The sequence below is a fragment of the bacterium genome, assembly GCA_013360215.1.
Lineage (GTDB): Bacteria > CLD3 > CLD3 > SB21 > SB21 > JABWCP01.
The window spans coordinates 1-57,671 of the sequence record JABWCP010000022.1 but is presented as its reverse complement, the minus strand read 5'-3'; the positions used below and the strand labels follow the sequence as shown (position 1 = coordinate 57,671).

General features: G+C 43.6%; 51 protein-coding genes and 1 tRNA gene (1 of these 52 running past the window's edge). 41 read left to right on the top strand and 11 right to left on the bottom strand.

What is annotated here, in order from left to right; genetic code table 11:
* The 6 genes in view from HUU58_12420 to rlmB are tightly spaced (at most 51 nt apart) and all read left to right on the top strand, a layout consistent with a single transcriptional unit that may run on beyond the window.
* Positions 1 to 361, top strand: partial view of a tetratricopeptide repeat protein gene (locus tag HUU58_12420; protein NUN46475.1) — the 3' portion only. The gene continues 494 nt to the left of window position 1, outside the view; the window shows 361 of its 855 coding nt (coding positions 495-855); the start codon falls outside the window, past its left edge; the stop codon is at positions 359 to 361.
* A gap of 13 nt (positions 362 to 374) precedes the next feature.
* Positions 375 to 677 (top strand): hypothetical protein, encoded by a 303-nt coding sequence (locus HUU58_12415; GenBank protein NUN46474.1) that lies wholly within the window; start codon positions 375 to 377, stop codon positions 675 to 677.
* Positions 678 to 682: 5 nt separating this feature from the next.
* Positions 683 to 1,528, top strand: a complete 846-nt coding sequence (locus HUU58_12410) for a menaquinone biosynthesis protein (GenBank protein ID NUN46473.1) — start codon at positions 683 to 685, stop codon at positions 1,526 to 1,528.
* 51 nt (positions 1,529 to 1,579) lie between these two features.
* Positions 1,580 to 2,164 (top strand): bifunctional nuclease family protein, encoded by a 585-nt coding sequence (locus HUU58_12405; protein NUN46472.1) that lies wholly within the window; start codon positions 1,580 to 1,582, stop codon positions 2,162 to 2,164.
* Between the two features lie 17 nt (positions 2,165 to 2,181).
* Entirely contained in the window at positions 2,182 to 3,804 is a 1,623-nt protein-coding gene (locus tag HUU58_12400) for a YjgP/YjgQ family permease (protein NUN46471.1), read from the top strand.
* The gene (gene rlmB / locus HUU58_12395; GenBank protein ID NUN46470.1) at positions 3,794 to 4,546 is read left to right on the top strand and encodes a 23S rRNA (guanosine(2251)-2'-O)-methyltransferase RlmB; all 753 of its coding nucleotides are present in this window, start codon (positions 3,794 to 3,796) and stop codon (positions 4,544 to 4,546) included. The genes HUU58_12400 and rlmB overlap by 11 nt, the downstream gene beginning before the upstream one ends.
* 81 nt (positions 4,547 to 4,627) lie before the next feature.
* Here rlmB and HUU58_12390 read toward each other — a convergent pair whose 3' ends face one another.
* From HUU58_12390 to HUU58_12380, 3 genes are all read right to left on the bottom strand, one after another.
* Positions 4,628 to 5,461 carry a hypothetical protein gene (locus HUU58_12390; protein ID NUN46469.1) on the bottom strand — a complete coding sequence of 278 codons (834 nt, stop codon included), beginning with the start codon at positions 5,459 to 5,461 and terminating at the stop codon, positions 4,628 to 4,630.
* Between the two features lie 98 nt (positions 5,462 to 5,559).
* Entirely contained in the window at positions 5,560 to 7,956 is a 2,397-nt protein-coding gene (locus HUU58_12385; GenBank protein NUN46468.1) for a CHASE2 domain-containing protein, read from the bottom strand.
* Between the two features lie 83 nt (positions 7,957 to 8,039).
* On the bottom strand, positions 8,040 to 10,745 hold the full coding sequence (locus HUU58_12380; GenBank protein NUN46467.1) for a hypothetical protein: 2,706 nt from the start codon (positions 10,743 to 10,745) through the stop codon (positions 8,040 to 8,042).
* A 331-nt stretch (positions 10,746 to 11,076) separates the two neighbouring features.
* Between HUU58_12380 and HUU58_12375 the strand changes: the two genes are divergently transcribed.
* From HUU58_12375 to HUU58_12340, 8 genes are all read left to right on the top strand, one after another.
* Complete coding sequence (locus HUU58_12375) at positions 11,077 to 12,930, top strand: transglutaminase domain-containing protein (protein ID NUN46466.1); 1,854 nt, start codon at positions 11,077 to 11,079, stop codon at positions 12,928 to 12,930.
* The gene (locus HUU58_12370) at positions 12,927 to 14,906 is read left to right on the top strand and encodes a hypothetical protein (protein ID NUN46465.1); all 1,980 of its coding nucleotides are present in this window, start codon (positions 12,927 to 12,929) and stop codon (positions 14,904 to 14,906) included. Before HUU58_12375 ends, HUU58_12370 begins: the two co-directional genes overlap by 4 nt.
* Positions 14,907 to 15,290: 384 nt before the next feature.
* The gene (locus HUU58_12365) at positions 15,291 to 16,175 is read left to right on the top strand and encodes a 4Fe-4S dicluster domain-containing protein (protein ID NUN46464.1); all 885 of its coding nucleotides are present in this window, start codon (positions 15,291 to 15,293) and stop codon (positions 16,173 to 16,175) included.
* 9 nt (positions 16,176 to 16,184) lie between these two features.
* Positions 16,185 to 17,429 (top strand): Ni/Fe-hydrogenase cytochrome b subunit, encoded by a 1,245-nt coding sequence (hybB, locus tag HUU58_12360; protein NUN46463.1) that lies wholly within the window; start codon positions 16,185 to 16,187, stop codon positions 17,427 to 17,429.
* Complete coding sequence (locus HUU58_12355; protein ID NUN46462.1) at positions 17,426 to 18,565, top strand: cytochrome c3 family protein; 1,140 nt, start codon at positions 17,426 to 17,428, stop codon at positions 18,563 to 18,565. The genes hybB and HUU58_12355 overlap by 4 nt, the downstream gene beginning before the upstream one ends.
* Positions 18,566 to 18,567: 2 nt before the next feature.
* On the top strand, positions 18,568 to 20,433 hold the full coding sequence (locus tag HUU58_12350; protein NUN46461.1) for a HAMP domain-containing protein: 1,866 nt from the start codon (positions 18,568 to 18,570) through the stop codon (positions 20,431 to 20,433).
* Positions 20,430 to 21,221 carry a response regulator gene (locus HUU58_12345; protein NUN46460.1) on the top strand — a complete coding sequence of 264 codons (792 nt, stop codon included), beginning with the start codon at positions 20,430 to 20,432 and terminating at the stop codon, positions 21,219 to 21,221. The genes HUU58_12350 and HUU58_12345 overlap by 4 nt, the downstream gene beginning before the upstream one ends.
* 48 nt (positions 21,222 to 21,269) lie before the next feature.
* Positions 21,270 to 22,433 carry a response regulator gene (locus HUU58_12340; GenBank protein ID NUN46459.1) on the top strand — a complete coding sequence of 388 codons (1,164 nt, stop codon included), beginning with the start codon at positions 21,270 to 21,272 and terminating at the stop codon, positions 22,431 to 22,433.
* A gap of 104 nt (positions 22,434 to 22,537) precedes the next feature.
* Here HUU58_12340 and HUU58_12335 read toward each other — a convergent pair whose 3' ends face one another.
* Both HUU58_12335 and HUU58_12330 read right to left on the bottom strand, forming a co-directional pair.
* Positions 22,538 to 23,962, bottom strand: coding sequence for an L-serine ammonia-lyase (locus HUU58_12335; GenBank protein NUN46458.1), 1,425 nt, complete (start codon positions 23,960 to 23,962; stop codon positions 22,538 to 22,540).
* 18 nt (positions 23,963 to 23,980) lie between these two features.
* Complete coding sequence (locus tag HUU58_12330) at positions 23,981 to 24,931, bottom strand: YafY family transcriptional regulator (GenBank protein ID NUN46457.1); 951 nt, start codon at positions 24,929 to 24,931, stop codon at positions 23,981 to 23,983.
* Positions 24,932 to 25,023: 92 nt separating this feature from the next.
* Between HUU58_12330 and HUU58_12325 the strand changes: the two genes are divergently transcribed.
* Complete coding sequence (locus tag HUU58_12325; protein ID NUN46456.1) at positions 25,024 to 25,176, top strand: hypothetical protein; 153 nt, start codon at positions 25,024 to 25,026, stop codon at positions 25,174 to 25,176.
* Positions 25,177 to 25,415: 239 nt separating this feature from the next.
* On the opposite strand, the gene HUU58_12320 is transcribed toward HUU58_12325, so the two are convergent.
* Positions 25,416 to 26,081: a hypothetical protein gene (locus HUU58_12320; protein ID NUN46455.1), complete on the bottom strand. Its 666-nt coding sequence runs from the start codon at positions 26,079 to 26,081 to the stop codon at positions 25,416 to 25,418.
* Between the two features lie 481 nt (positions 26,082 to 26,562).
* On the opposite strand from HUU58_12320, the gene HUU58_12315 reads away from it, so the two are divergent.
* The 17 genes from HUU58_12315 to HUU58_12235 all read left to right on the top strand — a co-directional run bounded on the left by HUU58_12315 (position 26,563) and on the right by HUU58_12235 (position 40,805).
* Positions 26,563 to 27,459 carry a CPBP family intramembrane metalloprotease gene (locus tag HUU58_12315; GenBank protein NUN46454.1) on the top strand — a complete coding sequence of 299 codons (897 nt, stop codon included), beginning with the start codon at positions 26,563 to 26,565 and terminating at the stop codon, positions 27,457 to 27,459.
* Positions 27,456 to 28,061 (top strand): UbiX family flavin prenyltransferase, encoded by a 606-nt coding sequence (locus HUU58_12310; protein NUN46453.1) that lies wholly within the window; start codon positions 27,456 to 27,458, stop codon positions 28,059 to 28,061. The genes HUU58_12315 and HUU58_12310 overlap by 4 nt, the downstream gene beginning before the upstream one ends.
* Positions 28,062 to 28,065: 4 nt before the next feature.
* Positions 28,066 to 30,339: a PBP1A family penicillin-binding protein gene (locus tag HUU58_12305; protein NUN46452.1), complete on the top strand. Its 2,274-nt coding sequence runs from the start codon at positions 28,066 to 28,068 to the stop codon at positions 30,337 to 30,339.
* 5 nt (positions 30,340 to 30,344) lie between these two features.
* Positions 30,345 to 31,244 carry a 4-(cytidine 5'-diphospho)-2-C-methyl-D-erythritol kinase gene (gene ispE / locus HUU58_12300; protein ID NUN46451.1) on the top strand — a complete coding sequence of 300 codons (900 nt, stop codon included), beginning with the start codon at positions 30,345 to 30,347 and terminating at the stop codon, positions 31,242 to 31,244.
* A 27-nt stretch (positions 31,245 to 31,271) separates the two neighbouring features.
* Positions 31,272 to 31,343: transfer RNA gene (locus HUU58_12295), tRNA-Gln, on the top strand.
* A gap of 70 nt (positions 31,344 to 31,413) precedes the next feature.
* The gene (locus tag HUU58_12290; GenBank protein NUN46450.1) at positions 31,414 to 32,343 is read left to right on the top strand and encodes a ribose-phosphate pyrophosphokinase; all 930 of its coding nucleotides are present in this window, start codon (positions 31,414 to 31,416) and stop codon (positions 32,341 to 32,343) included.
* Between the two features lie 67 nt (positions 32,344 to 32,410).
* The gene (locus HUU58_12285) at positions 32,411 to 33,061 is read left to right on the top strand and encodes a 50S ribosomal protein L25 (protein ID NUN46449.1); all 651 of its coding nucleotides are present in this window, start codon (positions 32,411 to 32,413) and stop codon (positions 33,059 to 33,061) included.
* 77 nt (positions 33,062 to 33,138) lie between these two features.
* Positions 33,139 to 33,714: an aminoacyl-tRNA hydrolase gene (locus HUU58_12280; GenBank protein ID NUN46448.1), complete on the top strand. Its 576-nt coding sequence runs from the start codon at positions 33,139 to 33,141 to the stop codon at positions 33,712 to 33,714.
* Positions 33,715 to 33,788: 74 nt separating this feature from the next.
* Positions 33,789 to 35,873, top strand: a complete 2,085-nt coding sequence (locus HUU58_12275; GenBank protein ID NUN46447.1) for a sodium-translocating pyrophosphatase — start codon at positions 33,789 to 33,791, stop codon at positions 35,871 to 35,873.
* Positions 35,874 to 36,011: 138 nt separating this feature from the next.
* Positions 36,012 to 36,407 carry a 30S ribosomal protein S6 gene (gene rpsF / locus HUU58_12270; protein NUN46446.1) on the top strand — a complete coding sequence of 132 codons (396 nt, stop codon included), beginning with the start codon at positions 36,012 to 36,014 and terminating at the stop codon, positions 36,405 to 36,407.
* A 33-nt stretch (positions 36,408 to 36,440) separates the two neighbouring features.
* Entirely contained in the window at positions 36,441 to 36,707 is a 267-nt protein-coding gene (locus HUU58_12265; GenBank protein NUN46445.1) for a 30S ribosomal protein S18, read from the top strand.
* Positions 36,708 to 36,743: 36 nt separating this feature from the next.
* The gene (locus HUU58_12260) at positions 36,744 to 37,187 is read left to right on the top strand and encodes a 50S ribosomal protein L9 (GenBank protein ID NUN46444.1); all 444 of its coding nucleotides are present in this window, start codon (positions 36,744 to 36,746) and stop codon (positions 37,185 to 37,187) included.
* Between the two features lie 119 nt (positions 37,188 to 37,306).
* Positions 37,307 to 37,858, top strand: a complete 552-nt coding sequence (locus HUU58_12255) for a TlpA family protein disulfide reductase (protein NUN46443.1) — start codon at positions 37,307 to 37,309, stop codon at positions 37,856 to 37,858.
* Between the two features lie 60 nt (positions 37,859 to 37,918).
* Positions 37,919 to 38,701: an enoyl-CoA hydratase/isomerase family protein gene (locus tag HUU58_12250; GenBank protein ID NUN46442.1), complete on the top strand. Its 783-nt coding sequence runs from the start codon at positions 37,919 to 37,921 to the stop codon at positions 38,699 to 38,701.
* Between the two features lie 7 nt (positions 38,702 to 38,708).
* On the top strand, positions 38,709 to 39,425 hold the full coding sequence (locus HUU58_12245) for a hypothetical protein (GenBank protein ID NUN46441.1): 717 nt from the start codon (positions 38,709 to 38,711) through the stop codon (positions 39,423 to 39,425).
* 14 nt (positions 39,426 to 39,439) lie between these two features.
* Positions 39,440 to 40,090, top strand: coding sequence for an adenylate kinase (locus HUU58_12240; GenBank protein ID NUN46440.1), 651 nt, complete (start codon positions 39,440 to 39,442; stop codon positions 40,088 to 40,090).
* Between the two features lie 67 nt (positions 40,091 to 40,157).
* Positions 40,158 to 40,805: a hypothetical protein gene (locus HUU58_12235; GenBank protein NUN46439.1), complete on the top strand. Its 648-nt coding sequence runs from the start codon at positions 40,158 to 40,160 to the stop codon at positions 40,803 to 40,805.
* On the opposite strand, the gene HUU58_12230 is transcribed toward HUU58_12235, so the two are convergent.
* Positions 40,802 to 42,409 (bottom strand): peptide chain release factor 3, encoded by a 1,608-nt coding sequence (locus HUU58_12230; protein ID NUN46438.1) that lies wholly within the window; start codon positions 42,407 to 42,409, stop codon positions 40,802 to 40,804. The two genes, HUU58_12235 and HUU58_12230, sit on opposite strands and share 4 nt — an antisense overlap.
* A gap of 126 nt (positions 42,410 to 42,535) precedes the next feature.
* On the opposite strand from HUU58_12230, the gene HUU58_12225 reads away from it, so the two are divergent.
* Positions 42,536 to 43,780: an alkaline phosphatase family protein gene (locus HUU58_12225; GenBank protein ID NUN46437.1), complete on the top strand. Its 1,245-nt coding sequence runs from the start codon at positions 42,536 to 42,538 to the stop codon at positions 43,778 to 43,780.
* 68 nt (positions 43,781 to 43,848) lie between these two features.
* Here the strand turns inward: HUU58_12225 and HUU58_12220 are convergent, their stop codons facing one another.
* The 4 genes from HUU58_12220 to HUU58_12205 form a co-directional block, all read right to left on the bottom strand.
* A complete protein-coding gene (locus HUU58_12220) occupies positions 43,849 to 45,102 on the bottom strand; it encodes an inositol-3-phosphate synthase (protein ID NUN46436.1) in 1,254 nt (417 codons plus the stop codon).
* A gap of 103 nt (positions 45,103 to 45,205) precedes the next feature.
* Positions 45,206 to 45,895 carry a CDP-alcohol phosphatidyltransferase family protein gene (locus HUU58_12215; GenBank protein NUN46435.1) on the bottom strand — a complete coding sequence of 230 codons (690 nt, stop codon included), beginning with the start codon at positions 45,893 to 45,895 and terminating at the stop codon, positions 45,206 to 45,208.
* 201 nt (positions 45,896 to 46,096) lie between these two features.
* Complete coding sequence (locus tag HUU58_12210) at positions 46,097 to 47,017, bottom strand: alpha/beta fold hydrolase (protein ID NUN46434.1); 921 nt, start codon at positions 47,015 to 47,017, stop codon at positions 46,097 to 46,099.
* 53 nt (positions 47,018 to 47,070) lie between these two features.
* Positions 47,071 to 47,667: a TetR family transcriptional regulator gene (locus HUU58_12205; protein NUN46433.1), complete on the bottom strand. Its 597-nt coding sequence runs from the start codon at positions 47,665 to 47,667 to the stop codon at positions 47,071 to 47,073.
* A 204-nt stretch (positions 47,668 to 47,871) separates the two neighbouring features.
* Here HUU58_12205 and HUU58_12200 point away from each other — a divergent pair, with 204 nt between their 5' ends.
* From HUU58_12200 to HUU58_12165, 8 genes are all read left to right on the top strand, one after another.
* Complete coding sequence (locus tag HUU58_12200) at positions 47,872 to 50,241, top strand: hypothetical protein (GenBank protein ID NUN46432.1); 2,370 nt, start codon at positions 47,872 to 47,874, stop codon at positions 50,239 to 50,241.
* A 225-nt stretch (positions 50,242 to 50,466) separates the two neighbouring features.
* On the top strand, positions 50,467 to 51,240 hold the full coding sequence (locus HUU58_12195; protein ID NUN46431.1) for a class II glutamine amidotransferase: 774 nt from the start codon (positions 50,467 to 50,469) through the stop codon (positions 51,238 to 51,240).
* A gap of 52 nt (positions 51,241 to 51,292) precedes the next feature.
* Positions 51,293 to 52,129, top strand: a complete 837-nt coding sequence (bamD, locus tag HUU58_12190; protein ID NUN46430.1) for an outer membrane protein assembly factor BamD — start codon at positions 51,293 to 51,295, stop codon at positions 52,127 to 52,129.
* A gap of 9 nt (positions 52,130 to 52,138) precedes the next feature.
* The gene (nadD, locus tag HUU58_12185; GenBank protein NUN46429.1) at positions 52,139 to 52,726 is read left to right on the top strand and encodes a nicotinate (nicotinamide) nucleotide adenylyltransferase; all 588 of its coding nucleotides are present in this window, start codon (positions 52,139 to 52,141) and stop codon (positions 52,724 to 52,726) included.
* A gap of 6 nt (positions 52,727 to 52,732) precedes the next feature.
* Positions 52,733 to 54,523 carry an ABC transporter ATP-binding protein gene (locus HUU58_12180; protein NUN46428.1) on the top strand — a complete coding sequence of 597 codons (1,791 nt, stop codon included), beginning with the start codon at positions 52,733 to 52,735 and terminating at the stop codon, positions 54,521 to 54,523.
* A gap of 147 nt (positions 54,524 to 54,670) precedes the next feature.
* Complete coding sequence (locus tag HUU58_12175; protein ID NUN46427.1) at positions 54,671 to 55,405, top strand: TIGR00730 family Rossman fold protein; 735 nt, start codon at positions 54,671 to 54,673, stop codon at positions 55,403 to 55,405.
* A 243-nt stretch (positions 55,406 to 55,648) separates the two neighbouring features.
* Positions 55,649 to 56,167 carry a hypothetical protein gene (locus tag HUU58_12170; GenBank protein NUN46426.1) on the top strand — a complete coding sequence of 173 codons (519 nt, stop codon included), beginning with the start codon at positions 55,649 to 55,651 and terminating at the stop codon, positions 56,165 to 56,167.
* A 98-nt stretch (positions 56,168 to 56,265) separates the two neighbouring features.
* On the top strand, positions 56,266 to 57,671 hold a 1,406-nt coding region (locus tag HUU58_12165; GenBank protein NUN46425.1), incomplete at its 3' end, for a hypothetical protein.

Below are 57,671 nucleotides of genomic sequence, written 5' to 3'. Positions count from 1 at the left end.
TCATCCTGAAATTTCTTACATTAAAGCGAAGCTTCTAAAGGATCAACTAAATCGAACGGATGAAGCCGTGGCAATTTTAGAGCAGATAGTTAATCATCATCCGGCGCATGCCGCTTCCGTGTATGAACTATCTAATTGTTACAATGAAGCCAAAGAACCGGAGCGAACATTACGATTGATAAACCAAGCCGGAAACATAGAAGAAGAAAAATGGAAGTACGGAATTCTTTTTGAACGGGCTGAGGCGTTACGACTTTTGAATAGAACCGAGGAAGCGTTAGCGGATTATCGGAAAGCTGCCAACGATAAACGATGGAAAGAAAGCGCGGAATACTGGATCGGAGTACTGCAACCCAAATAAATCGGAGGTTGTTATGAGTGAATTAATCGAAGGTTGGGCCGTTGTTAAAACGGTTTCCTATGAACATCAAGCGGAGCTGATCAGTGACCAGCTACAGTCGGCCGGCATAGAAAATACTGTGTTCAGTCAAAAAGACAGTGTCAATACGGTGTGGGTAGGAGACTTATCGGAGATCAAAATCCTCGTTCCTCAAGATAAATTGCAGGAAGCTTTGGATGTTTGTAAAGACATCGAATTACCTGATATGGAGCTGTCAGAGGACGCCGATGTCGGTGCGTCAGAAGAAGATGAAGATCGTGATGAAAATGAGGAATAAGACGTTTGCAAAAAATTAAAACCTGTGCTGTAGAGTATCTAAATACAAGACCTATCGTTTATGGTTTGCAGCAAGCCGCCGCAGCGCGGTTTGAACTTCAATACGCTATTCCTTCGGTCTGTGCGGATAAACTTAAAAACAAAGAAGTTGATCTCGCATTGATACCGTCGATCGAATATTCGCGTATTCGCGGTCATCGAAACCTTCGGATCGTGCCCGACATCGGTGTTATTTCACATCAATTTGTGAAAAGCGTGGAGCTTTTTTTTAATCGAAATCTTGAGAATATTAACACCGTTGCCGTCGATATCAGCAGCCGTACATCGGTGGGATTGCTAGATATTATTCTACGCGAAAAATTTGATATTCACCCTGAGTTTATTCCAATGCCACCGCAAGTCGAAGTTATGCTGTCAAAGGCCGATGCGGCCTTGATCATCGGTGATAATGCACTTGAGTTATACGATACATGGGATAACAAAATTGATCTGGGAGAAGAGTGGGGTGATATGACAGACGGATTGCCATTTGTGTATTCGTTTTGGGCTGCTGCTGAAGACGCATTGAATACGGAAGATATTCTTACACTAACGGCTTCTCGCGATGCGGGCCTGGATCATATTACGGAGATTTCACGAGTTTACAGCCAAGAACGCGCGCGAGGTTTTGAACCTGATTTTTATGCCAATTACCTCACGGAGAACATACAATACAAACTTGGGAAAGCGGAACTTGAAGGGCTGAAGGAATATTATTCTTATTGTTTTTATTACGGTATCATCGATGAAATACCCGATCTGTTGTTTGTCGGGCAAGAAAACGAATCCGATTTCACCGTTAAAAATAATTGATTTTCCTTAAGTCGTATATTAACTTATTCTAGAACTGAAACGGAAATTGTAATGGAATTGCAGGTCGAAATAAAATGGATTATTGAGGATGAGCAGAGTAATGGCTATATCCTGCAATTGGTAGAAACCGGACTTGAAAAAGGTCGCATGTTACCGGTTGTTATCGGCGCGCCGGAAGCGCATTCGATCGCACTGGAACTTCAGGGTATCAAACCTTTTCGCCCGTTTACTCATGATTTAGCCGTCCAGATTTTAGACGCCTTGGATGCTGAAGTTGACAAAGTTGTCATTACCGAATTAAATAAAAATACTTTTTTTGCTTCGATTCATATCCACAGTAATTCTGTCGGGGAACAAGTGATTGATTCGCGCCCGTCGGATGCGATTGCAATAGCGATACGCGTCGGCTCTCCGATCTTTGTAGAAGAAAAAGTGATGGAAGCTGCGGGATTGGATGTGGACGTCCAATCCGGTGCGTATGTCAAACAAACAAACAAAGTTCCGGCTTCGGAAGCATCCGAACTTTCCATGACACCGCTTGAAAAACTGGAAAAAGACCTTCAAAAGGCCGTTGAGTCTGAAAACTATGAGTTGGCCGCTAAGCTCCGCGATCAGATAAATCTCCTCAAATCTTAATACCGAAACGTCACGGCATGTTTATCGTTTCCCGCTATGTGATCCGCGAACACATCGGACCGTTTTTCTTTGCGCTTGCGCTTATCACATCCATGCTTTTGCTCAATTTTGTACTGCAAGCGATGCGTTATATTATAGGCAAAGGCATCAGCATGACGGTGATTTTAGAGTTCATTGCATACAATCTTGCGGGAATTATCGTATTGGTCGTTCCGATGTCTATTCTCGTCGCTACGATCATGGCGTTTGGTCGTCTCGCCTCCGACAATGAAGTGACGGCCCTTAAGGCCGGGGGTATTAATTTTTTTAAATTGATATTTCCTGTCATTCTCGTTGCGTGCGTTATTACCTACGGTGTTTTTTGGTTTAATGATGAAGTGTTGCCATTGGCTAATCACAATGCACGCGTTCTAAAAAAAAATATCCAGGCTAAAAGACCGACACTTTCCATTGAGCCGGGTGTGTTCTTGGAGGGCATTGAAAATTTTAGCATGATCGTTGAAAACAAAGATGAACTCGGCTCCACAATTTATGGTGTAACGATATTTGATAAATCCGACCGCAATGCACAACGAACCATAACAGCCAAACGCGGATCTATAGCGATCGAAGAATCCAACGATAATATGATATTGGAGTTGGAAGAGGGTGAAATACACGAATACCATCAGGGCAAAAATGATCAATATCAGCGCATAACTTTTCAAAAATACAAAGTGATCGTTGCCGTTGAAAACCTATCGTTAAAAACAAGTGATGAGACCTTTAGAAACGATCGCGAAAAGAATATAGATCAACTCATGGAAGAAGTAGCACGTCATCGCAAAGAACGTGAAAGGCAGATGGGGTTGGTTTTAAAAAATATAGAAAAAAAACCGGAATCCGTTACGCAATTGGATCCCCGCGCTCGCAAATTAGTCGAAAAATATTGTGTGGAGTTCAGTTGGCTAGATGCGATCAATGATTATTTCATGGATTGGAATCTACGCCTGGCGTTGGATACGGCGTATGTCCCATATACGGATTATGTTTTATCGGATTCTCTTAAACAAACTATACAAACTTATTTGAAAGACACTCTGAAACATACGGTACCGGTGGCTGAATCACAACCATCGGCTTTACGCAGTTTAGATCCGAGTTTGGGGCGACGACCCAATATGAGCAAGTCTGCAATACCGGTCGATTCTGTAGAAATGCCGTTAACCGCGATCAGCAATCAGGTTTCCGGAAATATCAGTACCGTTTCGAGCTATCAGCGGCTGATGGATCAGAGTATGGTCGAGGTGAATAAAAAATATTCGATACCGATGGCATGTTTGATTTTTGTGTTATTGGGTGCGCCTATCGGTGTGAAAGCCAAACGCGGTAATTTGGGTCTCGCCGCAGGGATTAGTTTGTTTTTCTTTATCGCATATTATTTCTGTTTAATACTCGGAGAGGATCTGGCGGATCGCGGGCTAATGAATCCTTTTTTTGCAATGTGGTTTATGAATTTCTTTTTAGGCATACTTGGGTGTGTCTTGATATATCAAACCGTAACTGAAAAAACGATGGGTTGGTTGACCATCCGATCCTTTTTCCATTCGTTGAACTTAACAATGAAGAATAGTTTTAAACGGAAAAATAATGAAAACTAATATTATTTTCGGAAGACAACCTGTTTTCGAAGCGCTTAAATCTGGAATTCCTGTAAAAGAAGTAATACTGCAAATCGGCGCTCATGGCGACGCCATTGATGAAATTATCAACGTCTGCAAAAGAAAACAAATTCGTGTTCGAACCATGGATGCGCGGTATTTTTCAGATATGATCGGCGGAAAAAATAATCATCAAGGCGCCATGGTATTGCTTGATCAAAAAGAATTCCAATACGTGGAAATGGACGTTATATTTGATCGTGCCGTTGCTGCCGGAGAGAAGCCGCTCGTTGCTATTTTGGATGAAATAACCGACCCGCATAATCTCGGAGCTATTATTCGCAGTGCCGAATGCGCCGGTTTTCACGGTATAGTCATCCCTAAACACCGTTCGGCAGAAGTTAACGCAACCGTTGTAAAAACGTCTGCGGGCGCCACGGCGTATATTCCCGTCGTACAAGTAACTAATCTTACACAAGCGCTTGAAGAATTACAGGAACGCGGGGTTTGGATTTACGGAACAAGTCTTGACGGAGATCGCGATTATGATGCGATTGATGCGCGTGATGCTGTCGGTATTGTTATAGGTAGTGAAGGTAAAGGGATGCGTAAAATGGTAGCTGAACATTGTGATTTTTTGATTCGCATCCCGATGAGCGGCCAAATCCAATCGCTCAATGCTTCGGTGGCTGCGGGCATTGTCTTTTTTGATGTCATGCGACAAAGACGAAAAGGGAAATAGTGTAGAGTAGAAGTATGTATATAAAATAAAAAAACCGAATGTTGTCATTCGGTTTTTTTATTGGAACTATAATTTTAGCTATCAGTTGTTCAGTTCTTTTTCTTCTTCTTTTTCTTGAATCTGCATACGTTCACCGATCCATCCGCCCAAAAGGCCTAACCCGCCTGCAACAGCAAGTGCGACTAATAGGATGAAAGCCATAGTGCCAGATTCGATACCGAAATCTTTTGCTTCGATACCTAAAGCGAAAGTGATAAATAAGTAATCCAAAAGAATCGTTAAAGCGCCTGCAATACTGCATTCCTTTTCAGTATGCCCTGGTGACTTATAACCCGCTACAATTCCGGCTGCAAATACGCTCAATGCCATAAAAACAGGTACCGGTGTAAGAGAAATCAAACCGACGAAGAAAATCACAAAACTATTGAGCATAAAGCCGATCACAACGGCAACGATAATCCAATGCCATTGCAGCCATTTTGTGGGATGGTCGTATCCTTCCAATTCTTCGCCAACCCAGCCGCCGAGCTGGCAGATCAACATGCCGGCCAGTGCGACACCGATTTTTTCAAATATGCCGAGTTCAGCTATAAATGTGGGGCCGTATCCCATACCCGAGAGCACAAAGCCGATGATGGGAATAACTAATCCGGCTACAGCAGCTTCTTTGACCGTATGACCGGGTGAGTAATGACCTAAAATCATGCCGGTAACGGCAAAAGCAAGCCCGCCGATCAACATCGGTACGGCTTTTACAACGTCCGGATTGTATTTAGTAGATGTGATAAATGTGAAAGCGCCGATGATAACAATACCTATCACGCAACCCCAGAAAACCCAAAACCAATCAATGATACTTTCGGGTTGATCAAGATCAATAGACTTGTCCTTTGAAAAATTGCTCCGTTCGATCATGGATAACTCCTCATAATGCGATATATGAATTTAGAAATAGAAATTTCAGATTGGGCTTTTGGACGACCCATAATAATCAATCTAAAAACTATTGTCAATTATTTCGTCTTCATTTCAAAAATACCGTCCCAATTTTCCGGCGGCGGATTGAGTTTGAACTCTTCACAGCGTTCGATATAGGTCTGCGAAGGACCGTCGTCCGGATTGGTAGTGAGTGCCGTTTTGAAAAGCACCATAGCTTCGTCCCAACGCTGTTGACGATATAATTCGAGGCCTTTATTATAGTTTTCGATAGTTTTTTTCATATTCGCCGTAATACCCGTTGAGGTGCGGGCGATAACCTCAAATACTTTCACGCCTTTGGCTTTACCTTTGACGCGTAGAATATCAAGTTCGCGGGTGATGACTTGTTCTTTGACAAATTCGCGCGTCATTTCGCTGATCATAATATATGTGCCGTACTCTTTATTGGCGCCTTCGAGACGGGAAGCGAGGTTCACATTATCACCCATAACGGTATAATCGAAAACGGATTCGGAACCCATGTTACCGAGTACGACGTTACCGGAATTGATGCCGGCACGCGCTTTAAGTTCAGGGCGGCCTTCACGTTTCCATTTGACGCGCATTTCGACGAGTTTCTCCTGCATTTCTAACGCCGCATAACATGCTTTGGCGGCGTGTTCATCGTCTTGCAAAGGTGCGCCAAACTCCGCCATGATCGCATCGCCTTCATATTTATCAATGATGCCGTCGTATTTGGAAATAATATTGGTCATTGCCGTCAGGTATTCATTAAGCAAGTGTACCAACTCGACCGGTGTCAATTTTTCGGAAATCGTGGTAAAACCCGCCACGTCGGAGAATAGAATGGAAAGAACACGTTCTTCACCGCCGAGCTTGAGCAAACCGGGATTCTCGACAAGCTGCGCAACTACTTTTTCAGGCAAGTAACGACCGAATGCATTACGAATCTGTGCTTTTTCTTTACGCTCGCCGAGATATTGAAAGATCACATTACCGACATAGGTAAACATGATCGCCAATACCGGCGTCACGAGTTGCATGTGAATGTTATGTTTTGCAAATAAATAGAATGCTAAGGCGATAACCGATGCAATGATCAGTAACAAAATCGGCAATGCCAGTAACGGTTTATTAAGGCGACTGACCAAGAGAAACACAACAAATGCGCTCAACGTTACAATTAAAACACGAATCCAATCCGCCTGTATGGTAACATAGTTATCTTTGATAATGGTATAAATTGCGTTGGCGTGGATTTCAACTCCGGGCATCAGGGTTTCTAGTTTTTTTCCATCGGAAGTGCGCACTTCACTGATCGGTACGGAAAACACGTCGTGCAACTCTTCCATCGTCGCACCGAGAAGAACGATTTTGTCCTTAAAGAAACCGGATTTAAGCAGGCCGGGGGGGATCCCTAGATCGGGATCGCCTTCATCATCAAACGAATCCAGATCGCGCCCTTCTTTGAGATCAAATGCGGCATCATCCACCGTAAGTTCGAACGATTTATAGGGGAATGTAGCTTTAGGACCGGCGAAGTTGATCAAAAAAGAGTAGGGTTTATACTTGCGTATAACTTTGTCGCCGAATTGAAAAAATTGTTCATTGTTGATGAATTTTGCAGAATCAGGGATATCATAATATTTGCGTAAAACTTCGACGCCAAACGAGTGAAAAACCTGCTCGTGTTCATCATCACCCGTTTTTTCTTCAACCAGATATTGCCGCCAAAAACCGTCAATATCATTGGTTACACCGACAAAACCCCATTTTCCGATTCCTTCATCCAGAAATTTAGGAAGCGGCTTGGCTGTTGTGCCGATACTTCCGCCGCCGGAAGCTACATCGCCTTTAATGACTTTACCGGCCAATACGACGTTGCCGCATTCTTTGATAGCCGCCGCGAGATCATCATCCTTTTCGGGACCATTATAATCCGGGGCATCAAACACAATATCTATTCCGACCACTTTAGCGCCGGCGCGTTTCATATTACGGATAAAATGGGCGTAATACGTACGCGGCCAAGGATAGCGATCACGAACTTCTTCACCGGCTTGATCGCTCACATCAACGATGATGATGGGAGATTCTTCAGGGGTTAATCTTTTTTCTAGGTCAACGTATTGGTATCGAAAACTAAATCTCTGATCCAAGGTTTTTAGTTCAACACTTTCGATGGCTTTGACATTGACGAGAAAACTACCAAGCCAAACAGCTAGTAGAGTTATAAAAATACCGGATAATGTCTTATTTTGAAAACCGGCAAGATATATACCGATAACGGAAGCAAGCAATGAGGCAAAAGTGAGCCCGATATTTAACAGGTAAAATGCGATAAGATTATCGCTCAAATCGGGGAGTACTTTTAAAACCAAGCCCGGAATAAATACCAATAAACTGATGATCAAACAAATCAATGCACCGGTATTGGCTCGGAGGTTTTTGAAAAAATCACCTTTTGCCATAATGCCTCGTCATAAAGATAGTAGAGTGGATAAAAAGAGAGCCTGATTTATAATCAAATCAGGCTCTCGCGGATAAGATCGAATTAGAAAATGTATTCGTATCGTGCTAAGAATAGGCTGTTGGTTACCGATTTGGAACCAGAAGCCGTAGGAATTTTGAGTCCGGAGGTGATGCTGTAAGTCAGCGTCACATTGTTTTTTTCAAAGAAATTGATTCGTGAACCCAAAGAAATCGTGTTAAGAGTTATATCGGGAACGTTGGGCAAGGTTACAGCTGCTAAATTGTATCCGGCTGTCGAATTAATACGTACGTCATCATTTTGAAATACGAGGTAGTCGGCATTGACGTTAAGACTGAATGAACTGGTTTTATTTGTGACTGTCATAGAATCCCGTTTATTGTCAGATGTTTTAATGACGGATTTTGTTTCGCTGTTCGAATTGTTAAATCCGATCGAAGTACGTAATGGAAACTTCCAGTCCGTCGAAAGACTCAAGCCGATGGTATTTATCTTGGATCCGGAGGCGGCTTTATGATAGTCTGTAATGGTTTCATTGGCTATAACAGAGGTAACGGCAGTGTCTGAGTCGAACGAATATGCCGTATTGATATCTTTACTGTTATCTTTACGCGTGCTGTTGGATAAACTAAACGACGCCGAGTTACGCAGTTCATTAAACGTAAAACCGTACGTCGTGTTAAAACTGAATGTATTGGTTGTATTGTCTTCAGGACGCGCACCGGCGCGTATTTGATCACGATATTTTTGTGTTGTGTTTTCTCTTATTGCTGATCCATCGTAATCAAAACCATTCTTACGACTCATAGTTTGATAACCCAATGTTACCGATGGTAATTTATTAGGTAAGAAAAATGACATGTTAAATCCAAGCGTATTGGTTTTAGGCGTATTGGCCGCTGTTTTGGCAAGATTATTCTTCATCGTCGCATAGTTGATTGTAAGGAATATGCGGTTTTGCCAAAACCGCATGCGGTCGACGATCTCAAACGACTCTTGATCTCTAGCTACAGATGCCCCGTACGATTGGAAAAACGCACCGTTAAAACGATAACGCACACTCAGATTGTTATTATATGCAGATATTGAACTACCAACAGTATATGCGAGTAAGTTTTTATCGAATTCAGTTATTAGTGGATCGAGATTAGCGTTTAGCGTAATAAACTTCTTTACTAAATCGTATTGACTTTTAGTCAGGTCAATATCTGCTGAGTCTAGATCGGCATGAGAAATTGAACCGGATGTAATATCGGTGTTACTGATAGCGCTGGCGACCGATGCATCAAAGTTCAAACGCTTATTGAACATGCTTGCTCGAAAATCAGCACCGGCAACCAAATTTTCTTGCGGGGTCAAGCCGTTATAGCCCACAGCCGTTATAGGATTCATGAGGAGTGAGCTAACTTGATCTTTGGTTTTTACAAAACTTACTCCGAATTGGAATGACTGGGGGCCTACAGAGAAGCGTCCGGCGGTCATATTACGTTTGAAATCGCCTGAAAAATAACCATTGGGGTTGCTTTCAAAATAAGCCTGATAAGCATCGGCGTATGATGTAACAGAAGTGTCCGTATTGTGGAAAATAGAATCTATTTTGCTTTTGTTCTTTTTATTTTGATCACTCAATACTTTACGGTTAACTTCACCGGTGACGTACTCAAAATTGAACACGCCAAGATAAACGCCCCCGCTAAAACCGCGTACACGCGTTCCATTGAGCGTAACAGGGCTGAAAGTGGGGTAGGTATCGCCGTAGTTTAAAATCACTAGATTATCAACATTGGCCGTCACCAAATAACGTGAAATGGGTTGATTTTTCTTAGGATCGTCTTCAGAGTCCCAATCGAACGTCGCGCCTACCTGGAACCACTTCTTTTCATACGAAATATCGCCACCCACGCGATCAAATACGGTGGTTTCGCCAAGATTCTGCTGTGCACGATGTTCCGCACGTCCGGATAAACGGAAAGTTCCGTCTTCAAAAGCGGTTTCGGATCCCCCCGAGGTCAAATCTGAAGAGGCACGGAAACCTTTGGAAGCTAAAATGTCTTCACCGCCGCTTAGTACCACTTCAAATGTAAATTCGGTTAATATTTGTGTTTCGCTCTCACCTGAAATATACATCAAACGCGCTACGTGTTGACCCACACCAAGGTCTTTGGGGGAGTAGGTAATCAGTTCCGGCGTCACATCGGCTTTAGCCGTAATGTCGTCACCGTCTAGTTTGAGGCGAAGATTTTTTACATCAATAGCATTGTCTGAAAATAAAGAAATAGCTATAACAACGTCTTTTTTATTGATCTTTTCATCGGGTTCCGGTGATAAAACAACCACTTCAATACCGGTTTCTTGAAACACAGAACGTTTGCTGATGATCATTTGAAACGGCATATACATCGGATTTTCAGCGGGCAAAGTAATTGTCTGACCCGAGCGTGTTTCGGCGGAAATGTAATACTCGATTTGGTCGCCGTTTTTTAATCCGTTGAGCTCACGAATATACGCGCCGAAACTACCATTGACTTTTTGGCTCATTTCAAAGTTGGTAAAATTAGCTTGACCCGGACGACGATAGTTTAAGTAAGCGTGTTCTACCGGCACAGTAAAGGCAGTTTCAAAATATACCGGTTGACCTTCGGGAAGACTCGTTAGCGGTGTATGGAGAATCTCACCGCCGGCAAATGCATTGCTTTGAAGCACAAAACTTGCGAAAAAAAACAGCGTAGCCATAAGGCCTCGCCGACTCGAATTGGGGATCAACTGCATAATTCCTCCTAAATTTAGAACCGCATTCAATAAAACAGTCAAAGTTGATTTTAATTAAAAGACATTGGTGCAGATGACTTTACACCAAATTAATTGCAGACAGGTCAGATCCTATCCCGATGAAACACGTGGCATTCGTATAATTAATGCCGGTTACCATAATAATCCAATGAAGAGTTAACATCTGTAATGTAAAGAATTTATGCGCATAAGTGCAAACTTTTTTTACTGGTTGGGCATTGTATCTAGATTTGATTTTTATTGAATTTGGCGCGATGCTGTTTTAACGTTATCCCGTTTAAATGGGTTTAAAAAAAGGGAATATGCTAGGATGTTAGCTTCTATTATCAAGTTGATTTTCATCATTATCGTAGTCTGTACTTTCCCATTGACGGCACAGTATGAAGACAACTCGCATACTATGGCGTTTTCACGTACGATGCATTATGCGCTAAGTAAAAATGACAAGGGGAACTATCAATTAAAATCTGAAATCAAAACTAAAATTCGGTATTTGTCCGAACGCGCGTTGAAGAACAACACGTTTTACGTAACCGAGGAATTTTCAGCCAAAGTAAACAAGCTGAACGGTTCGTATATTAAAAAAGAAGGTTTTGGTGCCCCGCAAATTGGTTTTTATTATGCAAAACCGGAAGACGTGTTTATCGGCAATTACAAAATCCACAGTATAACATTTGATAAACCGTTAAAGGTCAAAGATTCCATACAATATTCATATCAGGAAACTTTCACTGAAGCGGCATACATGCCTTTGATCGAGGTGCCTAATGTGGATTATGTGGAATATCTACAAATAAAGATTGACCATCCGCGCGATACGTATGTTGATTTTGAAATACGCTATACGACAGATACACTGGACTGCCGTATCGATCGTCAGAGTGAAAAAACAACATTGACGTTTAGAAATATCAACTACCGTACACCCTTGGCTCATAACCCGTTTGAACGCATTCGTGCCGTAATTTTGACCAAACTGCAAAATGCAAAACGCGAACCGATCAATCCCTACACACCGGCCTCATTTACATCGTGGTACAACGGAAAGCTCGCTCAAAACGGTTTGATTGATGATCGCCATGACTCTCTGGCGCAGGCTATCACGCGAGGATTAGAGGAGCCTATGGATAAACTCAGAGCAATCCATAATCACGTCAAAAATCGTATTCGATACATCGCTGTGGCGGATTCCTTTCATGCGATCATACCGCATCGCTCCAAAAAAGTACTCGAATTAAACTACGGTGATTGTAAAGACCGGGCATTGTTGCTGATGCTTTTGGCGCGTTCTGCAGGTATACCTGTTCGTATGGCGCTCGTTTCGACCACACCCAGACTTCGTTTTGACGGCGTCCATACTTCGTTTTTTAATCATGTGATCAATGTCTATGAAGCCGACGGGAAACGTTTTTATTTTGATCCTACGGCTAAATATTGTGAATTTGGCAATCTTCCTCCGACGGATTTCAACGGACGAGTATTGATTCTCAACGAGGCGAATCCGGTTTATACCGACGAGCCGCCTTTGCCGCGAAAATTATCCATCGAAGTGGAAGTAAACGGAGAAATGGACAGTTTGCGCGCAGCGAAAGCCAGTATCAAGCTCCGTAATGAATATTTATCGTCGGCCCGTCATGCACGGCATGAACTCTCCGGACAGGCGCTTGAAAATTATTTATCCCGGATGATCAACTCCAATTTCAGTAAAATAAGCATGGATCAATTCCATTTTGAAAGCGAGTCAGACTCGACAATGACATTTAGTGCTAAAGCGGATTTGTCGGAATTTATTATTCAAACTGCAACGCGCAAATATATCCCGCAAGCTCCGTTTCAATCCGTTTCATCCCAAACAGGTGAACGAATAAAAGACACGTGGCCGGTGTACATGAAAAACCCTGAATTGCTCGGTATGATACTGCGATTGAAAATAGGCGATGCAAAGGTGAATTATAAAGATATCGCGCTCGGCGACAAAGAGGTTGCTTGGTTTAGTAATCAAACTTCATTGGATGCGTCGCGCGGAATGTTAGAAACACGCTATGAGTTTGTCCAGCAATCCCTGTGGTATGACGGGGTTGAACGGCTGTCGTATCTCGAATTTTGCAAACAATATCTGAAGCTTAAAACGTCGCTTATTACTATAACCGGAAACACCCCATGAGAATAATACTAACACTGGTCTTTACGATAACCCTGGCATCCTGTTCGATCTCCAATAAGACCATTGCCCTCGCACCGACCTCATTAAAACTGAGTATTAACGATACGATCAATCTTCCGTCGTATGCTTCAAAATATTCGGAGTATGATGGTGTGTTTCTTGAAATCGACGAATCCATGGAGCACAATGCATCGGACTTGATGATGGGACTCAACGAATGGTCATTTTTCTATATTCGTAAAGTCCGTTACGTTATTCTCAATCCCGACAATCAAAGGTTGAGCACTTTTTCGGTGCACGTCGAAGCCAATCAAGTATTGAAAAACGCATTCATGCGTACGATTTCACCCGACGGAAAAATCACGCGTTTTAACATGCTGCACCTCAAATCGGAAAAAAATTCGGACCATTCACAGACCTACCGGTTTGTTTATCCCGACGTGGTCAAAGGTACCATCGTAGAAGAAGGGTATGAAATAGAATATGTTAACCTTTTGAACAATCCGCCGCTGCAACACAATGTTGCATTGCAGTACAGTATGCCTGTTGAAAAGCTTACTTTTCGCTATGCGTATCCGGATTGGTGGGAGATTCGCCAAAAAAATATAAGCGATACGCGTAAACTCAAATACACCACACAATTGGACGCCAAAAATCGAAAACGGGTTTTGATGTATGCAGCGCGTGATATCGCGGCTGTTCATGACGAACCGTTTTCGCCATTTTTTAAAGAACTGGCCGATTATGCGGCATTTATGATCACCAAACTCAATATGGGGAATATTAATTATAAAGGCGCATCCGGTTGGAGCGAGGTGGCCAATATTTATAAAAATTATGCGATTGATAGAACGTCGTTTTTCTCCAAGTTATTGGCAAATAATGTGGGGCGCACTACGGATAAAGTCGTTGCGTCGTGTAAAACGTCTGAACAAAAACTGGATTCGATCATCACGTATCTTCAGACCCAAATGGATGTCGGGCAAGGCGCGAGTGATTTTGATGAATTACTGATCAAAAAGAAAGGCAATGCTTATCTGATCACAGGGCTTGCACAAGCCATGCTTTTGAAAGCCAGGATTGATGCTAAATATCTTCTTATTCACAGCGCTCAGGATGGTTATTTTGATAAACAATATTTTTCTGCTTCAGAAATGTATACGCCCGCCGTGCTAGCCGTGATCAATGAAAAATCATATGTCGTTTTTCCATATATCGAGTTCTTACCGATTACCTATATACCTGAATTGTACCAAGGACAAGAAGCTATAAAAATTACAAACCAGGGTTATGATGGCTTTTATAAGGTACCGGACGGGGTCGGCTCGGATAACATAACGGAAGAAGCGTATCAATTAAATATTGCTGAAGACGGGGCAGTCGAAGTAGAGGAACTGAAAACTTTACACGGATCGGAAGCGTATGGAGTCCGTCGTAACATGGCGCGTATGAATAATGAAGAACGCGACCAAAGTTTGAAAAAAATGATGACCTATAGTGACGGGCACACTACGATCACTTCGTCTTCTATCGAAAATCTGTCGGATCATCGCAAACCGCTTATCATTCGTTTGCGATATACCATAGACAATCTTGTTACCGTCACACCGGAAGAAGTGATTTTTCAGACCGGCGGGCTTTTTTCACCGACTTCGCGCATCAAATTTAAAAGTGACAGTAAAGAAAGAAAAAATCCAATTCGAATTTTTAATGATGAAGCATTTATAAAAAAAATAACGATCCAATATCCTCAAACATGGGAGTTGGCATCGACTATGCAGGATGTTCAGTTTCAAAATAATTTCGGTTCGATTTCAGGGAACTATGCTATTAGCAAGGGTACACTCAAAGCAGAACAGTCGCTGCGATTAATAAAGACGTTACAACCCAAAGAAACCGTTGATGATCTTTGGCGCGTTGCCGGCAAATCGTCAAGACTTCAATTACCAAACCTTATTTTCAAAGTTAATAATTAGCAACAACTAGTAACAACCCATGTGAGTCTATAGAGCCGGTGAATGTAAAATTTCACCGGTTTTTTATTTCACACAATCTAATTTATAACAACAGACTCCATAATCTGAATTATTTTTTCCTTCCTTTTATCATGAAATCTCAAAATTAGCGCCAGAAATCAAATTTTATAAATGCCTTTTAATGCGTTTGCTCTATTTGATCTCACGGGTCACGTGTTAACATGATTTAATGCGGTTATTTTTTAAGCGAAAAAGTTTGATCATCGCTGACCGGTATCATTGTAGTAAAACGCCTTCAAACGTATGTTGTATGTGCATTGTTGAAATTGTTTTTTGAAACAATTGGAATTGCAATAGTTACTTCTTCATGCTGCGAGGCAAATTATGATAAACCACAGTCGCCGAAGGTTTATCGCTGCGGCAGCGCTGCTAGGTGCAGCCGCTTCAGGAAGCGGTAAACCCGTACAAGCGGCTTCGCGCAATGAGCTTTCTCCGGATCGCCGGGGTGTTTTGGTTGACACTACCGTATGTATCGGTTGCCGGACTTGTGAATGGGCTTGCCGCAAAGCGCACGGGTACGACGATGAAAAGCTGGAGAACTATCAAAGCACGGATGTATTTAAGAAAGTACGCCGCCCTGATGAAACCCGCCTGACTGTCATCAATCAGTATTCTCAACGACAAACTGAAACTTTTGTGAAATTTCAATGCATGCACTGTGATGAACCGGCATGCGTTTCTGCGTGTATTGTCGGCGCGTTTCACAAAGAAGAAAAGGGTAGTGTTTTGTGGGATACGGACAAATGTATCGGTTGCCGATACTGTATGGTAGCATGTCCCTTTCAAGTACCGGCGTTTGAATATGAAAAAGCGTTTCGTCCCGATATTATCAAATGTGATTTTTGCAAACAACGTACCGATAAGGGAGAGCGTCCGGCGTGCGTTACGGAATGTCCGGTAGAAGCTATGATATTCGGTACACGTGCTGAATTATTACAAATCGCAAAAGATCGTATACGCCGTCATCCTGAAAAATATAAAGATCATATTTTTGGCGAAACGGAAGTCGGAGGCACGGCGTGGTTGTATTTAGCCGAACGCGATTTTGCTGAAATCGGATTTCCCAAACTCGGTCGCAATCCGGCGCCGGGCGTTTCGGAATCTATTCAGCATGGTATCTTCGCCTATTTTGTGCCGCCGGTATCACTTTACGCCCTGTTGGGCGGCATTATGTGGCTCATGAAGCATCGGGAAGAACCGGATGATTAGGAGAAGAATATGAACGCATTTGAAAAACCTGCGCCCGTCGAAAAGAAGTTTTTTACAGTCGGTGTTATGATACTGATATTGCTCGCCCTGAATGGAATCGTATTCCTGGCAGGGCGTTTTCTTTTTGGTTTGGGTGCAGTGACCAATCTGGACAATCAATATCCATGGGGTTTGTGGATCGGCGTAGATGTGGCAGCCGGAGTCGCTTTAGCCGCCGGAGGGTTTACCAGCGCCGCCTTAGGGCACATCATGCATCGGGAGGAATACCACGCAGTTATTCGTCCGGCCCTGCTCACGGCGATGTTAGGATACACGTTTGTCGCGATGGGGGTGTGCATAGATATAGGGCGATATTATTATATCTGGCATCCTTTGATCATGTGGAATGGCACTTCCGCGCTTTTTGAAGTGGGTATGTGCGTGATGATTTATATGAGCGTGCTATATATCGAGTTTTTACCCATTGTGACGGAACGCTTTATCGGGCGTGTGACACTACCCGGAGTCTTGAGGGCGCTTAATAAACCACTGGATCGTTTTTTGAGATTACTGGATCGCGGGCTGAGCAAATCCATGTTTGTATTTATTATCATGGGCGTCGTGTTATCTACGCTTCATCAGTCCTCATTAGGAACTCTGATGGTTATCGCCGGTGTTAAGATGCATCCGCTGTGGCAAACGCCGATACTGCCTTTGTTGTTTTTATTGTCAGCCGTATCTGTGGGGTTTCCGATGGTTATTTTTGAATCATTGTTAGCGTCACGTTCTTTTGGTCTGAAACCGGAAATGGCGGTGCTTTCAAGGCTTGCTCGTATCGTCGGCCCGTTGCTAGCGATCTATCTGGCGTTTAAAATCGGAGATATGTTTATCCGCGAAACATTTGTGTATCTCAATGAGCCGACCCTTGAAAGTATGATGTTTGTTATCGAGTTGGTCGTAGGCGTTATCATTCCGCTCCGCATGTTTCTTTCACCGGGTGTGCGCCGTTCACCGCTCTGGCTTTTCGTTGCATCCGGCCTGGTAATATTCGGTGTACTGATCAATCGCATCAATAATTTTATCGTCGCTTATACGCCGCCCTATGCGACAGAGCGATATGTACCATCATTTGGAGAAATATCGGTTACCGTCGGATTTGTAGCGTTACTTGTATTGGTTTATCGTGTTTGTGTAATGGTATTTCCAGTTATCAGCAAGCCCGATCCCAATGGAGGCCCGGCCCGTAAATATGCGATTAAAGGGTTGCCGTTATGAAAAAGAATATTTTCCTCATACTGATGTTTTGGACTGTGATGGTGTTTGGACAAAAAAGCAATCCGTTGCATAACAAAACGAACTTACCTTGCAAAACATGCCATACGTGTGAATTTCCGACAATCAAAGATCCATGCCTCATCGACTGTCCTCGGGAAGACCTGATCACTATTCGTGCGTCCGTACATTCGGCTCCTGAATTTATTCAACTCAATCGGCTCAGTGACCGATACACCGGTGTACGTTTTTCACATAAAAGACATGCCGAAATGTACGACATGTCGGGCGGGTGTGGCGGCTGCCATCACTACAATACATCCGGCCCGGTACAATCGTGTGCGGCCTGCCATGCTTTAAAAAAAGAGGACAAACGAGATAAACCGGAATCAACACCGGCTTTACAAGCCGCTTATCATCGCCAGTGCATCACGTGTCATAAAACGTGGAGTGCGGAAGCGGGTTGCAATTCCTGTCATGATTTGAAAAAGTCAGCCGTAAGCCAAAGTGAAAAAAATAAAAAAGATTCGCTTTTAGCCATAAGTCATCGCACCCGCAAAGAACCTGAGAAAATCGTGTATGAAACCGATACGGAGAAAGGGCGCGTAGCTACATTTTATCATAAAGATCATACTCAGTTATTCGGTGTGTCTTGCGGGCAGTGTCATTCACAGCTCTCATGCGTGAAGTGCCATGATCAGAAACGTTCGATGAACGAGCCGCTCGTGCAAAACGTCGTACATAAAACTGAAGAAGAAAAACATGCCGCTTGTTTTAATTGTCATAAAGATGACAACTGTACCAAATGTCATAGCAATAAAGAATTGCAGCCGTTTGATCACGGAACGCGTACGGGTTGGGCCTTGGCCAATTATCATACACGATTGATTTGTTCGGATTGTCACGGGGCAAACAAAAACTTTAAAAGTCTATCGCGCGAATGCAACACATGCCACACGGCGTGGACAATGACGACGTTTCGTCATGCGGTCACGGGATTGGTTTTGAGTGAAGATCATTTGGAATTGTCGTGCAAAGATTGTCATCCAAAAAATAAGTATACCGCAAAACCTGTATGCACGCCTTGTCATGATGATAAAATGTATCCCAATGATTTACCCGGGAGAAAGTTGTGGTAAATATGCCGGCATGGCTGGATAAAATAGGATTCAGACTCATTTTGGTTGTGGGTGTGACGGCGATACTCATCATCGGAGTTTTTTCATATTTCAATATTCGTTCGCACACCGAAGTACTGCTCGCCGAAGTAGAACGCCGCGCCAATCAACTGAGTGAAACGGTCAAGTACAGCACGCGGCATGATATGCTTTTTAATCAACGTGAACGCATTCATCGCCAGATTCGGGACATTGGCGAACAACCCGGTATTAACCGCATCCGGCTGCTTAATAAAACCGGCGAAATAGTTTATTCATCCAAACCGGATGATATCGGTAAGATGGTGGATAAAAATGCGGAAAGTTGTTTTGTGTGTCATTCGGATCAAAAACCGATCGAACGTCTTACGATCAGTGAACGTACGCGTGTTTTCCGATTACATCCGGATTCGGTACGGATTATGGGTATTATCAATCCGATATACAACGAAGCGTCGTGCTGGGAAGCGTCGTGCCACGTGCATGAACCCGAACAAAAAGTGCTCGGTGTTTTGGATGTGACGATTCCTTTAGCTGATGTGGATGCACAAGTTCAGTCGAGCCGTTTGGAGATGACGATTTTTGCTTTGGTATCCTTTGTCGCGCTCAGTTGTATCATCGGCATTTTTGTGTACCGATGGGTAGAAATCCCTGTGCATACGATGGTTACGGCGACGCATGAAATCGCCGGCGGGAATCTCAATCATGCATTACCTGAAAACCGAAGCGACGAATTAGGCCAATTGGCTCGGGCATTTAATCACATGACACGAAAAATGGCGGAAGCGCGGTTACAGCTTTTCCAATCTGATAAGATGGCTTCGCTCGGACGATTGGCCGCCGGTGTCGCGCACGAGATCAATAATCCTCTCACCGGTGTTTTGACATACAGCAGTTATTTGATGAAGCGCACGGCTTCACAACCGGATATACAGGAAGACCTCAAAGTCATCGTTCGCGAAACCCTTCGCAGCCGCGAAATCGTCAAAAGTCTTTTAGATTTTGCACGGCAATCCGTTCCCAAAAAAAGCGCGGCGGATATATGTGAGATCATTCGCCGGTCATTGAGTGTCACCGAAAATCAATTGCGTCTGCATCGCGTCAAAGTCGAAACTAACTTTAATGAGGATATGCCGCATGTGGTTGTGGATAGCAATCAAATGCAGCAGGTATTTATCAACCTTTTGGTCAATGCGGCTGACGCAATGAGCGAATCGGGCGGTACGATCCATATTCATCTTGCACGAATCAATCTTTCGCCTTACGGCACAACACAAATTCGTAAAGCACTGTGCAATAAAAATCACAACCTGATGAGTCCTGATATTAAGATCAACGGGTTACCGACCATACGCCTCAAGGCTAAAAGCGAAGGGGCGGAAGGTTTTTTATACCTTGATCCGATTTACGGAAGCCATCAACACGAATATGGTATTTTATCGGGAAATATAATGAGTTTGCAATGCCCACAATGCCTCACGTCCGTCATCAATGAATCCGTACGTTGCCCTAAATGCAATGCGTTGACATATAGTTTCGAGGTCGCCGGTAAAGGTGTCTTTAGGGGATGCACGCGAAACGGATGCGATTGGCAGCAGTGGCCGATCATGGATGAAGCCGGTGTCCGTGAATTCGTCGAAATCAAAGTGCGCGATAACGGTATCGGAATTCCACCCGAAGATATGAGTCGAATTTTTGAACCGTTTTTTACTACCAAAGGGCAAAAAGGAACCGGGCTTGGCCTATCGGTGATTTGGGGCATTATAGATAACCACGACGGGAAAATAACGGTCGAAAGTATTCCCGGTCTGGGAACGACGTTTACGATACGTATACCGGTAAAATCATGAGCAGTATCAAAGACATATTGGCTGTCGATGATGAACCCGTCGTTTTGACGGCGATCAACAAAACATGTACATCCGAGCGACTGAAAGTGGACTGTGCCGAATCGGCGGCCGAGGCGTTAAAGCGTATGGAGTCACAGGATTATCGCCTGATCATCAGTGATATCAAAATGCCCGAAATGGACGGATTTCAACTTTTGGCAGAAGTAAAAAAACGCGGTATTACATCGGGTGTAATTATTTCCACAGGATACGCCACCGTCGAGAATGCCGTACATGCGTTGTCTGAAGGTGCAATTGATTTTATACCCAAACCGTTTACTGCGGACGAACTATTATCGGCTTTGTATCGCGGGTTACGTTATGGTACGATCGTTTCATCGGAAAATAAATCGGGGAATATTTTACCGTACGTCCCGTGTCCTTCACGGTATTATCGTCTTGGTTACGGCAGTTGGGTCTATCCTGAGCGCGACGGCACGGCAAAAATCGGTGTAACCGATTTATTTGTTAAGGCAATGGAAAACCTTACGGCGATCGAATTGACGCCGATGCTGTCCGATATTTATCAAGGTAATTCCTGCGCACAGATGCGTGATGCGAGGGGATTGATGCATGCTGTGATGTGCCCGCTCAGCGGGCAGGTTATTCAGGTCAATGAAGAATTGACCGAGGCACCCAGTCAAATTGAAAAAGATCCGTTTTTCGAGGGATGGTTTTACCGAATCATTCCTACGGATTTGGAATACGAACTGCCGAAATTGGTATCCTGCAGTTCGGATCGTTTATAAAAGGATACGATTTTCATTAAAAGCAATCACCTACGAATGGAGGCTTCTATGCCGTTACTCATTGTTGCTTTAGTTCTTTTCGTCATACTTGATATTGCGATACGGATGATCGTACGTCGAATGCAAGATGAAAAGCAGCGCAAACTCCGGGAAGAAGCACTTGCCGTGAGTCTCAGAATGGATTACAGCCGAGAGGCAAAAACCCTCAAGCGGGCCGAAGTGCCTGCACCCAAAGCGCGGATACTCTGCGTGGATGACGAAACCGTTATTTTAGACAGTTTTCGCAAAATACTCGTTATTGACGGATACAATGTGGATACCGTCGAAACGGGACAGGAAGCGCTCGGACTGGTACAAGCCCATCATTATGATTTCGTTTTCACCGATCTCAAAATGCCGGCTATGGATGGTGTGGACGTAGTCAAATCCGTCAAAGAAATGCGCCCTGATATGGATGTTATTGTCATTACAGGCTACGCTACGGTAGAGTCGGCGGTCGAATGTATGAAATTTGGTGCAATGGATTATATCCAGAAGCCTTTCACGGAAGAGGAGTTACTCAATTTTACGAGAAAAACGCTTATCAAACGTCAAGATCGGATTCAAAAGCAATTGATGCCCAAAGTGCATATCACGCACGTGCATGGGGCCGAACAATTTATGACCAAAGAGTTTACGATTCCCGGCGGTATGTTCATCGCTCGCAATCATTGCTGGGTCAGTATGGAAACCGAAGGCGATGTCAAAGTTGGTATGGATGATTTTGCGAAAAAACTGATAGGAAAAATTGACGGATTCGAATTTCCAAATCGCGGAATGAATATTCAAGTTGGTCAACCGCTATTTAGTGTTAAGCAGGGCAACCGCATTATTCATTTCAAGTCGCCTGTCAGCGGTAAAGTGACAGAGATCAATCATGCACTGGTCAAAGATCCGGACCGTATTTTGGTAACGCCTTATGACAATAACTGGATTTGCATTATTGATCCGGATCGCGTGGACGATGACATTCGCCATCTCAAAATCGGAAAATCAGCGGTGCAGTTCTATCAGGAAGATTTACAGAATTATCAGAATGAAGTAAAAACGATGGTAAAGGGTAATGGCCACGGCAAACCGGGTGATATATATACCGGAGAAATGCAGCAACTCGAAGATAAGGATTGGGCTTTGGTTACCGGACATTTCTTTGAGCGCGAATTGGTTTCCTGATATTTCAGGTTTGCCGGCCAATACCCGGTAGGTTGATTTCTAAGTTAATGAAAAACCCCTCTGCAGGATGTGGAGGGGTTTTTTTACATATATAATACCAACTATCAGCATTCCGGCAAATTGACGGGGACGTTGGTAGCTAATCCGCCTTCGGATGTTTCTTTATAACGGTTATCCATATCTTTAGCAGTTTGCCACATCGTCTTTATAACTGCATCCAGGGAAACTTTAGCCATTTTCGGATCGCTATTGAGAGCTATTTGACTAGCTGTAATGGCTTTGATCGCGCCCATCGTATTGCGTTCGATGCATGGTATTTGCACTAAGCCTCCGATCGGATCACAGGTAAGACCAAGGTGGTGTTCCATCGCGATTTCGGCCGCCATCAATACCTGATCAGGATTACCGCCCATACATTCGGTGAGGGCGCCCGCCGCCATGGCGGAAGAAACGCCGATTTCCGCCTGACAACCGCCCATCGCGGCAGAAATCGTGGAACCTTTTTTGAATATACTTCCGAGTTCACCTGCGGTGAGCAAAAAACGTATGACACTTTGATCGTGGACATTAGGGCATAGATAACGGTAGTAATGTAAAACAGCCGGTATTACGCCCGCCGCGCCATTCGTGGGAGCCGTGACGACGCGGCCATAACTTGCGTTTTCTTCATTTACGGCTAGTGCAAAACAACTGACCCAGTTGAGCATATCCTGAAACGATTTGGGAACCGATTGTACGGCAGAAATCCAGTCTTCCTGAGTGGGATAATCCTGATTATTGAGCAATCGGCGATTCATCGCGCTGGCTCGGCGCTGAACTTTGAGTCCTCCCGGAAGATCGCCTTCGGTGTGGCAACCCCGGAAAACACACTCGGTCATGACTTTCCAAATACGCAAAAGCGCGCTGTGTATGGCATCTTCGCGGCGAAAAACCTTTTCATTTTCAAAAACAATTTTAGAAATCGGCCAACGTTTTTCCCGGCACCACTGCAAAAGTTCGTCGCCGTTATTGATCGGAAAAGGAACGGTTTGCATTCCGGAAGGATCGTGTTCAGTATCATTTTCGCGTACGACAAATCCGCCGCCGACGGAATAGTATATTTCTTCAAATAATGCTCCATCCTTAAAATGAGCGACAAATCGCAATCCGTTGGCATGAAAGGGAAGTGAAGCGTCGTAATGGAAAACGATGTCATGATCCGTATCAAAAGGTATAGGATGCTGGCCCAATAAACCTAGATTGTGCGATGATCGTATTTTAGCAATGCGCGACGGGATGGATTCGACTTCTGTGGTAACGGGGTCTTCGCCGCTAAGGCCAAGCAGGATAGCCATATCCGTGCCGTGACCCTTGCCGGTTTTAGCCAATGAACCATAAAGATGAGCCTGCACACGGGTCACATCGCAAAGTCGATTGGTATCATCCAATTCACGCAAAAAACGCTGCGCTGCGCGCCAAGGGCCCATCGTATGCGAACTGGAAGGACCTACGCCGATTTTGAAAATATCAAATACGCTGATGTATTCCATGGAGTGTAGTTCTTAATTTTAAGGTTTATACATTTGAGTTAATTTGACCGCTTCATCATACATGATTTGTTTCAGTGCTTTCGGCTCGAGTATTTCGGCGTGTTCACCATAACCCAAAAGCCATCCGGATAAATATTTTAGCTCCGGAGTGAGAAATGTAAAAATAACACCGCCTTCGGTTTTTTCTTCCGACACGATACCGAAATAATTTCGATCCCGCACGTATGACACTACTTCGTATGTAAATTTGACTCGAACCTGGATCAAGTTTTCAACAGGACGGCTTTGCGAAAGGTACTGGGTTAAAGAAAAATCATCGCGTGAAGCAAACGATTCGTCTTTGACTTGAATTGCCGTAATCCGGTCGGTGCGGAAATCGCGATAATCTTTGCGCAAGCGGCAATAGGCGATCAGATGCCAAAAATTGGAATAATATACCAACCCTAAAGGCTCGACATTTCGCTTGGACTGACGGTCATCACGATTGGTGATATATTCGATCGTTAAGATACGCCGGTGAACGATAGCATCTTGTATGGTTTTTAATACATCATCCCGAAAACCTTCTTTGAAACGTGAAGGATAAGTTACGATATGCAGAGCATCGCGAAGATTATCAAGATAGTTTTTGCGATCCTGAGGTAAAACGGCCTGGATTTTATGCAATGCGGATGTGATATGGGTTTGAAGCGAAGCATCAGTCAAAGAACGTGTGAGTTCAGAGCCGACTAAAAGCGCGGCGGCCTCTTCGTGAGTAAACATAACGGGAGGAAGGTGGTAACCCTCAACCAAACTATAACCTTCGCCGGCTTCGGCTGCGATAGGGACACCGGCTTCGTTGAGCGCTTTCATATCACGATACACCGTGCGTAGCGTAATATCAAAATGTTCGGCAATATCTTTTGCACGAATAATTTTACGGCTGTGCAGTAAAAGCACTATGGCTATAAGTCGGTCGGTACGATTCATGTTTTTTCAATTTAAAGTTGCAATCTAATGCGTTCGTACATTAGATTCAATCATCCATTCTTATAGAATTAACCAATCATTAGGAGAGCACCATGAAAGGCATGAAGCTTAGTCAGCTGCTTTTGTGTATTTTTCTGATCGGAGAAGGTTTGATAAGTATTCTTGGATTGAAATTTGACGGTATTCATTTTGTCATGGGAGGCATAGCTTTAGCCGCAGGTGTGTTACCGTTTTTGGATAAGTGAAAATTTAAATAAAAAATAAAATGGTAAAAGCGTCCCACCGAAAGGCAGGACGCTTTTTTTGTCGTATCACGCGATAACCGGAAATTTTACAAGCTTATGAGATAAAGTGTCAGGATAATTATTTTCAATGTTATGTATCCTATGATCAAAGGGGGATACAACTCTAATTTTTGAACGGAATTATTCATGATGTGTCTCCTTTTAGAGTATACTTTTGATCTTAGCGTACATGATATAGTTTAGAATGCAAAACCGAATTTTAGAATTTCAAAGTCAACGATGACCTTTCCGTCATCAAGGACATTATCTTGAATGGATTTGTCGTTGTATTTGAAATAACGACCGACACTGAGCGATGTACCCCAGAAGAAACCACTTTTCGTAAAGTAGCGATAACCGACGCCGCATAAAACGCCCAGTTTATTTTCCGTGACTTTATTTGTTGTTCCTACGTCGTCCCAAGCCCAATCATCGCCCTCATATCCCTTGAGGCTTGTGAAACGCAAGCCGCCGCTAAAATAAAGACCGCCTTGGCGATCACCGAGGAAACGACGATATTGTGCATCTAAATTTATAAGGCGTGTCGAGCCGTGACGTTTGTCACCTTGTTCGTAAAGAAAAGGGAATGCGATTTCAGCGCGACGATCTATGGCAAACATAGAATAGGTTCCGCTGATCGAAAGGCGATCGTCTGACATTACAAGAAGACGTGCCGGATTTATTTCAAACCCAGCACCACGTGTGGCTAACGGATCTTCTTTTTTTACTTCACTGTAGATCATTTTTTGGTAGCTCATGAGTGTATCAATCTTACTTTCAATACGAGCTTGATTTTCCTGACCAACGAGCGATGAGATATTGCCTAATTTGAGAATTAGCGCAACGGTTAATAGTATCTTTTTCACTTTTCCCTCCGATTTAGTTTTAATGTATGAATTTGATTTAGTTTCATATTCGCATGAATTGATGCAAATGCGATGCCAATGCGTAAGTCATGCATTTATAAGGTTTTTTTAAATTTGTGGTGTGAAAAAAAACAACGAATGCAAGTTTTTTATTGCTACAAGATCATAAAACTCTAACAAAACACTAATAATTGCATAATAAAACACAGTTATCTTGGAATAGAAGGAGGTGATAATATGAATACGATACCACTATATGTGCGCTATACCACACGCCTGATAGTTTTAGGTTTAGTAGCGGTATTAGTGACGATGGTTGCCGTCATAGTTCGGCGGTAATCATCGGATGAGTTTGTGTATCGGTTGAGTTTGCGAATTTTCTCTTGTCTCAATCTTCTATCGGATATTTTTCAATATATAATTCATTCCTCAGTTAAATTTCAGTTTGCCCTTAGTGAAGTTTTTTTTCATATTGGGCTCCATGGAATCTGAAAATAAACCAGATATATCGTTTGAAGCGAAACCGCAGTTACCCGGTATAGGTACTTCATTTTTTATTCTAATTTTGGGAGTAATGACGGGATTCGTATTTATGGGGATTTTCGTCGTTATAGGTAAATTTATTGTACCTGCAGAATCGGTACCCGTTTTAAATAAAATTGGATTAGTTCTTGGCACGATGTTATTTGTTCTGCCGGCATTGATTTATGCGCGTATTCATAAGCTGGACATCCTTCTGCTTTTTCGTATGCGAAGAGTAAATCTATCGGTTATGATTATTTCCGCCGTAACTGCATTGGGGCTTGTCGTGGTTACGGATACTTTGGATCGCTGGATGGCACCGGCTATTAATACCTGGTTGGATTCGACGATAGGTTTACTCAGTCCGGAGCTTATGTCGGAACGGATTTTAGAACAGTTGGCCGCAGAAATGAAGATTCATTCTTTTATGGATGGGTTTCTTTTGATCGTTGGCGCAGTAATCGCTGCGGGAGTCTGTGAAGAAATATTATTACGGGGACTTTTGCAGCGATCTCTTGAAGCGCATTATCCTGTATTGATATCGGTAGCCATTTCCAGTCTTGTATTCGCGTTGATTCATTTTAATCCCTGGGGCGGCATACAGATTTTTATAATAGCGATCGTACTCGGTGCCGTAGCTTGGCGGACGCAAAGTATATTACCGACGATTGTTTTTCATAGTGTCAATAATTTTACCGTTCTCATTTTTAATAATCTTGAACCGTCAGCCTTATTATGGTATGGCGATGAACATCATGTATTTCCATGGGTTAGTATGGGCGGCCTCATCTGTACATTATTGGGATTGTGGCGGATCTGGATATTAACATCCATCGAAAAAAAGGAAACAAAGTGAACCGACGCGTAACTGTAGCTATCACCGGGGCAAGCGGTGTTATTTATGCCGTTCGTCTTCTACGATATTTTCTAACGCATGCTTACGAAGTGGATTTTATCATATCGGATGCCGGTAAAATTAATTTCAAAGTCGAGATGGATTGGGATTTAGATAAAAAAGGGGTTGTCGAATTTTTAAAAAACAAATTTGGCCACGACATAGACAAGGGCAAACTGCGCGAATGGCCGGTGCAGGCGATAGCCGCGCCGATGGCGAGCGGCTCCATGCGACGCCTGGGTATGGTCGTAGTTCCTTGCTCCATGAAAACGCTGTCGGGTATTGCGCATGGCGCATCTACGAATCTTATCGAACGTGCTGCCGATGTGGCGCTCAAAGAAAATTTTCCGTTGATCATCGTGCCGCGTGAAACGCCGATGAATAGTATCCAAATCGAAAACATGTTGACACTGTCCAAAGCCGGAGCGCGGATCGTACCGGCCATGCCCGCCTTTTATCAAAAACCACAATCTATAGATGATATCGCTGATTTTATAGTAGCTCGAATTTTGCATATGCTCGGCATTGACGATCATGAGCTTTTTCAGCCATGGGGTGGTTAACCGCATGCAAAGAAAACGCAGAGAAGACGATGATATGCCGGAGTCATCCGATGACCACGCCAAAGAAATCCGAATCCCGGTCAAGCCGGGTCACGAGCCCAAGAAATCAGGCCCGAATAAAATCAATCACTCTTCCGCATGGATATTGGCTTTAAAGTTGTTTTCGGGGGTCATGTTTTTACTTTTGACGGCGGTGATCTTTTTTGCTTATTATTTTCGCGACGATCTGCCTTCTATCGAACAGCTCGAAGTGTACGAACCCAAACTTTCCACAAAAGTATATTCAGCGGACGGGAAAGTCATCAAGGAGTTTTTTCGGGAACGTCGTACGCGCATTCCGATTCAGGAAATCCCCCAATCCATTACCGAAGCTTTGCTTGCGACGGAAGATCATCGTTTTTACGATCATTGGGGTATGGATATTATTCGTTTCGTTAAGTCGGCGATGGTCAATACGTTGACACTGAGCTCCAGTGAAGGATTTAGCTCACTCACGCAACAACTCGCGCGAAATCTCTATCTGAGCAAAGAAAAAACGCTCTCCCGGAAATTCAAAGAAGTATTGACCGCCATTCAGATCGAAAAAACATATTCCAAAAACGAGATTATGGAAATGTACCTCACGCACATGTATTTCGGTCATGATGCGTATGGGATACATGCGGCCGCCAAGATTTTTTTTCACAAAGATGTACGGGAACTGACTTTAGCGGAATCTGCATACCTGGTCGGCCATTTGCAGGCCCCTTCATTTTATATGAATAATATCCAGGCGGCCAATGCACGCAAAAACACGGTACTTTATCGTATGAGAGAGGTTGGCTATATCACCGAGGGTGAATTTTCGGAGGCACGCCAGCAAATGATTCAGCCCTTTCCACGCCGTGACGAGGACGTGATCGGATATGCTCCATATTTTGCTGAAAATGTTCGTCGTGAATTAGAGTATTTGTCCGACAGTTTGCATTTTAATGTGTACGAAGACGGTCTCAATGTTTTTACGACATTGGATACGCGCGCGCAGGCTGCGGCTGAAAAAGCCTATGAGGAAAATGTAAAAGAACGGTTCGGACCTTTAGATAAATTTGGCGCGGAGTATCTGGCTGCTAATGCGCAACAGTATTTACCTAAATATATGCGTCGCGAAGGCGTTTCGCCTGAGCACATCGAACGATTGCTCGCCAGCCCCCGAGCGGTGGATTCTCTCAGTCGCTTCTACGGCACGGTGCAGTCCGGTTTTGTAGCCGTTGATCCTTCCAATGGGCATGTGTTGGCTTTGATCGGGGGGCGTGATTTTAAAAAATACAAACTCAATCACGTAACGCAGATTGCGCGTCAACCCGGTTCTACGTTCAAGCCTTTTTTATACACGGCAGCCATAGACAACGGATATTCGCCAAATTTTAAATTGCTCAATCAAGACGTGGTGATTATTACGGAAGACGGTAAACGATGGACACCTCAAAACTATGACGGAGGCCGGGGTGGCCCGACCACGCTGAGAGATGCTCTAGCAACTTCACTCAATCTTGTCGCCATACGGCTTATGCAAGAGGTTGTTCCTCCGGCCACAGTGATCACGTATGCGCAAAAAATGGGTATTCAGACGACGTTGCAGCCTGTCGATGCACTTGCTCTCGGTGTTTTTGATGTGGTACCGATGCAGATCGTATCAGCATATGGTGTTTTTGCCAACAAAGGCATCCGTGTTGATCCGGTTTTTATTACGCGCATCACAGATAAAGATGGTAATCTTTTGTATCAGCATATTCCCAAATATAAAGAAGTTTTGAGCGCGGAGACGGCCTACATCATGGCGGAAATGATGAAGTCCAGTATTGATAGTGAACGCGGGTCGGGGCGATTAGCACGGCGATTCGGGTTTAAGCGTCCGGCAGGAGTAAAGACCGGTACAACGCAAAAATGGTCCGACGGATGGTACATCGGGTATACTCCGCAAATTGTCGCCGGTGTTTGGGTGGGCTATGATACGTATGAACTCAATCTCAGTGCGCGTAATCCCGGCGAAGTGATAGCCGCGCCGATGTGGGGAAGATTTATGTTGGATGCGCACGAAACGATGGGGTTACCGGAAGCAGATTTTGAAATGCCGGCAGGGGTTGTTCGTTTGGAAATATGCGAGGATTCGGGTCAACTTGCGATCACTGCATGTCCTAAAAAATACAAAGAAGTTTTTAATGCCAAGTTTCAACCTACAGATCCCTGTGCGGTACACAAAACAACAGTAGGCAAAAAGAAAAAAGGGCGGGGATATTAAGATCAATGTCAGTTAACGAAGTTCAACTCAACGCCTATGCCAAAATCAATCTCGGTTTGCGTATTCATGAAAAACGAGACGATGGTTATCACAACATCGAAACCGTTTTTAAAATTATAAGCCTTCACGACCGCGTCGCGATTCGGTTGAATGATAGAGGTGGCGCACGTCTGACATGCGGGCTCGCCGGCGTGCCTACGGACGAATCCAATATTATGATGAAAGCTGTACGTAGCCTGGAAAAAAAATCCGGTCGGCCAATTCATACCGATATTCATTTGGAAAAACATATTCCCATGGGCGCCGGCCTTGGCGGAGGTAGCTCCGATGCGGCGGCTGTTTTAGTCGCGCTCTCACGCTTATTGGGTTTATCGCTGACAGATGAGGAATTAATGCATCTTGGTGCGTCTTTGGGTTCAGATGTTCCGTTTTTTGTTGGATTTTATCTTGGCCACGGCGCCACTGCAAAAGGACAAGGGCGCGGTGAGGTATTATCATATTTTCGCTGGCCGTTGACGGAACATGTGGTAGTTGTTTATCCGAACGTACATGTTTCGACCCCATGGGCGTATCAAAATTTTAGAACCGCAATGCCTTCTACGGTAGATACTGAAAATGAAAGATTTAACTTGACAAAAAGGATCGAATCGGCTATACTTTCCGCGCCTTTGGAAAAAGGCCTGTTTTTTGATAATGATTTTGAATATTTAGTGTTTCGCGAGTATCCGTGGATACGCACTGCTCAAGGCGTTTTGGTTGATTTAGGCGCAAAAGTGGCTCGTATGTCCGGAAGCGGCTCAACGTTGTACGGGCTTTTTGATACTGTGCCGGAGTTTGAAACGTTGCGCGAACGCTTAGGTGATGCGGCGATTTTTCGGTGCCGTTTCATTGATTCGGTAAAGTAGAAATTCTGGATTTTGTTCTTTTATAACTGGGGTGTAGCCAAGTGGTAAGGCAGATGGTTTTGGTCCATCCATTCCGAGGTTCGAGTCCTTGCACCCCAGCATGATACATAAGCCCGGAACTCTGGGCTTTTTGATTTTTAAGCAGTAGAAAAGGCGTGTTATGGTTGAGATGAAGTACGACATCATGCTGGTCTCCGGCCGTGCCAATCGTGTATTTGCAGAAGGTATCGCCAAACGACTCAATATCTACCTCGGCAAAGTCGAAATCGTCAACTTCAGTGACGGTGAGATTTTTGTAAAGTATGATGAAAACGTGCGCGGTAAAGATCTTTTTATTGTTCAGCCTACATTTCCCAATTCCGATAATTTGATGGAACTTCTGATCATGATTGATGCCGCCAAACGTTCGTCGGCGGCTCGTATCACAGCTGTCATTCCATATTTTGGTTACGCGCGTCAAGACCGTAAAGATCAACCTCGGGTGCCGATCACGGCGAAGCTCGTTGCCAATCTGCTTACAACGGCCGGTGTGGATCGTATTTTGACGATGGATTTGCATAGCGCACAAATTCAAGGTTTTTTTGATATTCCGATGGATCACTTGTATTCCTCGGCGGTATTGACGGAATACTGGCGCGGGATCTTGAAAAAAGATGCTGTCATTGTTTCACCGGATATGGGCGGCGTCAAACTGGCTCGCGCTTATGCCAAACGATTGGAATTGGATTTTTCCATCATAGATAAGCGTCGTCCGAAAGCCAATTCGGTTGAAATCATGAATATCATCGGCCACGTCGAAGGGCGTGATGTATTGCTTATCGATGATATGATTGACACCGCGGGGACATTGACTCAAGCGGCTTCGGCTCTCAAAGAACACGGCGCGCAAGATATATATGCCGCTTGTACGCATCCGATCCTTTCCGGTAACGCCATCGAAAAAATCATGCGTTCGCCCATCAAAAAGGTCGTTGCAACCGATACCATTCCGATGCGGGCAAGCTGCGAAAAAATTGAAATTCTCTCGGTAACACACGTGTTTGCCGAAGCGATTTCGCGAATTCATAAAGCGGAATCCATCAGCGTTTTGTTTAATTAAAAAATTCAGTTCGTACAACGGTTGTACGGATTATCTAATAATCACCTAAAAAACAGGGGATGATACCATGCAAGAAACCACTCTGACAGCGGAACGGCGTCCGGCCGGAAAGCACAGTGCGAAGCATGCCCGCAAGCAGGGAAAAGTACCCGGCGTTTTTTATGGCTACGGCCAAGAAAATGTCTCGATCCAGCTTGATGCGATGTCGCTCGCTAAATTTTTGATGACAGAACACACGCTCGCCACGATTACGATCGATGGCAAGGAACACCGCGTCATTGTTCGTGATTTTGACAAAGATCCCGTAACCGGTCGTTTAGTGCATGTGGACGTCATGGCGGTTCGTATGGATCGTCCGATTGACGTGTACGTACCGATCGTTTTCATCGGTTCGCCCATCGGTGTTCGTACCAAGGGCGGTATTTTCCAACACGATATGACGGAATTTCACATCAAATGTCTGCCCAATGATATCCCGGCTCACCTTGAAGTGAAAATTGACGATTTGGACCTCAACCATGCGGTTCACATTCGCGATCTGAATTATCCCAATATTACTATCCTCAACCCGGCTTCCGAATCCGTTTGTACGGTTGTTATTCCGAAAGCTCTTGAATCCGTTCTTGCAGAAGCACAAGCCGCTCCGACGGAACCTGAAGTTATCGCTAAAGGTAAAGAAGTTGCCGGCGAGGGTGAAAAAGCACCCGAGAAAAAGTAATTCGGAATTTCTGAAATCTGCATTGCGGGCATACTACGGCAAATTAACAAATTTGCCGTATGTGTGGCCGAAACATTATGAAGCTAATAGTAGGATTAGGAAATCCCGGTTCGCGTTACGAATCAACCCGACACAATGTCGGGTTTATGCTCATTGACAAGCTTGCTCGCAAACACTCGGTCCCAATGCGCGAAGGTAAAGGTGAGTATTTTATCGGCGAATGTATGATCGGTGACGAGCGTACGTTTCTGATGAAGCCGACGACGTATATGAACAACAGCGGTTTGGCTGTACGTCCTTTTATGGCATTCTTCAAAATACCTGTATCGGATGTGCTGATCGCCTGTGACGATGTTGTTTTGCCTTTGGGAACGATACGCATGCGTAAAGAAGGTAGTGATGGCGGTCAAAACGGTTTAAAATCGGTTATTTACCAATTGGCAACCGACCAGATTGCCCGACTACGGATCGGCGTAGATCATCCTTTACGCAGTAAAATGAGTCTTTCGGATTTTGTTTTATCACGATTTTTGGAAGATGAAATGGCGGTTCTTAACCTTGTGATGGATCGCGCAACCTTAGCGGCTGAGAGTTTCGTCCAACATGGCGTAACGCGGGCAATGAATCAATACAACGGCGGTTTACCGACGTAGTAAAATTTAGGCTGTTAATACGGATTTTCGTTTTAATAAAATTATCTGAGGAGAAAAACCCTGTGAACGATCAAATGTTGCTCTACATCGCATTGGCGAGCGGCTTTTTGGCTTTGGCCTTTGCTGCTTACAAAGCGATGTGGATATCCAAACAAGATGCGGGCAATGACCGCATGAAAGAAATTGCCGCCGCTATTGCCGAAGGTGCGATGGCCTTTTTGATGCGTGAATACAAAGTGCTTGTGATCTTCGTGATTGTTGCCGGGGCCTTACTGGCGATTTCCGGATCAATGGAAGAACACTCCAGTTGGCTTGTCGGTGTTTCCTTCGCTGTCGGGGCATTTTGTTCCGCATTAGCCGGATTTTTCGGTATGAAGGTGGCTACCAAAGCTAATGTTCGTACGACCAATGCAGCGCGTACCGGTCTTCAGAATGCGCTTCAAATCGCATTCAGCGGCGGATCGGTGATGGGTATGTGCGTTGTCGGTCTCGGTGTCATCGGTCTGACGGTATTGTACTTCGTATATTCAAACATGTTTACGGATACGGCTAAGGTTCTGAATGTCATTTCAGGTTATTCACTCGGTGCGTCTTCGATTGCTCTTTTTGCGCGTGTCGGCGGCGGTATCTATACCAAAGCTGCAGACGTAGGCGCTGACCTTGTCGGTAAAGTAGAAGCGGGTATTCCCGAAGATGATCCGCGTAATCCTGCCGTTATCGCTGACAATGTCGGTGATAATGTAGGCGACGTGGCCGGTATGGGCGCTGATCTTTTTGAGTCGTATGTCGGCTCTATCGTCGGTACGATGATTTTGGGTGCGGCGATGATCGTTGGCACCAATGCCGGTATGGTGCCGGTATTGTTACCGATTCTTTTAGCAGGCGTAGGTATTATTGCCTCCATCGTCGGTACATTTTTTGTTCGCACGAAAGAAGGTGGTGATCCCCAAGTAGCGTTGAATACGGGTACTTTTGTTGCAGCCGGCGCTATGGTCGTTGCTTCGTACTTTGCCATCCATAAACTTTGGCCATCGGTAGATTTATACGATACGATGGATACGGCCAAGTTAGTTACGGCTAACGATGTATTCTTGGCTACGGTATTCGGTTTGGTCGTCGGTGTTTTGGTCGGTATTGTAACCGAACTGTACACGGGCAGTGGGCGTTCGCATGTCAATCGTATCGTCGAACAATCAGTCACGGGTCCTGCGACTAACATCATCTCCGGTCTGGCTGTCGGTATGGAATCTACGGCTATTCCCGTTGTATTGATTGCGGTTGGTATTATCGGTTCCTATTATTTTGCTGGTTTGTATGGTATTGCTGTCGCCGCGCTTGGTATGCTTTCTACGTTAGGTATCCAGCTTGCTGTAGATGCGTACGGTCCTATCGCTGACAACTCAGGCGGTATCGCCGAAATGTCGCATCTTCCGGAAGAGGTTCGCGGTCGTACGGATAAATTAGATTCTGTCGGTAACACAACAGCTGCGATCGGTAAAGGTTTTGCCATTGCGTCAGCGGCTTTGACAGCGTTAGCTTTATTTACGGCCTATATGAGCCAAGTCGGCATGAAAACACTGGATGTGGCCAATCCGAAAATTATGGCCGGTTTATTTGTCGGCGGTATGCTCCCGTTCCTTTTCTCATCCATGGCGATGAGCGCGGTCGGCAAAGCTGCAATGGACATGGTCAAAGAAGTGCGTCGTCAATTCAAAGAAATCCCAGGTCTTCTCGAAGGTAAACCGGAAGCCAAACCGGATTATAAACGTTGTGTGGAAATTTCTACTCAGGCCGCGATCCGCGAGATGGTTGTGCCCGGTCTTATGGCTATTTTTGTACCGGTTGCGATCGCTTTTATTCCCGGTTTAGGTAAAGAAGCTTTGGGCGGTTTGCTCGCAGGTTGTACCGTGACCGGCGTATGTATGGCTATATTTATGGCTAACTCCGGCGGCGCTTGGGACAATGCTAAAAAATCGTTTGAAGGCGGCTACACGCTCAAAGACGGTACGGTTGTTAAAAAAGGCTCCGACGCGCACAAGGCGGCCGTCGTGGGTGATACCGTAGGCGATCCGTTCAAAGATACAGCCGGTCCTTCGCTTAACATCCTCATCAAACTGATGTCGGTTGTGGCGCTGGTGATTGCACCGTTGCTTAAGTAAGTGAATTTCGAAGGGATTCGTACTTCGTATGTATGAATCCCTTTTAATAGATTAGAATCATCATAATCCTGCGTCAGAATTGCTAACGTAAGTTGTGTTAACAAACGCTGACGCCGAACATAGTCCAAAGGAGACTCCATGTCCAAAAAAACCCGCAAAGGCTCGGCAGGACAATCACGGTTTTATGAAACCGTTGTTGTATTTGACGCGCAGACCGGTGACGATGTGATCAAAGGCATCGTTGACAAAATCAAAGAAGTGCTCACGAGTCACGGTGCCGTCAATGTTGCCGTAGACGAATGGGGCAAGCGCAAGCTGGCGTATGTGATCAACAAAAAAACATACGGCCACTATGTGTGCGTCGAGTTTGAAGCGCCGGGGTCGGCTCTCCAAGCGTTGAATGATTATTATCACATCACCGAACAGATCATGCGTCACATGACCATGTTGGTGGACAGCCGTTTACGTGCCGAACGTAAACGTGAAAAAACGGCGATGCCTAAAGAGGCCGTTGCCGATGAAGCCGCGATTTAATCATTTAACGAAAACGTAAGGAACGATACGACCATGGCAGAGAAAAAATTTGAAAAGAAACGCAGAGAACCGCGCGGCGGCATGAACAAACCCAAACATTGTCCGTTCTGCGAAGAAAAAGCGCTGTATGTTGATTACCGTGATACCAAACGAATTATGAAGTTCACTTCTGAACAAGGCAAAATTTTGGCGCGCCGCACTTCCGGCGTATGCGCTACACACCAGCGTCAGTTGGTCAGCGCAGTCAAATATGCACGTCACCTGGCGATGATTCCTTTCGTCAGTGATATGGCTCGTTAAAATCGGTAACAACGAAGAAACTCTGGAGATTTTTCTATGAAAGTGATATTAAAGCAAAACGTCGATACGCTCGGACAAGCCGGCGAAATCGTCGATGTAAAACCGGGTTATGCCCGTAATTTTCTTGTGCCCAAAGGTTTTGCTATGGTGGCGACCAAAGCCAACGAAGCGGCTTTTGAAAATGAAAAACGCATGATCGCAGCACGCCTCGCGCGCGAAAAAGCGTTGGCACAAGAAATGGTTCAAAAACTTGAAGCCATTTCCGTTACGATTCCCGTGGCTACGGGCGAAGAAGACAAGCTCTTCGGTTCTGTAACCTCTCAGGATATCGCCGAATATCTTGCGCAGCAAGGGCATGATATTGACAAGCGAAAGATTCTGTTGGACGAACCGATCAAAGCGCTCGGTTTGTACAATGTGGATGTTAAGCTGTTTACGGATGTGATCGGAAAAATTAAAGTTTGGGTTGTAAAAAAATAACACAACGCCAGGTACTTGTTTGTGAAAAGGTAACCTGTTCTACAGGTTACCTTTTCTGTTTTATTTGTTATTCGAACCGCTTACATTATTTAGATTTAACAGAATAACCGATAATGCGTGTGCGTAATTTTTTTTTGTTATTATGGATAGCCCCATTGACGTCATTGACGGCGCAAAGTGAAAACGCTTTGCAACCCGGCTCAATGGCGCCGAATTTTTTTCTGAAATATTTGGATCAAAGCGAGTTTTATTCCAAAGATTATTATGGCGAACCGCGCTCGCTGCCTAAGGCTAAGAAAGAACGAAATACAGTGATTCTTAGTTTCTTTGCGAGTTGGTGCGGACCATGCCGTAAAGAAATACCGGAACTCGAAAAGTTACAGTCCAAATACGCCGATGTACGTATATTTTTGATTAACGTCGCTGAGACGCAAGATAAAGTGCTGAGTTTTCTTGCAGAAAACCCTGTGACACTTCCGGTTCTGATGGATATTTACGGTAAGACAGCCGAAAAATTTGATGTCAAAGATAAAGGTTTATCCATGACTGTTCTGCCAACGCTGGTAATGATCCGTAAGGACGGTACCGTGCATTTTTACAAAAAAGGGTACACGGCAGGCGATGAAATAAAGATAGAAGAGCAAATTCTGACCCTACTTGCCCAACCTTGATTTTACAGTTTGAATTGTCCGCTCTGAATAATATATTCTGAACCAAAAAAGGAAGCGCCAATGTCAACATTTCAGTATCTGACGCTTGAGATTGCAGAGAAAATTGCTATTGTGGGATTGAATAATCCTCCGGGCAACAGCCTTAAGATGCCTTTGTTGCAAGAACTCGATCGTATGATGGATGAATTGCATGCCAATCCGGAGGTCAAGGTCATCGTTATTACCGGTGCGGGAAAAACGTTTGCAAGCGGTGCGGATATCGAAGAAATTTCAAAATTGACATCCCAGCAGCAAGCAAAAGAAATGTCGGCGTTCGGTCAAAAGGTGTTTTTAAAAATAGAAAACGGTCCAAAACCTGTGATCGCTGCGATTAACGGGTTTTGCCTCGGCGGTGGATTGGAATTAGCCATGAGTTGCCACATGCGTGTTGCTTCGGATCGTTCTTTTATGGGGTTGCCTGAAATCACACTGGGTATTATACCCGGATTCGGTGGTACGCAGCGCTTGCCCCGCATTGTTGGTTTAAGCAAAGCTTCACAAATGATTTTGTCCGGTGATCAAGTGCGCTCGGAAGAAGCGTTGGCTATCGGTTTGGTAAACATGGTTGTTTCTAAGGATACGCTGCTTGATGATGTCAAAAAACTGGCAGCCAAGATGACTAGTAAAAGCGCGGTAGCAATCAAACAAGCTTTGAAGTCAATGAAACAGGGCGCCAGTCTCGAAATGGCGGCTTCGATGGAAGTCGAGTCATCCTGTTTTGCAGAGTTATATAACTCAGCCGATATGAAAGAAGGGGTATCCGCATTTCTCGAAAAGCGCAAGCCCAATTTTCAGGATCGCTGATCGAATTATGGAAACAGCGATAATTGATTGGCGAACGCCGGCAATCAAACGACGTCTTATCGAAGATGATCCGCTTGATTGGCCAACGATCTTTGGTAATATGAATCCGATTGATCTGGAAATCGGTATTGGTAACGGAAGTTTCCTGGTTCCTTTTTGTGCGCAGAACAAATTGCGCAATATGGTCGGAATTGAAATAGACGGTTTTTATCTAAAAAAAGCCGATCGAAAGCTACATCAAACCGGTTTGACCAATGGCAGACTATTGATCGGGGATGCTAAGCTGTTCACCTGGCGCTTATTTGGCAAAGAGACCATAGCCGATGTATATATCAATTACCCGGATCCTTGGTTCAAAAAACGACGCCTCAAGCGCCGCGTGATTAATACGTTGATGCTTCAGATGTTGGCGACGCGCATGACCGGAGTGCTGACGATAGCGACGGATGATGCAGACTATAGAGATTGGGTGTTTGAAGCGATTGGTGATTCCGGTTGTTGGGAATCACTGATACCCGAAGGTTTTTCTTCACAGTTAGAAGGCTACATTCAAACAAAATACGAACGCAAATGGAAGGCGATGGGTAAACCCTGTTATTATATGCGTTACCGGAAAACAACCAATCCGGTTTTTTCGATGGATCATTATATTACTGAGCAGAATTTGCAGTTTCCACTGCGGAAATATGCCGAAGAACTACAATCTGATATTGTTGAATTATAGGAGGAATCATTCGCATGCGTTTATTGTTGCTGGGCGCCCCCGGTGTCGGTAAAGGCACGCAATCCAAATTATTGGTGGAGGAATTTAAAATTCCGCAAATTTCCACCGGTGATATGTTGCGCGAAGCCATTCGGAATAATACGCCGCTCGGTCTTAAAGCCAAATCCTACATGGATCAAGGCCAATTAGTACCTGATGAAATCATCATTGGCCTTGTCGAGGAACGCTTGCGCCTTGATGATGCGCATTACGGTTTCATTCTTGACGGATATCCTCGGACTATCCCGCAGGCAGAGGCGTTAGATGCCTTGTTATCGCGTATGAGCATCCAGATTGACGCGGTGATTGACATCAATGTGGATTCCGAAGAACTCGTGAACCGCCTTTCGCACCGTATTATCTGCCGTAGCTGCGGAGCCGTTTACAATAAAGTGACCAATCCGCCCAAAGTCGAAGGTGTATGCGATAAAGACGGTGGAGAAATATATCAGCGATCCGATGATAAAAAGGAAGCCATAGAGAACCGGCTCAAGGTTTATGAAAAAGAGACGGCTCCGCTTCGTGAATATTACCGTAAACGCGGCAAACTCCATGCTATAGACGGACAATTACCGATGGGTGTCGTGTATAAAAAAATACTCGCCATTTTAGAAGTTGAAAAATGAAATTTGATCCCAAAGTAATAAAGCCGCATCACGCGGCTTTTTTTATGTTTAAAGTGTTAGACAAACTATGATACATCGCGATTATATCATGCGCTTAGTTGATCTCTGCGCCAAAGCTTTGGCACGCGTTATGAATATGCCGCAACCGCAGGAACAACAACAAGCGCTGGAAGACATTCGTTCTACTTTAGCACAGGCTGTTTCCGTTTCACCGGATCTTCTGGATAGTATGACGGAAATGGATTTGATCACTTTGCTGAGGAAATCGGAGTGGACAGCCGAACTTTTTGATAGCGTCGGTGAACTGTTATTACAACAAGGGCGCATTCTGAAAAGTGAAAACAAAGAAATGGAAGCGGCGCGTGTTTTTCGCAAGGCTTGGCTGTGTTTTTATGAGGCCAGTCTCAACGTAGGTGATTTCCAATCACGATCTGAAAAAATGGATTTTTGTATAACCCATGATATACTGTACGCAGGAAATCCGGGGTATTATCAGACTGTATTGGAATGGTTAACTCGAGCCGGACGTTATGAAAAAGGCGAGGATTGGTTATTTGATATGGCGGAAGCCGGCATCGCCGCAGATTCGGATGCCGAAAAATTTTTTGGGTGGTTGAAACTTATGCCGGATGACGTACTCGAAAAATCGGGTATGCCGCGCGATGAGGTGATTTCATCGCAAGAAACGTATGACCGAAAATTTAAACGCGTTTAATCCAGTACGGTGGCATCTTTATAAGAAAATGATGATAACTGCACTTCCGGATTTTTTTCGATAAAATAATTACACGTCCACTCATCCGGAAAGAGAATAACCGTTTCGTGGGCCATATCTTCGGCGTATGCTGCACCGGTCGGAAGGTAGATTTTTGAAATATTTTCCCAATCGGCTTCGGGAGAAACCCATCTTACCACTTTCCAATTTGTACTTTCCAGTCGACATTCTGCTCCGTATTCACTTTCCAGGCGAAATTGTACGACTTCAAATTGTAACGGTCCGACGGCGGCCAAAATCGGTACTTTTTCGTAAGAATTTTTTAAATAAAAAGCTTGTACCACGCCTTCCTGTAATAGCTGTTCTAGCCCTTCTCGAAAACGTTTAAATTTTGATGGGTTGGGATTGTGTAAGAACGAAAAGCATTCCGGGGGGAATCGGGGTATTTCTTTGTACACGATTGTTTGATCTTCTGTTAGCGTATCTCCGATGCCAAATTCGGAGTGACCGACCAACCCTACAATATCACCGGCATACGCGTCATCTACGGTTTCCCGCTGTTGACCAAATAATTTATGCGAATTGGACAGGCGTACTTTTTTTCCGGTTCGTGTATGCGTAACCATCATATCGCGAGAAAACTTACCCGAACAAACGCGCATAAAGGCAATACGATCGCGATGTTTAGGATCCATATTGGCTTGTATTTTAAAAATAAAAGCGGAAAAGGCTTCCATTTGTGGTTCGATGATACGTTCGTCCACGATGCGCGGTGCGGGTTCGATGGAGTAGCGAAGAAATCCGTCCAATAGCAGTTGCACACCAAAATTATTCATTGCACTGCCAAAAAAAACGGGGGTGAGTTCACCTCGATGAACCGCTTTTACATCAAAGGAAGCACCGGCCGCATCCAGCATCTCCAACTCTTCGACTACAGTCGCGTAAGTATTGGGACTCATCATGTTTTTGACAAGCGGGTCGCTGACATCAAATACGGAAACCGGTGCACGATACGCGCCGCCGGTTGTGCGTTCAAAAAGATGTACTTCTTTGGCTTGACGATCTAAAACGCCGCGAAAATCCACGCCGGTTCCCAATGGCCAATTCATCGGATACACGTGGATTTGCAAAATACTTTCGATTTCATCGATCAGTGCTAAAGGCTCAAGTGTAGGGCGATCCAATTTATTGATAAACGTGAAAATCGGTACGCGCCGCCGCCGGCACACTTCAAAAAGTTTACGCGTTTGTGCTTCAATACCTTTGGCTGCGTCAATCACCATAACCACGGCATCCACGGCTGTTAATACACGATAAGTATCCTCGGAAAAATCTTGATGGCCGGGCGTATCAAGTAAGTTGATCTTGAAACCTGTATATTCAAATTGTAAAACGGTAGAGGATATCGAAATACCGCGTTGCTTTTCGAGTTCCATCCAATCAGAACGAGACGTGCGTTGATTTTTACGCGCCGTAACCGATCCGGCCAGTTGTACAGCGCCGCCATATAACAAAAATTTCTCTGTCAGGGTTGTCTTACCGGCGTCCGGGTGAGAAATAATGGCGAACGTGCGTCTTTTTTTTATTTCGTTGATTATGCTCATGGTTTTCCTTCAATTCGGCGCGCATATTAGACAAAAAAGCAACAACCTGCAATTAAATATTTTCTTTTATTTGTGCATTGAGTATGTTAGTCGCATCTCTGTAAAATCCTTATTGGGAGTGCTTTTGTGATACTACGTAACATTTTACCAACTATTCTTTTAAGCATCATCTTTAGCTTAGCGGGATGCCAAGCTAATCATACTACCGCACAATCCGACGCAAGCAAATCATCCGTTATTTTGATTTCATTGGATGGATTTCGGTATGATTATTTGGAAAAATATACGGCTCCAAATTTGACGGCTTTGGCCAAACGCGGCGTCCGTTCCGAGGCGTTAATATCCGTTTTTCCGTCTAAAACTTTCGCTAATCATTATTCGATAATTACGGGTTTATATCCGGCACATCATGGGATAATTTCTAATCAATTCTGGGATCCGGAATATCAAAAGGCTTTTTCATACAAAGATTCTAACGCCAATAAGGACTCGCATTGGTGGGGTGGCGAACCCTTGTGGAATACAGTGGAAAAACAAAATATAAAAGCAGCTTCTTTCTTTTGGCCGGGATCCGAAGCGCTAATTCAAGGTCATCGTGCCAGTTTATGGAAGCGATATAACGGTGCTGTGCGAAACTATGACCGAATTGATACCGTGCTTTCCTGGCTTACCCTGCCTCAAAATTTAAAGCCTCGATTTATTGCAACCTATTTTAGCATTACCGATGAAGTCGGACATGAATTTGGTCCGGAATCTCAGGAAATACATCGAGCTGTAATGCATGTAGATTCCGTCATCGGTTCGTTGGTCGAAGGTATTGATCAAATGGGATTGAGTGAACAGGTAAATATAATTTTGGTGTCCGATCACGGTATGGCTACTGTTTTGCCGGATAGCCTTATATTTCTCGATGATATGATAGATGTTAACTCCGTACGCATTTTAAATGAAACTCCGTTTGTGGGTATCTGGACAAAAAACGGAAATGTGGATGAGGTTTATAAAACCTTGGTCAATAAACATCCGAGGATGCAGGTTTATACACGGGAAAACGTTCCGGCGCGTTTTAAATTTAAAGGAAATCCGAGAATTCCTGAAATCATATGTCTGACGGAGCCGCCGTGGTCTATCACAACGCGTGATTATGCCAGACGGTATAAAGACCGATGGCTTTATGGTTCACATGGTTTTGATCCGGAAATCAAAGAGATGGGCGGCTTATTTATCGCGTCAGGCCCAGTGTTTGAAAAAGGAAAGATGATCCCATCGTTTGAAAACATTCATATCTATGCATTGGTGTGTCATATACTTGGAATATCGCCTTCGGCCAATGACGGCGATATCAAAGTATTTAAGCCGGCGATAAAGTGAAATCTCAGACGATAGAAATAAAAAAGGGAGCGCAAAACGCTCCCTTTTTTGATGTGAACAATCTTCGATTAATCGTAATATTCTAATCCCAAATGCGTGATGAGTTCTTCGCCGCGCATCCAACGCAATGTGTTTTTGAGTTTCATCAGTTGGATAAAGAGATCATGTTCTGGATAAACTGCCGTGGCGTGTTGAGGGCTTTTAAAATAAAACGAAAGCCATTCTTGAATACCTTTGAATCCGGAGCGAGATGCCAGATCAAGAAATAAAGCAAGATCTAAGACGATGGGTGCAGCTAATATGGAGTCACGGCACAAAAAGTCCACTTTGATTTGCATCGGATATCCGAGCCAGCCAAAGATATCAATGTTGTCCCAACCTTCTTTATTATCGCCGCGTGGGGGATAATAGTTGATTCGTACAACGTGTGAAATTTTTCCGTAAAGATCCGGATACACTTCCGGTTGCAAAATGTGCTCAAGTACGGATAATTTACTTTCTTCTTTAGTTTTGAAGGATTCCGGATCATCAAGTACTTCGCCATCGCGATTTCCGAGAATATTTGTTGAATACCAGCCGTTCATTCCAAGCAGACGGGCTTTGAATCCTGGTGCAAGAATGGTCTTCATCAGCGTTTGACCGGTTTTGAAATCTTTTCCGCAGATGGGAACATTTTTTTTCTGTGCAAGATCCACCAATGCCGGAACATCAGCTGATAGATTGGGGGCGCCATTGGCATAAGGGACGCCTTCCATGATCGCCGCGTAAGCGTATATCATGCTGGAGGGAATATTGACATCGTTTTCTCGTAATCCTTTTTCAAACGCTTCGATGGTCTGATGTACATCGGTAGGCTTGATAAAAACTTCCGTAGAACCGCACCATACCATTACGAGGCGATCGCAGCCGTTTGTTTTTTTAAAGTCTTGGATGTCTTTACGAAGCATGTCGGCTAATTCCATTTTATTGGCGCCTTGCTTGACATGTGTACCATTGAGGCGTTTGACATAACGTTGATCAAAAACGGCTTTCATCGGTTTTACCGCTTCTAACTCCGGTTTGATCTGATTGAGCAAATCTTTTTCGATAACACCCGCTTTGATCGCTGCTTGATAGGCGTTGTCTTCAAAAATATCCCAACCGCCGAAAGCGATCTGTTCCAAACTGCTAAGCGGTACAAATTCGTTGATTTTAGGTATTCGTTTTTCGGTACGTTTGCCGAGGCGTATCGTTCCAAGTTGGGTCAGCGATCCGACTGGTTGAGCGAGACCTTTACGAACGGCAATGACGCCTGCGACCATTGTCGTAGCCACAGCGCCCATGCCCGGTAATAAGACTCCCAGTTTTCCCGATGCGGGCTTGATATCCAAAGACTTTTTTTCCAATGCAAGACTCCTTCTTATTATGCTAAAACAAATATCAAATTCAGTTTGATGTTTTGCTTTGATGATAACTGTGAATCATACGTTGTACGGACGTATAATTGGACAACACGGCGACTATGACAATAGGGCCGGTGAAAATATAAATGGGTTTAAAAACGTGTGTACTCCCAATCGAAAAAATAAAATCCGGTGAAACAAAGTACTGAGAAAGGCCACAAAATAAAGCGCCAAAACCTAACCAAACCACTCGCTCGGGCCGTTGCATAAGTCCGACTTTACATTCAAGTTGCAAGCCTTCCGATCGTGCACGAATATAGCTGACCATCGTCGAACCGCCCAAAGCTACAAAACAAAAAACTGATTCATAAAAATAATTATGTCCGATCAGGTAATATCCCATACCGAGAAACATGATCACTTCACTATAGCGATCAATCACTGAATCATATAATGCACCAAATCGCGATGAAAGTCCCGTAGAGCGGGCCACTTTGCCATCCAAGATATCGCAAATGCCGCCCATCAAAACAAAAAAACCACCCCATCCAATATAATGTAAATCACTGCGTGTTCCATACATTGAACCGGCTACGAATATAAGTGCAGCAACTGCATTGAGCAAAAGTCCTAATGTGGTGAACCAATTGGGATTAATTCGGGTGCGGCTTGAAAATGCAATCAATGGCTGCAAAAGGCGAGTAAAACCGTCAGCCACCGCTTTGGGAAGCATAAAACTCAAAAAAAACCTCAGAATTTGACGTGCGGATAATGTTCAAATGACGCGCCCAAAGTATTGATCGAAGCCTAAAAAATCAAGCTAAAAACTCAGCTTTTCGGCGTACGCCAATGCAGATTAGGTAATCCGTCTTCAATATCATTCTGCGAAAAAGACCAACTGAAGATATTGCCAAACCAGCGTTTTAACCAGCGCTTAAGGCAAAGATGCATATGTTCTTTCTCCAGTCATTAATGTATATAAATTGGCTTTTGCATATCGGACCAAAAAATTTGTGACCGATGTGCGATACAATTCAAATTCATATAAATTGCGATGATGCCCCTCGGGCAACCAAAGTTTTTCATCACGTTCGTTAGTAGCGACGCCGGTAAAGGTTTCAAAGTGCTTAGCCGTAAACATTTCATCTTGTCCTCCGAAAGCTACAAATACAGGACATTGGACGCGCGCCAAATGATCGGCAGGGTGCCAATTTTCCATTTTAACTTTAAGCATACGTTCCCAATGAGAAACCAAAACCGGGTAAAGTAAGTTAAAAAGTATGGTATGAGTTTTAAACATATCACGAATCATGAGATCAAAACGCGCAAATGCTGAGCTAACGACAACAGCGATTATTTCAGGGTGTCGCGCTGTAAACAGACATACGGTTGCACCGCCCATCGAATGTCCGAGTAACATCACAGGATGGTTATTAAATTCTGTTTTGTGTCTCACAAAACGGTAAGCGTTTTCCAGGTCTTCGGTAAATCGAACAAGCGACATGTAATCTTCGGGTTGCGAATCTCCATGCCCGCGTGCGTCATATAGAAACAAGTTAAAACCGGCCGTTGTTAAATATTGTGCGTGGGGGAGCATGCCTTGAGCATTGGATTCCCAGCCATGAACTAAAATAACCAATGGCATTTGAGGATTATTACGAATTATCCAACCGTTGAGTAAACGTCCTTCGCTTTCAAATTGCACGGATTCATACGGCAGTTGAAAATCCGCCGGTGTTTTGGTTTTGGGGCGTAGTTTAACTGCCAGGAATTTGTAAGCCATGTAACGTGTGAGAAGTAACATAGCAATTATAATTAATAAAATAATTCCTAAAGTTGTTATGATGACCGTCATGCAATCTCCGTTTTTAATATTTGACCTAATGGTCAGTTTTTGAGTAAAAAAAATTATTTCTTAAGATAGTCGAGAGTTATTTGAAGTGCAGTTTGTTTATAAAAAGTAAATCGCTCCGGTGTATCAAATAACCATCGAATACAAAGACCATCGATCAAAGCACGTGAAATAATACAATATTCACTGATGCTTACTTCGCGAAAGATTCCTTTTTCAATGCCATCGCGTAAAATTTGAGATTGTACTTGTGAGCATTGATTATAGAAGGCAAGGTTGACATTGCGAAGACGTTCGGTATGGCTGCTTTGTGCTAGAAAATCCAGATATACTAAGTAAAATTCTCGATTTTCTTTAATTCCTAAAAAAGTAGCATCGTTAAATGCTTTAATTTTGGAAATAGGATCTTCGGCACGCGAAACTTCGGCGCGTATGTGTAATTCGATTCTTTTGACCAACCATTCAAGTACGGCTTCAAATAAAGCTTCTTTATTTTCAAAATAGTACAAAATTATGCCTTTACTCACATCTGCACGATCGGCCACATCTTGAAGAGTAATACTTGTAAATCCATGCTCAGCAATTAACTTATATGTTACCTTAATTAGGGCCTTACGTTTTTCGAGCTCTTTTTCACTGAATATTACTGACATATTATTAAATATAAAAATTGACTGATTGGTCAAATATATGATGATTTAATCTAAACACAAGGAATTAATTTGAAATTTTAGAGTCTGCTCATCGGATGCAGAGATCATCCGCAATGTCAGGCTTATAGCTAATTTGCTTGCTATGTATTCGGGATTGTGTTAACTTTTTAAATGATTAAAATCACCGATACCATGGAATAACCTATGGCAACGCAAGACCAGCAACAACAACAAATTGCACTGAACCAGTTGATGGAACTTGTTCAAGCTCCGGATTTTCCGGGCAAACTGGTTCCTGAACATGTCACGCAATTTCGTTCGCGTCTTGAACGCTTTTCGGAAACAGAAATCAATGCGGTGACCGAGCGAATACAAGAGGAAATTGAAAAAAAGCGGTCATCTAATAAAACTTTATTGGTCAGCAAGCTTGAAGATGTCGCGGCTTTAACGAAGATGGAGCTGGTTCTTGCCGAGCATAAAGTACCTTCACACATGATCAATTTGTTGTTGACGCTTTTAGTCAACAAGTCCTCAAATTTCGGCACTCCGATTTTTGACGGTAAGATGGAAGAATTTATCAACGATTCCATCGAAAATGCCGTACTCAATATCGTTTTGGAAAAGGCAGCCTCCGAACGAACTAAAGGCGATAAAAGTGGAAAGGGAAAAGAACTCAAAGAACTTTTTGAGAAGAAAATTCGCGATACGGAGACGCTAACGCATTTGATTCATATAATTGATAATGTCGACCTCAATAACGACGCGACGATGAAGTGTGTTTTTGTGGTCAATCTGGTTGCTGAAGCCATGAAGCGCGAAGAAACCATGCGTAAAAGCGAGTCCATAACGATGAAGGATATGATCAATAATTATCTTTTATCCAAATTGCAGATGCGTTTAGCGGAATACAATTATCCTAACGATACGCTGGAAGGCATTATCATCAATCGTTTGGGGCAATCGAATAATATCAAACGTCAATTTCGTATACTGGACCACATTATCGAAACGACATTATCCGGTGACTTGAATATTGAACTCGGTTCAAAAACTGAAAAATTAGAATGGTTACAACTTATCAATTCGCTCGAAATTAATGTTGCTTTGGAGCAATACGAAGAGAAACTAGCTCAGGATAATTTTCCGACACTTGACGATGAAATCAAAGAAGAAATTCGCCGCGTTCTGGCCGCAGATAATATCGCCGATCAGACGATAGCGGCTATTTCCTTTGCGCGGCGTCTTGATAACCCCGATGAATCATTACACGATCCGGCCAAATTGGTCGAGATCGCCGCGGAAACGCAGTACCTCACATCAATGATTTTTAAGATTAAAGGTTTCCAAATCAAAGAAGTATACGAATTCGTCGAACTCATCGGAGAACTGGACGCCAAAAAAGATGATTATCGTCGCGTCGTCGAATATTTTAAATACGAATTGCCGCATATTGATAAAGGCGTGATGAAAGAAGAAGATTCTGATATCAAAAAAGCAGCCTTGGCCGCTCGATACCTTTCAGCGCGGCTTATGTCCAAATTTGATATTGATCCTAGCTATCTGAAATTATCTACCGATTACATTGGTTTAGATCTGACTAAAATGCCGCCGGATATGACCGTGGATGAAGACGAACTCAATCAACGCATCAGTCATTTTCATGAAATACGTAAACGGCTTGGTTTTTTTAACAGTGCCGAACGCGCGTTTAATGCAATCAACCAAGTTGCCGATTTTATTGATAAAGAACGTCTCACGCTTGATAAACCCGGTGTCCATAGAATACTAGATCAAATCAACGATGCGGAACTGGGATTAGCTGTTGCAGATTATGTTCGTGTCGGCACGATCACTAAGGGTTCGGATGACGGTGATGCGTTTAATGTCAAATACGTTGAGGCCAAGGTAAAGGCCGTATTCAAAGAGGAATCCATTCGTGCAATCGAATCCGATGCAGTGAAGAAAAATATTATTCCGGAGTCCGTTTTAGCTAAAGCGGAAGAAGAAGGGACGTTTGAAGAGACGCTTTTGGATATAAAAAATTATGGCACGTACCTCATGACGCGTCGTTTGGATCGTCCTGAATATCCTCGTCATACCCAACGTGCGGTCAATCTGATTTTAGCGCTTTTGCAGGATGCGATCGGTTGGCGTCATTTTGAAAATACACAAATTCGCGCTAAACAAGAAGTCGTGCCTTTGATCGACGAATACCATCGTTTTCTTGGTAAGCTGCTTGATGCGCTAGATGATGATAAAAATGCAGAGCATGAAGAAGTGATAGGCAAGCTCCGTGATGATGATTATTTTGCGGTGAATGATAATAAAGATTCCATCGAAGCCGGAAAAAAATCAGCGCCTCAAGTCAAAGCCGAGTTTATGACGTTGATGAATGATGAGCGGTTTCAAAATTATGTTTCACAGGCGATGGGTTATGCCGAGACATCCACGCACAAAGATTGGATTATTTATAAAAGCGCTTTGGAAACAATCAAAAGTGATCTCAATAGTCATATCGGTAAAACGGTTACGGTCATTGAGGGGGTCGTACAACAGTTATCGGACGGTCATTGAGGGGGTCGTACAACAGTTATCGGGTGATTCCAAAAACGCTGATAGGTTCCGCCCGTTTATTGAAACTTTGCAAGGAAAATATTTAGATTCCTTTAAACGAATGCAGTATCAACTTGATCAAAATAAAAAACCGGCAACGATTTTGAAAATTGAATATGATCGTTTGGCTAACTCTGAAAAATTTAAAGTCTATCTTAAACATTGTTTTGAATTGATAAAACACTGATGTGCAGACTCATGGGGTATGCCGGGCCGAATCCGGTATCATTACAAAACGTAATTCTTGATGCGCCTAACGGAATTCTCCGGCAAAGCGTATGCGATCGTGACAGTTGTAAACCCAACGACGACGGATGGGGATTTGGTTTCGAAGAAAATGGACAATTCCACGTTATAAAGGAAGCTTCGGCGCCCCGTAACGATAAACTTTTTTTGGAAACAGCCCATCGGCCGTTCAAACGTGTCATGTTGCATATACGCCGGGCATCGGTAGGCGGTGCATCCAAGGTCAATACACATCCCTGGATATATCATCAGGACATTATTTTTGCTCACAACGGATCGGTTTACGGAATTGAAAACGTTATGGATTCGGCATTAGCCAAAATTGATCCCGCGCTTAGCGGACATATTACGGGAAATACGGATTCCGAATATGCCATGCATCTTTTTCTGACGTATCTTCGTAAATATAATCCAGCGCAAACGCTGGACATCCATTTCGTACGTACGGCATTGCAGCATACCATAGCCGATCTTAGAGAAATCAGTCGCCGTGCGGACGCATCGCGAAAACCGCAATTAAATTTTATGATGCTTACGCGGGACTACCTGATCGCTACTAAAGTAATGCATAGTTTGGGTTATTATACTTCATATCAAGGCGGCACACTGGTCACTTCGGAGGCCTTAGACAACAATGACGGATGGACGCCAATGAAAGAAGAAACTATGATCGTTGTTTCGCGCAACGGTGACTATGCGTTATATGATATTTGATTTTTTGAAATTTTATTCATAACGATATATATCATTTTGTAAAGGATATCTCATGTTGAGAAAGATATTTGTTTTAGCGATGGCTTGTTCGTTTTTACTGTCTACCGGATGCAGCAAAAAAGATGTTACACAGTACATGACATCGCGGGAACATTTTGAATACGCGATGAAGTTTTTTAATAAAAAAAATTGGACTTCGGCACAGGAACAGTTTTCGTTGATAACCTATAAATACAGCGGTTCGGACATCGCCGACGATGCGCAGTTTTATTTGGCTGAAAGCTATTATCGTCAAAAAGATTGGGTTTCGGCATCGTCAGAATTTGAACGTATGGTATCAAGTTATCCCAAAAGCGAATTTATTGAAAAAAGTATGTATCAGTTAGCGTTGTGCTATATCGAACTCTCGCCGGGATTTGCCTTGGATCAGAAGTTTACCTATCAGGCGCAAAATGCTATTCAGAATTTTATTGATTTGTTCCCGCGCAGCGAACTGCGTACTGAGATGGATAAACATTATAAATCGGTAAAAGACAAATTGGCGCGTAAACATTTTGAAAGCGCACAGATTTACCGTAAAATCAGTGAGTTTGAAGCCGCCATCGTTTACTATGATCAGGTTATTACCGATTATTATGACTCGCCGTATGCTATGCAAGCCAAGTATTGGAAAGGATACTGCAACTATAAAATCGAGGAATTTCAAAAAGCTCAGATATTATTAAAAAAATTCATTGATGAATACCCGTTAGAAAAAGAGTGGGTAACGGATGCCCTCGAAACACTGGAAGATATAAAGAAGGATGAACTCAAGGCCCAAGCCAAAGCGGCCAAAGAGGCTAAATTAGTGAAGCCTGAAGAGTCCACTTCTGTCAAATCGGCAAATTAAATACACCATTTGGAAAAGATCGGTTTATTTGGGGGAACATTTAACCCCATCCACGCAGGTCATCTGATCATCGCTGAGATTATTCGCGATCATCTCGGTTTGTCCAAAGTGGTATTTATTCCCTCAGCCCGGCCACCGCATAAAGCTTCTGAAAACGTAATCTCATTTCATCATCGCAAAACGATGGTGGATTTAGCCATTGAACAAAATGAGTATTTCCAATGCTCTGACATTGAAGAAAAACTATCCGGTCTCTCGTATACGGTTCATACGTTGGAGTTTTTACGAAAAGAGAATCCTAAAAACGAATATTTTCTGATGATCGGATCGGATTCGTTACTTGATCTACCTAATTGGAAAACACCGGAGAGGTTGACTGAACTTGCTAAAATCGTCGTATATCCGCGTATGGGTTTTGACTTCGATAAAGGCGAATTGCGATTCACAAAAGAAGCGATATGTATTGATAAACCTGTGATTGAGATTGCTTCTTCATGGGTGCGTGAACGACTTTTACGAAATCAATCGGTTCGCTATATCGTACCGAATGCAGTATTATCGTATATCAAAAAAAACAATCTTTATACCAAAGAATAAGATTCTATGTTTAAGCGCCTGAAGCCGTACCTTTGGAAATACCGCGTTTATTGGATTAGCGGATTTGTGCTGGTTATTTTAAAAAATTTATTTCAGTCAACGGGCCCTCAGTTGGTGCGTGAAGCTATTGACACATTGGCGCCCGGCACGGATCCTTCAACATTTCCTTTATACAATCAAATCATCCATTCCGTCGAGTTACAACTTGGTGTGGCCATCGTTGTGGCATACATTGCGGCGTACCTTTTTGTCGAATTGTTACACGGCATTTTTCTTTATCTGATGCGACAAACGCTCATCGTCATGTCACGAAAGATCGAGTATGACCTGCGTAGTGATTTTTTTTCGCATTTGCAAAAATTACACGTTCAGTTTTTTCAGTATGCCAAAACGGGTGACCTGATGAGCCGCCTGACCAACGATCTCGCCAATGTACGCGAAGTGCTTGGACCCGGCATTATGTACACCGCCAATACGATTGTAGCGTTTATTTACGTCGTACCGATGATGATACATATCAGTCCGATGCTTACGTTACTGGCTTTCCTGCCCTTATTCTTACTTTCGTTTGCGGTTGGTCGATTATCCGGAGTGATCATGACGCGCTCGCAAAAAGTTCAGGAAAAACTTTCCGATATCAGCTCGGCGGCGCAGGAAAATTTTTCAGGTATCCGTGTAGTAAAATCATTTGTCCAAGAAGCCACGGAGATTAAGAAGTTTGAAAATCTCAGTCATGAGTATATTCAGCTCAATATGTCCATGGTTCGAATTCGCGGGATCATGATGTCCAGCGTGATTTTGACCATCGGGCTGAGTGTTGCTGTTTTGCTGTGGTACGGCGGAAGTTTAGTGATAGACGGTGTAATGACCATTGGAGAGTTTACGGCTTTCAATTTTTATCTGGCGATGCTGATCTGGCCGATGGTAGCCGTCGGATGGGTGATTAATATTTTTCAACGCGGGTCGGCTTCCATGAAACGAATGAATGCCATATTTGATGAACAGCCCGCAATCAGTGATAAAAACAGTCAAAATAACGGGCACTCTGACATTGCGGGTAAGATAGAATTTCGTAATCTTAATTTTTCATATCGCGATATACCTGTTTTGAAAAATATTTCAATTTGCATCCAACCCGGAATGACCTTGGGCATCGTCGGCGCGACAGGTTCCGGGAAGAGCACGTTGGTCAATCTGATTCCGCGTTTGTATGCTATTCCGGACGGAATGCTATTCATTGACGATCGTGATATCAATACGATTCCGGTATCTGTTTTGCGTCAACATATCGGCATGGTTACACAAGATAATTTTCTGTTTTCCGATACAATTTATCAAAACATAGTTTTTGGCGTTGATAATCCGCCGACGGATCAAGTCATTTGGGCCGTTGATACGGCTCAGTTACGAGGCAATATTGAGGATTTTCCGGAAAAGTATGAAACGATTATAGGAGAACGCGGTATCACTTTATCGGGAGGACAAAAACAGCGCTTGGCCATCGCGCGCGCCGTGATTCGCCAGCCTAAAATACTCATACTGGATGATGCTCTTTCGAGCGTGGATACCCACACGGAGGACGAAATACTGAAGCGCCTGAAAGTCTTAATGGAAGATCGTACAACATTACTTGTCAGTCATCGCATTCAAACGGTAAAGCATGCGGACAGTATCATTGTATTGAAAGACGGTGCAATTATTGAAACAGGTACGCACGAAGAATTAGTCGAACAAAAAGGTACCTATGCCGTGATGTATGAACGCCAACTTCTGGAAGCGGAAGTAGCCAATATCTGACCAGACTACCGCTACATAAAATTAGGAAAAAATATGCCCAAATCTCGTTTGCCGCATTTGGATGAAACTGGAATTCCGCTCAAAGCATACGATAACGGTGCTTTTTTGCATAGCCCTGACGGACGAACTTTGCGTGTTATTAGTGAAATGCATGAACCGTATGCGCGCTTCAAGAGGTATGGGATCCGTGATACGATCGTATTTTACGGTTCGGCTCGTATCCTAGATCCAAAAGATGCCAAAATCAAATTACAAGCCCTACAAAAAGAAGCGAAAAATCAATCAACACCGTCGGCATCTCTTCGTCGTAAACTTCAATGGGCCCAATCGGATTTAGATATGTCCGTGTATTACCGCGACGCTATGAAGCTTGCTGAAATGATGACACGATGGTCATCCAAACTGGACGGTGGTAAACGTTTTATCGTATGCAGTGGCGGCGGCCCTGGTATAATGGAAGCAGCGAATCGAGGAGCAAAAAAGGCCGGTGGCCCAACCATCGGACTTAATATCAGTTTACCTTTTGAGCAAATTCCCAATCCCTATATTTCGCCCGAATTAAATTTTGAATTTCATTATTTTTTTATGAGAAAGTTTTGGTTTGCCTACCTTGCTAAAGCACTTGTCGTTTTTCCGGGCGGTTATGGTACGCTAGACGAATTGTTCGAATTACTGACTTTAGTCCAAACCAAAAAGATAGAAAAACCGTTAGCGATACTTATTTACGGTAAAACGTATTGGGATGAGATTGTTGATTTTGAAGCGATGGCCAAGCATCACATGATTAGTCCGGAGGACTTGAAGCTTTTTGCGTATGCCGACAAGCCTGAAGAGGCCTTTGAATACCTGAAAGAAAAATTGGAACGTTATTATTTAAAATAAAAAAAATTGAACTTGTTTTTTATTGCTTTTTTATAAGCCGCTGTGATATATCGCAACGGCTTTATTTTTGTCTATCATTATCATTTTATTGAATTTGTTTGCAAAGACGATGCGTTTTTACTATTTTTTTCTTGATATATCGGTTCGACACTTTTTCGTGTGATTTGTACTGCATTTCAACAGATCAAGTCAGTGTAGAGTGTTTCATATTTTTCTAATTGCTTTTTTCGAAACGAGAGAAGAATGAAGTCATTTTTCCATTTTTCACTTCTGATTTTTGTTTTTAGTTGGATTATTCCGCTTAGTGTGTATTCACAAAGTGGAAGTTATGTTATAGATCAAATCGAATGGACCGAAGGAGAGAGTGCGGAATCGAAATTGACTATTTCAATTCAAAATGGAGTTGGTAAAATCATTGAGATTGGAAATGTGCTGAACGAAGAAATTCGAATTGTTTCAATCGAGCACAATGCCGTTCCCCTGTGGATGACTACAAATCAGGCGTTATTCGAAAAAAAAGTTTCGGGTACGGTTTTTGTTCAGATTGTTGATAAACGAGCTAAGATCGAATTTAATGATGTTTTAAAATCAGGCGATAAACTTATCGTTAAATTAGCATTGGCTGTACCTACAGCACAAGCGTTAAAATTACTACCGGAAAAAAAATATAATTTAGACGTTACCGTACGCAAAGATCATAATTCCAACCCTGTGAAATTAACCAATTCGCAAACAATTAAAGTTAAAGCTGACGCGCCTTGATGCATTCCTTGATACGTACAACCAAATATAGTTTTTTAGTATTCTCTTTTTTCTCGTTTGTTGTGTCAGCGGGACAGGGTGGTTCAAACCGTGCCTATATGTGGACGGACAGCAAAACTTCAACCGCTGCGCCTTACGCTACATATCAGTGGGTAGACGCATCAGCCGGCTCTGTAATCACTCCGACGACGGGCTCAACCACAGGTTTGGTCAATATCGGATTCAATTTTGTTTTTTACGGGAACACCTACTCTCAGGTCGACATTAGTTCTCGCGGTTTCCTCAGTTTTCAGGACTTATTAGGTACGGACTTCAGTGCTAATAACGATCTTACTCTCGCAGGTGGGCCCGATAGTGTTATAGCGCCGTACTGGGATCTAATTACTACTAATCCCGTTGCAACGAGGATACATTATCAAACCCAAGGAACTTCGCCTAATCGACAATTTGTTGTTACATGGTCTAATTTTCTATCTGGAGGAAGTGTAATAACGTTTCAAGCTATTCTATATGAAACAACAAATTTAATAAAATTTCAGTATCAGACACTTGGTACCGCTACAGGCGCTACAGTATCTGTAGGTGTTGACAGTTCAAATGGCACGGCTTCGCAGTACAGTTTTAATTCGGCTTCTTTAGAGGATGGCTTGGCTATTTTGTTTCACACTAACTCATCTGCTACAGCGAGTGCTACGATTTCTCCGTCAAGCGTTCGAACCAATACATCGTTGAATTCGTTTACGTATTCGATTTATGTGAATGGGTCAACAGATTCTCTTGCGCGAATAGATTCGGTGTTAATTCGCAATCCGTTTACTTCTAAATCAGCCACAGTAACGGATATATCCGTCGACGGCTCATCCAAGTTCTTCATCAATTCGTCCTCACGGCCGTCGGCGCTTGGCCTTTCATCGTATGACTTCGCCACATGGAGTTATAATACAACGAATGATTCGATCAGCGTTCGTACCAATGTATTTGGAATCAGAGACTCTATCAAAGTTACATTCACCGTTGATGCTGAAAATATTCTAGGTAATGTCAGTTTTCCTTCATCGGTACTTGCGCCTTTGGTCAGTGCGGCGCGATTGTCGGTTAGCGGAAGCCCTACGGTTTCAGTAATTCCAGACACGCTATACACCCTATCTGTCAAATGGTACAACCAAGAACCGTCAGGGCTTGCTGTCGATACCACGATTTCGGCTGATGATTCGCTACGTGTTTTTGCATATGGTTATGATCGGAACGGCAATTTTTTGCGCCGCGTTAAAGTCACTTGGTCAAGTTCCGGCGTGATGGGTTTTTTAGCAGGCTCAACAAGCGGATCCGATAGTGTTTCGTTTCATGGTCGCCGTGTAAGCAGTGGTTATATTTCTGCAGATTCCGCCGGTTTTCATGATCAAACCGGTCTTATAACGGTGGCTTTGGGTGACACTTCGTTTGCGGTGCTTCGCAGCCAGGCGAATAACGGGGGTTTGCGTTATGATACGCTGAGTGTGTTAAC

Bases quoted from the DNA above. Each gene is read 5' to 3' on its own strand.
- rlmB (NUN46470.1), top strand. From the start codon at position 3,794: ATGAAAACTAATATTATTTTCGGAAGACAACCTGTTTTCGAAGCGCTT.
- HUU58_12195 (NUN46431.1), top strand. From the start codon at position 50,467: ATGTGCAGACTCATGGGGTATGCCGGGCCGAATCCGGTATCATTACAA.
- ispE (NUN46451.1), top strand. From the start codon at position 30,345: ATGTCAGTTAACGAAGTTCAACTCAACGCCTATGCCAAAATCAATCTC.
- HUU58_12375 (NUN46466.1), top strand. From the start codon at position 11,077: ATGTTAGCTTCTATTATCAAGTTGATTTTCATCATTATCGTAGTCTGT.
- HUU58_12330 (NUN46457.1), bottom strand. From the start codon at position 24,931: ATGAATCGTACCGACCGACTTATAGCCATAGTGCTTTTACTGCACAGC.
- HUU58_12175 (NUN46427.1), top strand. From the start codon at position 54,671: ATGCATGAACCGTATGCGCGCTTCAAGAGGTATGGGATCCGTGATACG.
- HUU58_12340 (NUN46459.1), top strand. From the start codon at position 21,270: ATGCCGTTACTCATTGTTGCTTTAGTTCTTTTCGTCATACTTGATATT.
- HUU58_12170 (NUN46426.1), top strand. From the start codon at position 55,649: ATGAAGTCATTTTTCCATTTTTCACTTCTGATTTTTGTTTTTAGTTGG.
- HUU58_12205 (NUN46433.1), bottom strand. From the start codon at position 47,667: ATGTCAGTAATATTCAGTGAAAAAGAGCTCGAAAAACGTAAGGCCCTA.
- rpsF (NUN46446.1), top strand. From the start codon at position 36,012: ATGTCCAAAAAAACCCGCAAAGGCTCGGCAGGACAATCACGGTTTTAT.
- HUU58_12345 (NUN46460.1), top strand. From the start codon at position 20,430: ATGAGCAGTATCAAAGACATATTGGCTGTCGATGATGAACCCGTCGTT.
- HUU58_12400 (NUN46471.1), top strand. From the start codon at position 2,182: ATGTTTATCGTTTCCCGCTATGTGATCCGCGAACACATCGGACCGTTT.
- HUU58_12235 (NUN46439.1), top strand. From the start codon at position 40,158: ATGATACATCGCGATTATATCATGCGCTTAGTTGATCTCTGCGCCAAA.
- HUU58_12230 (NUN46438.1), bottom strand. From the start codon at position 42,409: ATGAGCATAATCAACGAAATAAAAAAAAGACGCACGTTCGCCATTATT.
- HUU58_12200 (NUN46432.1), top strand. From the start codon at position 47,872: ATGGCAACGCAAGACCAGCAACAACAACAAATTGCACTGAACCAGTTG.
- HUU58_12305 (NUN46452.1), top strand. From the start codon at position 28,066: ATGCAAAGAAAACGCAGAGAAGACGATGATATGCCGGAGTCATCCGAT.
- HUU58_12180 (NUN46428.1), top strand. From the start codon at position 52,733: ATGTTTAAGCGCCTGAAGCCGTACCTTTGGAAATACCGCGTTTATTGG.
- HUU58_12390 (NUN46469.1), bottom strand. From the start codon at position 5,461: ATGATCGAACGGAGCAATTTTTCAAAGGACAAGTCTATTGATCTTGAT.
- HUU58_12315 (NUN46454.1), top strand. From the start codon at position 26,563: ATGGAATCTGAAAATAAACCAGATATATCGTTTGAAGCGAAACCGCAG.
- HUU58_12405 (NUN46472.1), top strand. From the start codon at position 1,580: ATGGAATTGCAGGTCGAAATAAAATGGATTATTGAGGATGAGCAGAGT.
- HUU58_12250 (NUN46442.1), top strand. From the start codon at position 37,919: ATGTCAACATTTCAGTATCTGACGCTTGAGATTGCAGAGAAAATTGCT.
- HUU58_12275 (NUN46447.1), top strand. From the start codon at position 33,789: ATGTTGCTCTACATCGCATTGGCGAGCGGCTTTTTGGCTTTGGCCTTT.
- HUU58_12210 (NUN46434.1), bottom strand. From the start codon at position 47,017: ATGACGGTCATCATAACAACTTTAGGAATTATTTTATTAATTATAATT.
- HUU58_12370 (NUN46465.1), top strand. From the start codon at position 12,927: ATGAGAATAATACTAACACTGGTCTTTACGATAACCCTGGCATCCTGT.
- HUU58_12350 (NUN46461.1), top strand. From the start codon at position 18,568: ATGCCGGCATGGCTGGATAAAATAGGATTCAGACTCATTTTGGTTGTG.
- bamD (NUN46430.1), top strand. From the start codon at position 51,293: ATGTTGAGAAAGATATTTGTTTTAGCGATGGCTTGTTCGTTTTTACTG.
- HUU58_12355 (NUN46462.1), top strand. From the start codon at position 17,426: ATGAAAAAGAATATTTTCCTCATACTGATGTTTTGGACTGTGATGGTG.
- HUU58_12265 (NUN46445.1), top strand. From the start codon at position 36,441: ATGGCAGAGAAAAAATTTGAAAAGAAACGCAGAGAACCGCGCGGCGGC.
- HUU58_12285 (NUN46449.1), top strand. From the start codon at position 32,411: ATGCAAGAAACCACTCTGACAGCGGAACGGCGTCCGGCCGGAAAGCAC.
- HUU58_12415 (NUN46474.1), top strand. From the start codon at position 375: ATGAGTGAATTAATCGAAGGTTGGGCCGTTGTTAAAACGGTTTCCTAT.
- HUU58_12335 (NUN46458.1), bottom strand. From the start codon at position 23,962: ATGGAATACATCAGCGTATTTGATATTTTCAAAATCGGCGTAGGTCCT.
- HUU58_12290 (NUN46450.1), top strand. From the start codon at position 31,414: ATGAAGTACGACATCATGCTGGTCTCCGGCCGTGCCAATCGTGTATTT.
- HUU58_12325 (NUN46456.1), top strand. From the start codon at position 25,024: ATGAAAGGCATGAAGCTTAGTCAGCTGCTTTTGTGTATTTTTCTGATC.
- HUU58_12365 (NUN46464.1), top strand. From the start codon at position 15,291: ATGATAAACCACAGTCGCCGAAGGTTTATCGCTGCGGCAGCGCTGCTA.
- HUU58_12260 (NUN46444.1), top strand. From the start codon at position 36,744: ATGAAAGTGATATTAAAGCAAAACGTCGATACGCTCGGACAAGCCGGC.
- HUU58_12380 (NUN46467.1), bottom strand. From the start codon at position 10,745: ATGCAGTTGATCCCCAATTCGAGTCGGCGAGGCCTTATGGCTACGCTG.
- HUU58_12245 (NUN46441.1), top strand. From the start codon at position 38,709: ATGGAAACAGCGATAATTGATTGGCGAACGCCGGCAATCAAACGACGT.
- HUU58_12240 (NUN46440.1), top strand. From the start codon at position 39,440: ATGCGTTTATTGTTGCTGGGCGCCCCCGGTGTCGGTAAAGGCACGCAA.
- hybB (NUN46463.1), top strand. From the start codon at position 16,185: ATGAACGCATTTGAAAAACCTGCGCCCGTCGAAAAGAAGTTTTTTACA.
- HUU58_12220 (NUN46436.1), bottom strand. From the start codon at position 45,102: ATGGGCGCTGTGGCTACGACAATGGTCGCAGGCGTCATTGCCGTTCGT.
- HUU58_12385 (NUN46468.1), bottom strand. From the start codon at position 7,956: ATGGCAAAAGGTGATTTTTTCAAAAACCTCCGAGCCAATACCGGTGCA.
- HUU58_12215 (NUN46435.1), bottom strand. From the start codon at position 45,895: ATGCTTCCCAAAGCGGTGGCTGACGGTTTTACTCGCCTTTTGCAGCCA.
- HUU58_12280 (NUN46448.1), top strand. From the start codon at position 33,139: ATGAAGCTAATAGTAGGATTAGGAAATCCCGGTTCGCGTTACGAATCA.